Genomic DNA, 57,671 nt, shown 5'->3' with positions numbered 1-57,671 from the left:
CGCCGGCGCCGCCGGAGCACGGGACACTCCTCACCAGGCCGGTTCCCCCTCCGGGCAGGCGCCCGCCTCTCGGCGCGAGGCCGGGCCCCGCCCCACGGGCGCTTCCAGCGCCGGGGCCTCGTCCCAGACCACGCCAGCCCCTGCGCCCGACGACGACTCCGCCCCGGTCGACTCCTGGACCGTTGCAGCGATCCCCTCGGGGGAGGCCGCCGGGACAGATGCTGTCCCGGGCGCCCCGGCCCAGGACGGCGGCGAGCCGGCACCCCCGCCCAGGGCCGGTGCTTCCCCTGAGCGCCAGGAGGCACCCCGCGGACGCGACGGGTCCGCCGGCTCCCAGCGATCGAACGATCGGACCGACGACTCCGCCGGGCCCGCGAACGATGCCCCTCAGGACGACAGCGACCGTCCCGGCCAGGAGAACCGCAAGCCCGCCGGGGCTGGGCAGACCCGGGATGCGCAGTCCAGGGAAGGGCAAGTCAGGGAAGGACAGCCCGGCGCAGGGCGATCCGGGACAGCACCCGCCAGAACAGGGCGGGCCGGGGCAGCGCGAACCGGCGCGGCACGGACCGGGAGGGTGCGAACCGCCGACACGGACGCCGTCGACGTCCCCGAGCCACCGGCGAGTCCGTACGACGACATTCCCTGGTCCGATGAACCTCCGCCGGAGGACGAACCGCCGGTGGAGGACTTCTACGGCCAGGGCCGCCCACGGCGCGGGGCCACCATGCCCCAGGCGCCCGCCTCGCAAGCCGGTCCCGCCTCGCGCGCTCCGGCTCCGAACCCGCCGTCGGCGGGTCACCAAGGGCCCGCCGGGGCGGCGACGGAGGCCACGCCTGAGGCCGCCGATGACGGCTTGCCTCCCGAGCAGTGGCGGCCCTCGCGGAAGGCGCAGACCGCGGACGGGGCGACTGAGCGGCCGCGGGCAGACACCCCGACGGCAGCACCCGAGCCCTCCGGGGCGACTCCCGCCGACCCGGGCGCCGACGCCGGAGCCCCCGCGCAACGGACGGGACGCAGACCGAGCTTCCGGGAACGCCACGCCGCGCGGATCGCCGCCGCCCAGTCGGACTCGGTCCCGGCGACCACTGCGACACCGCCGGAGGCGGGCACGGACGAGGACTTCGTGCCCAGCGACGACGATGTCGCCGTCGAGAACTCAGGGCTCCACGGACGGGCGATGATCGAGAAGGTCCTCGGCGGGCGCCTGCTGGAGGAGCACCCCTTCGAGCCCCGCCTCTGAAGGCCCGCCCGGACCATCGAGATGGCAGGCCCCCCCGTGACCCCGCCATCTCCTCAGACCTTCTCCGACCCTTGCCATCGCAGGCATCCATCGAGCTAAGTGAGTGATCCGTGTACGAAGGTGCCGTCCAGGACCTGATCGACGAGCTGGGCCGTCTGCCCGGCGTCGGCCCCAAGTCCGCCCAGCGCATCGCGTTCTTCCTGCTGGACGCCGACAAGGAGGACGTCCAGCGCCTCTCCGATGCCATGACCGCCGTCAAGGAACGGGTCAAGCACTGCCGGATCTGCGGCAACGTGGCCGAGCAGGAGGAATGCGCCATCTGCCGGGACTCCCGGCGGGACCAGACCGTGATCTGCGTGGTCGAGGAGTCCAAGGACGTGATGGCCATCGAGCGCACCAAGTCCTACCGCGGCCTGTACCACGTGCTCGGCGGGTCCATCAATCCGATCGCGGGCATCGGGCCGGATCAGCTGCGTGTCCGCGAGCTCATGACCCGGCTGTCCGACGAATCGGTCGAGGAGATCGTGCTGGCCACGGATCCCAACCTCGAGGGAGAGGCCACCGCGACGTATCTGGCCCGCATGCTCTCCACCCTGGGCATCAAGGTCACCCGCCTGGCGTCCGGGCTGCCCGTGGGCGGCGACCTGGAATACGCCGACGAGGTGACTCTCGGCCGCGCTTTCGAGGGCCGCACGATCGTGAGCTGAAGCGCCGTCGTCGTCGAGGGGTCACGGTGCCGCTCACGACCAGCGAGTGGCCGCTGAACCGCCCGGTACCGGATGAGCGGTCGATCCGATGCCCGATCAAGGCCGATGGGCGATGATCTTGACCGTTGGCCGGGAGCGGACTGGACGGCGGTGCCGGTTCGCGCCGCTACGATAGATCGAGCGTTGAAAGCGCCGGCATGCGATACGCGTGCCGACATCAGGTACCAGAGAACAGCGCAAGACCTGGGGAGCCAGAGCACATGAGCTTGATCGTGCAGAAGTTCGGCGGATCATCGGTCGCGGATGCGGCCAGCGTCCGCCGCGTCGCACGCCGGATCGTCGAGACCAAGAACGCCGGACACGACGTCGTCGTGGTGGTCTCGGCCATGGGCGACACCACAGATGAACTGATCGACCTGGCCAACGAGGTCTCGTCTCATCCTCCGGCCCGCGAGATGGACATGCTCCTCACCTCCGGGGAGCGGATCTCCATGTCGCTGCTGGCCATCGCCATCAACGATCTCGGCGCGCCCGCGCAGTCCTTCACCGGCTCACAGGCGGGCATGATCACCGACGGCGACCACGGCATGGCTTCCCTGGTCGAGGTGACGCCGTTCCGCATCCAGGAGTCGATCGACGCCGGCAATATCGCGATCATCGCGGGCTTCCAAGGCGTCAACCGCCAGACCAAGGACATCACCACGCTCGGCCGCGGCGGGTCCGACACGACCGCCGTCGCCCTGGCCGCCGCGCTGAACGCAGACGTGTGCGAGATCTACTCGGACGTCGACGGGGTGTTCACCGCCGATCCCCGCATCGCCCCGAAGGCCCACAAGCTCGATCAGATCTCCAGCGAGGAGATGCTCGAGATGGCCGCCAACGGCGCCAAGATCCTGCACCTGCGCTGCGTCGAGTACGCGCGCCGCTTCGGCGTGAAACTGCACGTTCGCTCGTCCTTCACCCGGGCCGAAGGCACCTGGGTGATCCCCAGCCCCGATGACACCACCGTCTCCATGTCCACGAAGGAGATCCCCTTGGAACAGCCTCTGATCGCAGGCATCGCCCACGACCGCAACCAGGTCAAGATCACCGTGGTGGGGGTCCCCGACCGCCCGGGCATCGCCTCCCGCATCTTCCGGCTCCTGGCCGACGCCAAGGTCAACGTGGACATGATCGTGCAGAACGTCTCCGTGGCCGACGAGCCCACCACCGACCTCTCCGTGACCCTGCCCGAGACCCAGGGCGAGCTGGCCGTGAACCTGCTGCGCGCCGCCGAGGAGAAGATCGGCTACGCCGGCCTGGAGTACGACGACAAGGTCGGCAAGCTCTCCCTCGTGGGCGCGGGCATGAAGTCCAACCCGGGCGTCTCCTTCACCTTCTTCGACGCCCTGGCCGCCAACGACATCAACATCGACATGATCTCCACCTCGGAGGTCCGCATCTCCGTGATCACCTCGGCCGATCGCCTCGACGACGCCGTCCGCGCCGTGCACACCGCCTTCAACCTGGACTCCAACCAGGACGCCACGGTCTACGCGGGCACCGGGCGCTGACCGCCCGTAGTGTCCTCTGCGCTCCGGCTCGACGCCACTGCCCCGGTCCTCCGCCCGGAGCAGTGGCGTCAAGCCCAGAGCGCCCATCTGCAGCGGGTCCAGGACTGGACGGAACCGTTCCGTGAGCGCCGCAACCGGGGGCTGAAGCACCCGGTCGACGACTTCCTGTTCACCTATTACTCCTTCTCCCCGGGCAAGCTCGAGCGCTGGACCCCGGGGGCCGGCGTGGTCCTGCTCGACGGCGCCGCGGAGTTCTCCGGCCGGAAGTTCTGGCGCACCCTGGAGGGTGACGAGGCCGCTGCGCTGGGCATCGCGGACGACGAGGGCGCGGTCACCCTGGACCTCCGGGCCTTCCTCTCCGCCAGAGGATCCGCCGTGCAGTTCGTGGACATGCTCGTCCGGCGGACCGCCGGGCGTCCCGGCGTCTTCGGCTGCTTCGGCCTGCACGAATGGGCCATGGCCTACCGGGCCGCCGTGCACGGGGTACGTCACGAGCAGCTGCCCTTGAGGCTCGGGTCCGAGGGCACGGACGCCGTCGTCGAATCCCACAAGCTCAAGTGCACCCACATCGACGCGTTCCGGTTCTTCGCACCGGAGGCGGCCCCCAGGAACGAGCTTCAGCCCACGCGCGAGACGCAGCGGGAGCTGGAGCAGCCCGGCTGCCTGCACGCGACCATGGACCTCTACAAGTGGGCCTACAAGCTCTACCCGGCGGTCCCCTCCCAGCTCATCGCCGACGCCTTCGCGCTGGCGGTGGAGGTGCGGGCCACGGACATGGAGGCATCGCCCTACGACCTCAGCGACTGGGGATACGGGGTGGTGGCCGTGGAGACGCCGCAGGGCAAAGCCGAGTACGTGCGCCGGCAGAAATCCTTCGCGGAGCGGGCCCGGCCGATCCGCGAACGGCTGCTGGAATGCACCACCGCCCTGCTCTCCTCTGGACCCCAGTAGAGTATTTCACTTTTCGAAACAGTTAGCTTACGATCGAGGGGACTTCTCCGCCCGACCGCGCACCGCGGCCAGGGCCTGATGACCTCCCAGGCGGCACATGATGGCATCCGCGCCTCGCCCGATCGCAGCTCTGCACGACGTTCCCGCTGACCCGCGCGGGTCAGCGATCCCCGGCTCGCGCCCCGGGCTGCATTCCCCGCTGCAGACAGCGGTGTGGAAGAAGGTCAGCCGTCTCCGGGGGAAACCGGCTTTCACCGGGCAGGGCCCGGGGTGGCACGCACTGGCGATTCTGGAGCAGCGCGCCGTGGGCAGTTACCTCTACGTTCCCTACGGGCCGGTCGCCCGCACGGAGCACGGTTTCCTCGACGGCCTGGAGTGGGCCCGCACGGTCGCCAGCGAGTCCGGCGCCCTGTTCCTGCGGGTGGAGCCCCAGGTCCTGCGCTCCTGGTCCGCTCCCACCCCGCAGGCGGAGGTGTCCCGGCAACGCGCCATGCTCTCCCGGGCGGGCTTCCGGCCGGCCCTGGCCGACCTCCAGCCCCGCCGGACGCGCTGCATCGACCTGGCCCGGCCCGCGGAGGAGGTCCTGGGCGATATGACCGGGACCAACCGCACCGTCTACCGCAGCACCGCCCAGCGGGGCATCTCCGTCGGGATCAGCCGCGATCCGGCCGATATCGGGTACCTCGCGGAACTCATGTCCACGACCGCCGCCCGCAGCGGCTTCACCGCGCAAGAGCCCGGCCAGCTCACGGCGCTGGCCGAGGCCGTCCTGCCGGAGGGCCACGGCGCCCTGTTCCTGGCCAGGCACGACGGGCGGGTGATCAGCGCGATCCTGACCCTCGACGGCGGCGGCATCCGCGTCTTCGCCCACGGCGCGACGGACCGGCGCTTCAGCAGGCTCCGCGCGCACCAGTCGGCGGTCATCACCGCGATCCTGGACGCCAGGCGGTACGGCGTGCAGGTGGCGGATCTCTACGGCATCGCGCCCACCGACGATCCGCAGCACCCGTGGGCCGGCTTCAGCCGCTTCAAGGCCTCCTTCGGCGGCTACGTCGTGGAGCACGCCGGGGCCTGGGACCTCCCCGTCTCACCAGCCGCCTACAAGCTGGTCCGCTCGATCAGCGCCCTCCGGCGAGGCGTGCGGACCGTGCGTCGCAGCGGCCTGCGCGTCGCCACCCCGATCACCGCACGGTCAGAACCGGGCAGTCGGCCTCGAGCAGGATCCGCTGCGCGCTGGAGCCCAGGAACAGCTTCATGACGGGGGACCGGCGCCGGGCGGCCAGGACGATCAGCTCGGCGCCATGATCCCTGGCCAGCTCCAGGACCTGGTCGGCCACCGCGTCGGAGGCCCGCTGGATCTCGAACTCTAGGCCCTCGGCCATGATGCTCCGAGACAGGGCCTTGATCTCCTCGATCGCCTCTTCGCCCATGGAGGGCCCGGCCGTCATGTCGCGGGCGAAGTGGACCACCCGCAGTGCGGCGCGCTCGCGCCGCGCGGCTTTGATCGCCTCGCCCAGCACCCTGGGCCCCGCCTCCGACCGGTGGGCCAGGACGACGGTGCGCTCGGCGCTGTCGATCCCCTCGGATGCGGACACCCGCAGGGAGGGCTGCTGCCGGTCCCGGGCCGGCCGTGAGTACAGATTCGTCATGACTGCTCCTTATCCGAAGGCGATGACGCCGACCAGGACGCCCACCACGAGCATCACCAGCGACACGGCGAGGGCTCGCCAGAGGACCTTCCTGTGGTGATCGCCCAGCTCCACCCCGGCCAGGGAGACCAGCAGCAGGATCGCCGGCACCAGCGGCGACTGCAGGTGGACGGGCTGACCGGTGATCGAGGCACGCGCCATGTCCACGGCGGGCACTCCGTAGTGGGCCGCCGTCTCCGTCAGGACCGGCAGAATGCCGTAGTAGAAGGCGTCGTTGCTCATGAAGAAGGTCATCGGGATCGACAGCACACCCGTGATCACGGCCATGTACGGACCCCAGGAGGCGGGGATGACATCCACGAGCCACTGGGCCATCCCGTCCACCATCCCGGTTCCGCTCATCACGCCGGTCAGCACCCCCGCAGCCATGACCATGGCGACCACGGTGATCACCGACGACGCATGCGCCGCCAGTTCCTCGTGCTGTTCACGGATGGACCGGAAGTTCACCATCAGCGCGAGCACCGTGCCGATCATGAACAGGTACGGCAGGGGCAGGATGTCGATGATCAACAGCACCATGATCGCGGCGGTCAGTGCCAGGTTGAACCAGAACAGATGCGGGCGCAGCGTGGGACGGTCGGGGTCCAGGGCAGTGTCCGTCAGGGAGTGCCCGGTGGTCTCGTCCTCCTCCGCGGTCTGGGTGCCCGTCCTGTTGATGGTCAGCGCCTGAGTGGCGGGTCCGCCCGCCGAGGGCCCGGCCGCGACTCCGGTGAGCGGCTGCCCGGAGTCCGGCCCGGGCTCCGCCGCCCGTGCCCCTTTGACCCACGCCACGCCCTTCCTGGCCAGTCGGCGCCGTTCGGAGAGCCCCATGAAGTAGCTGAACACCAGGCTCAGGGCCAGGCCCGCCGCCAGGGACGGGATCATGGGCGCGAAGATGGAGTTGGCATCCAGGTGCAGCGCCGATGCCGCCCGCGCCGTGGGGCCGCCCCAGGGGACGATATTGAGCGTTCCGTTGATCAGGCCCGCCACGCAGGTCAGCACCACCGGAGACATCTGCAGCCTCCGGTAGATGGGCAGCATGGCCGCCGTGACCACGATGAAGGTGGTGGAGCCGTCCCCGTCCAGAGAGACGGCTCCGGTCAGCAGGGCGGTGCCCAGTACCACCTTGAGCGGATCCTGACCGGCGATGCGCAGGATGAACTCGACCAGCTTGTCGAACAGGCCGACGTCGATCATGATCCCGAAGTAGATGATCGCGAACAGCAGCAGCGCCGCGGTCGAGGACATCGACTCGATGGCCTCCATGACCATGTCGCCGATACCCAGGCCCGCCCCGGCGAACAGGCCGAAGATGGTGGGGATCAGGATCAGGGCCAGGATGGGTGAGAGCTTCTTGGTCATGATCAGCGTCATGAAGACGATGATCATGGCGAAGCCGAGAACGACGGTCACGACGTCTCTCCTTCTGGTTGCGGGCTGGCGCTCCGGGTGGCCTCACGGGCCGGCGCTCCGGGGATTCGATGTGATTCGCGCTACACCCTAGGGAGCACCGGCACCGGTCCGCGCGCTTGTGCGCACAGTCCGCGTTCTGCTTGATCTGCCCTTTTTGCGCATTGTGCTCAAGATTGTGGTGCGCACTACGCTGTGCCCATGTTCTCCAAGCCGCGATCCTTCAGCCGCCAGGTGCTGCTGAGCCAGCTGGCGGTGATCGTGCTGGTGCTCGCGCTGGCCGGGGGGACGTTCGCCTGGCTGGGCGCGCGGGCGGTCACCGCGGCCAACGAGTCGCGGGCTCTGGCCACGGCCCGGACGCTCGCCGAGGATCCGCAGGTACGGCAGGAGGTCACGGCGGCGTCGGACACCGGGGACCCCGATCCCTCCGAGTATCGCGACGGCCCGATCCAGGACCAGGCGATGCACATCCGCGACCGTGCGGGCGTGCAGTTCGTGGTCGTCACCGACGACCACGGCATCCGCCTGGCCCACCCGGACGCCGCGCTCATCGGAGGACATGTCTCCACCTCGCCGGACCGCGCGCTGGCCGGCCACGAGGAGGTCACCCAGGAGGCCGGAACCCCGGGGGTACACCGTGCGGGCCAAGGTCCCCGTCTACTCCAGCGACGACGACGGTCGCGTGGTCGGGCTGGTCTCGGTCGGCATCCAGGCCTCCGTCCTGGGCCAGGACATCCGCCACGAGATCCTCGCGGTCGCCGCCGTGGCCGTGGCGGCCCTGGCCGTCGGCGCCCTCGTCTCCCTGGCGCTGGTACGCAGGCTCGACCGCGCCACCTTGCAGGTCGGGCCGGAGGAGCTCGCGAACATGGTCAGGCATCAGGAAGCGGTGCTCTACGGACTCGACGACGGCGTCCTGGGGTTCGCCCAGGACGCCCGGGTCACCCTCAGCAATCAGCGGGCCCGGGAGCTGCTCGGCTGGTCCGGGGACGACGATGCCGGCCCGGTCCCCGCGGAGATCCGCGCCATGGTCGACCGGGTCCTGCCGCGCTCACCGCTCGGCGATTCCTCCAGCGCTCCGGAGCGCCGCCGCGTAGCTCTGGGAGATCGGATCCTGCTGGTGACCGCCGTCGCGGTGCGACGCGGGGACGTCTCCGTGGGCGCCGTCGTCACCGTCCAGGACGAGACGCAAGTCCTGACCATGGCGGAGCAGCTCGAATCCGTGACCGCCATGGCCCAGGCTCTGCGAGCCCAGCGCCATGAGTTCGCCAACCGCCTGCACACCGTGATGGGGCTGGTGACCACGGGGGCCACCGACGAGGCCGTCAGCTATATGGGCGCCATCCTGCGCCGGGGGCCCGTCGCGGCGCCGGTCGAAGGCCTCGAGCTGATCACCGACGCCTACCTCCGGGCGCTGCTGGAGGCCAAGGGGACCGTGAGCGCGGAAGCCGGAATCACCCTGCGCGTGGCGCCGGACTCCCTGGTGCTCAACCGGATCTCCGAGCCGGAGGACGTGACCCTGATCCTCGGCAACCTCATCGACAACGCGATCCGCGCCGCGCTCCAGAACCGTTCCGAGGATACGGCCGCCGGAGCCGGGCAGCTCCCGCTGGAGCCGTCCGGCGGCCTCGTCGAACTCCATCTGCTCAGCGAGGGGGAGGATCTGCATGGCGTGGTCACGGACACGGGCCCGGGAATCGACGAGGACATGAACACCTCCGAGATCTTCACCGAAGGCGTGACCGGCAGGGGGGAGACGCCATCGCCCGGGCAACGGCCGCCATGGGGCGAACGGCACCAGCAGGAGCACGGGCACGGCATCGGACTGGCCCTTTGCCGCCGAGTCGCGCAGCGCCGCGGCGGCCGGGTGTGGGTGATCGCCGCCCACGACGAGCGCCTCGGAGGCGCGAGTTTCGGCATCCACCTGCGCGACGTCCTGGAACATGACACCCCGGTCCCCGAGGAGCAACCGTGATCAAGGTCCTGATCCTGGACGACGACGTCTACGTCGGCCGGCTGCATCGCGAATACGTCAACAACGTCCCCGGGTTCGAGGCCCTGGAACCGGTTCGCGACCTGCGATCCGCGCGAGCCGTGCTGGCGGGCGAGGGTGCGGACCTCCTGCTGGCGGACCAGGTGCTGCCCGACGGTTCCGGGATCGAGCTCGTCGGGGAGTTCCCCGTGGACGCCGTCGTGCTCTCGGCCGTCACGGAGGCTGCGGCCGTGAGGCAGGCACTGGCCGCGGGGGCGCTGACGTATATCTTCAAGCCCTTCGAGCCGGAGTACCTGGCCGCATTCCTGCGCCGCTATGCCCGGCTGCGCCGGATCTGGGACAGGGCCAAGCTGTCCCAGGGAGATCTGGATCGCTCGCTGCGCAGCTTTTACGACACGTCGGGGACCGTCGCCGACGGCGAGAGCGCCGTGAACACCACCACGGCACGCGTCCTCGAGACCCTGCACTCCTCCGGACGGTCGCTGACCGCAGCGGAGGTGGGAGAGTCAGCGGGGGTCTCCAGGGCCACCGCCCAGCGCCACCTGGCACGGCTGGCCGAGCAGCGGGCCGTCGTCGTGACCCTGCGCTACGGCAGCACCGGCCGGCCCGAGCATCTCTACCGCGCCCAGTCATGAGCCCCGGTCATCGGGGGTAGCCGGGGTGCTGCCCCCGATGCGCCTTTTAACGGTGCCATCATCCTCCGGGATAGACTCTGGCTGTTCGTCCGTCGCCCGGTCAGAGGGCATGCACAGTGCTCACTGGGCCGCGCCACGGACCCATCCGCACTATCCTCCCCAGGAGCGCTCGTGGCCCGCATCGTTGTAGACGTCATGCCCAAACCGGAAATTCTCGACCCGCAGGGAAAGGCCATCGTGCGGGCCCTCCCCCACCAGGGGGTCACGGTGTTCTCAGGAGTCCGGCAGGGCAAGCGCTTCGAGCTCGAGGTGGACGGCGAGGTCACGGACGAGATCCTGGCCACCGCCCGGGAGGCCGCGGAGACGATGCTCTCCAACCCGGTCATCGAGGACGTGGTGAACGTCAGCGTGATCGACGACGTCGAGGCCTGATCCCTTGAGCGCCAACACCTTCGAGACCCCCCTGGTCGCCGACCTCTCCGCCCCCGGCGCCGATCCGGCGTTGAAGGACGTGCGGGTCGGCATCGTGACCTTCCCCGGCACCCTCGACGACCGTGACGCCGCCCGCGCCATCGAGCTCGCCGGTGGCACCGCGGTACGCCTGTGGCACGCCGACGACGACCTCCAGCGAGTCGACGCCGTGGTCCTGCCCGGCGGTTTCTCCTACGGCGACTACCTGCGCGCCGGCGCCATCTCGCGGTTCGCGCCCCTCATGGCACGGATCGTCGACGCCGCCGGCGACGACGGCGGCCTGCCGGTGCTCGGGATCTGCAACGGCTTCCAGATCCTCACGGAGGCCCACCTCCTGCCCGGCTCGATGATCCGCAACGACCACCTGAAGTTCGTGTGCCGCGACCAGCGGCTGCGAGTCGAGAACGCCTCCACCGCCTGGACCGGCGACTTCACCGCGGGCCAGGAGATCGTGGTGCCGCTGAAGAACAACGACGGCCAGTACGTGTGCGACCAGGTGACGCTGGAGCGGCTCGAAGCGGAGGGTCGGGTGGTGTTCCGGTATCTGGGGCGCAACCCCAACGGCTCCCTGAACGACATCGCGGGCGTGACGAACGCCCGCGGCAACGTCGTGGGCCTGATGCCGCACCCCGAGCACGCGGTCGAGCCCGGCTTCGGCCCCGACTCCACCGGCTCCGGCCCCGTGGCCAAGGGGGACGGCACCGATGGGCTCGGACTGTTCACCTCGGCCCTGAACGCACTGGTCAACGGATCGTCAGCCGGTTCGGCAACAACAGACGGAGGCACCCGCGCATGAGCGAGCAGCAGTTCCACCTGGACACGGTCGAGCATGCCGCGCAGACCCCGGACACGGAGCTCCCCTGGGCCGAGCTCGGCCTGAAGAAGGAGGAGTTCGAGCGGGTCGTGGAGATCCTGGGACGGCGTCCCACCGCGGCCGAGCTGGCCATGTACTCGGTCATGTGGTCCGAGCACTGCTCCTACAAGTCCTCCAAGACCCATCTGCGCCAGTTCGGCGAGAAGGTCTCCGAGGAGATGACCAAGGACCTGATGGTCGGCATGGGCGAGAACGCCGGCGTGACCGACATCGGCGACGGCTGGGCCGTGACCTTCAAGATCGAGTCGCACAACCACCCCTCGTACGTGGAGCCCTACCAGGGCGCCGCCACGGGCGTGGGCGGCATCGTGCGCGACATCATCTCCATGGGCGCCCGCCCGGTGGCCGTGATGGACCCGCTGCGTTTCGGGGCGATCGAGCACCCGGACACCCAGCGGGTGGTGCACGGGATCGTCGCCGGGGTCGGCGGCTACGGCAACTGCCTCGGGCTGCCGAACATCGGCGGCGAGGTCGAGTTCGATCCCTGCTACCAGGCCAACCCCCTGGTCAACGCGCTGGCCGTCGGGGTCCTGCGGCACGAGGACCTGCGCCTGGCCAACGCCTCGGGCACGGGCAACAAGGTGGTGCTCTTCGGCGCCCGCACCGGCGGGGACGGCATCGGCGGCGCCTCGGTGCTGGCCTCCGAGTCCTTCGACGACTCCAAGCCCTCCAAGCGCCCGGCCGTGCAGGTCGGCGACCCGTTCGCGGAGAAGGTGCTCATCGAGTGCTGCCTCGAGCTCTTCCATGCGAGCCTGGTCGAGGGCATCCAGGACCTGGGGGCGGCGGGCATCTCCTGCGCGACCTCCGAGCTGGCCTCCAACGGCGACGGCGGCATGCACGTGGACCTGTCCTCCGTGCTCCTGCGCGACCCCTCCCTGACCCCCGGGGAGATCCTGATGTCGGAGTCCCAGGAGCGGATGATGGCCGTCGTGGATCCCGCCAAGACCGAGGATTTCGAGGCCGTCCTGGAGAAGTGGGAGGTCGAGTACTCCTGGATCGGCGAGGTCACCGACACGGGGCGCCTGATCATCGACTGGCAGGGCGAGGTCATCGTCGACGTCGATCCCCGCACGGTCGCCCACGACGGTCCCGTCTACGAGCGCCCGTACCACCGCCCGGAACGGCAGGACGAGATCCAGGCCGACCACTTCACCGGCTCCGCCGCGGATACCGGCCGGCCCGCGGGCGAACGGCTCAAGGAGGCCGTCCTCGAGCTCATGGCCTCCCCCAACCTGTGCTCCAGGGACTGGGTGACCGATCAGTACGACCGCTACGTCCAGGGCAACACCGCCATGGCCATGCCCGATGACGCCGGCGTGATCCGCGTGGACGAGCAGACCGGGCTGGGGGTCGCGCTGTCCACCGACTGCAACGGCCGCTACGCCTACCTGGACCCGTACGCAGGCGCCCAGCTGGCCCTGGCCGAGGCCTACCGCAACGTGGCCACCTCCGGCGCGCGCCCTGTCGCGGTCTCGGACTGCCTGAACTTCGGCTCCCCGGAGGACCCCGAGGTGATGTGGCAGTTCGCCGAGGCGGTCCGCGGGCTGGCCGACGGGTGCCTGGAGATCGGCGTGCCCGTGACCGGCGGCAACGTCTCCCTGTACAACCAGACCGGCGAGGAGGCGATTCACCCCACGCCCGTGGTGGCGCTGATGGGCGTGCTCGACGACGTCCGCCGTCGTACCCCCTCGGGCTGGGACGCGAGCGCCGACGGGCAGGCGATCTACCTGCTGGGCAGCACCGCGGCCGAGCTGGACGGCTCCGAGTGGGCGCGCCTGCGCGGCCATCTGGGCGGGCAGCCCCCCGCAGTGGATCTGGCCCGGGAGAAGCTGCTGGGCGAGCTGCTGATCAACATGTCACGCGACGGCATGATCGACTCCGCCCACGACGTCTCCGAGGGCGGCCTGGCCGCGACCCTGTCCGAGATGTGCCTGCGCTTCGGCATCGGCGCCCGGATCGGCCTGGGCGAGGTGGCCGACCGCGACGGCGTGGACGAGTTCACCATGCTGTTCTCCGAGTCTCAGGGACGGGCCGTGGTCTCCGTCCCGCGTTCGGAGGAGGTCCGCTTCAAGGACATGTGCACCATGCGCGACTATCCGTACGCGCGCATCGGCGTCGTCGACGTGGTCAGCGACGCCCTCGACCTCATGGGCGCGGCGAGGATTCCCCTGCCGGAACTCCGTGAGGCCCATGAGTCCACCCTCCCCAGGTTCTTCGGCTGACCCGCCGGTCAGCCGCGCAAGAAGGTCGAGATAACCGTGAACGAAAACCTCCAAGAATATCCGGAGGCCCGCGAGGTGCGGACCGACCGGCTCCTGATGCGTCCCTTCACGACCGCCGAGATCGAGGCGGTGGTCGACGGCGTGAGCCTGGAGCATTTCGCGAACGGGTTTCCCATTCCGGAATCGGTCGACCAGCTCAAGGACATCGCGCGTTCCGGCGGTTTCTTCTTCATGGAGACGATGTACTCCCCGCTGGCCTGCGTGGAGATCGACACCGGCCTGGTCATCGGCTCCACGGGGTTCGCCGCCGCGCCGATCGACGGCGCCCTGGAGATCGTGGGGTTCCTCGCGCCCAGCCGGCGGCGGCGCGGCTACGCCTCGGAGGGCCTGCAGCCGCTGGTCGACCTGGCCTTCGAGAATCCGGAGGTCACGGTCGTTCGCGCCTCCGTACCCCAGGACAACGCGCATATCGAGGCCCTCCTCGGGGACGCGGGTTTCGAACGCACGGACACCGTGGGGCCGGAGAGCGAATACCGTCGCTTCCGCTCCTGAACGGGTGGTCACCCGGTGAGCCCGCCCCGCGGCTGGCAACCGTGCAACTGGTTTCGTGCTGCGAGAGCCCTTTCCTAGGCTGAATACGGTCGCCGGGATTCCCCGACCGCCCCGGATCGAGCCGGCGCCCGCATCTCATGCCAGGAGCCGCCATGTCCACGCCCGTCCAGTCCCGGTCGTCCAAGGCCTCCGGGCCGCCGAAGGCCGGGCACGGCGGCCTTCCTTCCGTGTACGCCAAGCTGATCATGGCCGTGACCGGCGCCGTCTTCGCGATCTTCGTCCTGGTCCACATGATCGGCAACCTGAAGATCTACCAGGGCGAGGAGGCCTTCAACTCCTACGCCCACTGGCTGCGGGTGGCCTTCTACCCCGTCCTGCCCTACGAGGGCCTGCTCTGGATCATGCGCGTGGTCCTGCTCGCCTGCCTGGTGGCCCACGTCTACTGCGCGGTGCTCCTGCGCCGGCGCGGTGCCGTGGCACGCGGACGCTGGAGGCGGCGCGGCCTCGGCCTGGACGTCTTCGCCGCTCGCACCATGATGGTCACCGGCGTCGTGCTGCTGCTCTTCATCGTCTTCCACATCCTGGACCTCACGCTGGGCGCGGCCCCCGCCGGACCCGATGAGTTCCAGGCCGCGACCCACGAGGTCTCCCACGCCTACGCCAACCTGGTCGCGTCCTTCGGCCGGTGGCCGGTGGCCCTGTTCTACATCGTGGCCATGGCATGCCTGGCGCTCCACCTGGCCCACGGGGTGGTCAGCGCCGTGGTCGACCTCGGGGTGGGCGTGCGGCCCCGGGTGTTCTCCGCGCTTGCCGCCGGCGGGCTCCTGTTCGGGCTGATCGTCGCCCTGGGCAATATCACCATCCCCGTGGCCGTCCTGACAGGAGTGCTCCAGTGAACACGTTCCGCAGAATCGGCGACCGGATCCGTTCCACCTTCGGGCCCGACTCCGAGGCCGTGTCCAAGCCCCAGACCGACACCCCCGACCCCGCCGCGGCACAAGGGGATCCCGCTGGGACGCCGGACCCCCCGGCACGCGGCCACGACGCCTCGCGCGACCGCACGGAGCCGCCCGCGAACCACGGGACCCGTGGCGCGGAGGGTTTCGTCGGTTACGCCGGAGAGCCCCTGGACGGCAACATCCCCGACGGGGACCCCCTCACCGCCTGGGCACGGCGCAAGCTCGAGTACAAGCTCATCAGCCCGCTGAACCGCCGCAAGTTCAAGGTGATCGTGGTCGGAACCGGGCTCGCGGGAGCCGGCTGCGCCGCCGCCCTCGGCGAGCTCGGCTACAACGTGGTCTCCTACACCTTCCACGACGCCGCGCGCCGGGCGCACTCCGTGGCCGCGCAGGGCGGGATCAACTCGGCCCGGGCCAGGAAGGTGGACAACGACTCCCTCGAGCGCTTCGTCAAGGACACCGTCAAGGGCGGTGACTTCCGCGCCCGGGAGGCCGACTGCTTCCGCCTGGGCGAGGAGTCCGTGCGGGTGATCGACCACATGGACGCGATCGGGGCGCCCTTCGCACGCGAGTACGGGGGTGAGCTGCGCACCCGCTCCTTCGGCGGCGTGCAGGTCTCCCGGACCTATTACACCCGCGGCCAGACCGGCCAGCAGCTGCAGGTCGCCGCCTCCCGGTCGCTCCAGCGCCAGGTGGGCCTGGGCACCGTGGACCTGCGCACGCACCGCGAGGTGCTGGACCTGATCGTCGACGACGGACGGGCCAGGGGCGTCGTCGTCCGCGACCTGTACTCCGGTGAGATCGAGGCCGAGACGGCCCACGCGGTCGTGCTGTGCACCGGCGGCTACGGCAATGTGTACTTCCGCTCCACGCTGGCGCACAACTCGAACGTGACCGCGGCCTGGCGGGCCCATCGGCGCGGCGCGTACTTCGCCTCGCCGTCGTACATCCAGTTCCATCCCACCGCCTTGCCGGTGAGCTCCCACTGGCAGTCCAAGACCACGCTCATGAGCGAGTCCCTGCGCAACGACGGCCGCATCTGGGTGCCGAAGAAGTCCGGTGACGAGCGGCCCGCGAACCAGATCCCCGAGGACGAGCGGGACTACTACCTCGAGCGGAAGTACCCCTCCTACGGCAATCTCTCCCCGCGCGACATCTCCTCCCGGGCCGCTCGCGAGGAGATCGAAGCCGGCCGTGGTGTGGGACCACTGCGCAACAGCGTGTACCTGGACTTCCGCGACGCCATCGGACGCCTGGGCAGGAAGACCATCGAAGAGCGCTACGGCAACCTGTTCGAGATGTACTTCGACGCGACCGGCGAGGACCCCTACACCGAGCCCATGCGCATCGCCCCCGGCGCCCACTTCGCCATGGGCGGGCTGTGGAGCGACTACGACATGATGACCTCGATCGATGGGCTGTTCGTGGGCGGGGAAGCCGGATGGGGATACCACGGCGCGAACCGGCTGGGGGCCAATTCCCTGCTGTCGGCCTGCGTGGACGGCTGGTTCACGCTGCCGTACTCGATACCGGACTTCCTGGCCGGTCACCTGGGCGAGGCCCCCTTGAGCCTGGACCACCCCGCCGTGCAGGAGACCATGGCAGAGGTCCGCGAGCGCACGGAGAGGCTGCTGTCCATCGGCGGCACGCGTGGCGCCGATCATTTCCATCGGGAGCTCGGCGAGATCCTCTACTCCGGCTGCGGGGTGGCCCGCACCGAGGCCGGCCTGAAGGACGCGCTCGAGAGGATCCGGGAGCTCCGCGGCCAGTTCTGGTCGGATCTGCGGGTTCCCGGAACGGGCCGGCAGCTCAACCAGGAGCTCGAGCGGGCGGGGCGGATCGCGGACTACCTGGAGATGGCCGAGCTGATGTGCCTGGACGCCCTGGACCGCCAGGAGTCCTGCGGCGCGCATTTCCGGGAGGAGTCCCAGACCGCCGACGGCGAGGCACTGCGCGATGACGACGGCTGGTGCTTCGTCTCGGCCTGGGAGCACACCCCGGGCCGGGACGTCCACCCCGGCAAGCCGGTCCGCCACGTCGAGCCGCTGGACTTCCGGGCCGTGCCGCTTCAGACCAGGAACTACGCCTGAGGCCCCGCGGGCCGGGGCGTGACGAGGAGAGAAGATGAAACTGACCATCGAGGTCTGGCGTCAGGAGAACGCGGAAGCCGAAGGGCGGTTCGTCACCTACCGGGTGGACGACGCCGCCCCTGAGATGTCGCTGCCCGAGCTGCTGGACCGGCTCAACGACCAGCTGGTATCCGCCGGCGAGGAGCCCATCGCCTTCGACACCGACTGCCGCGAGGGCATCTGCGGGACCTGCGGCATCACCGTCGACGACGTCCCCCACGGCAAGGTGCCCAACACGCCCACGTGCCGGCAGCACCTGCGCAGCTACGACGACGGCGACCACCTGAAGCTCGAACCGTTCCGTTCGGCGTCGTTCCCCGTGATCCGCGACCTGATGGTGGACCGGTCCGCGCTGGACCGGGTCATCGCCTCGGGCGGATACGTCTCGGTGGACGCCGGGACGGCGCCGGATGCAGACACCCGGCAGATCCCGTTCCAGGTGGCGGAGGCCGGGCTGGACTTCTCCGCGTGCATCGGCTGCGGGGCATGCGTGGCGGCCTGCCCCAACGGGGCGTCCCACCTGTTCTCCGGGGCCCTCCTGTCGCACCTGACCGCCTTGCCGCAGGGCAGGCCCGAGCGGGCCAGGCGGGCCCGCGGGGTGGTCTCGACCACGGAGGAGGAGTTCGGTCCGTGCTCCGTGTACGGCGAGTGCGTGGAGGTCTGCCCCGCGGGCATCCCGATCTCCGCGATCAGCGCGGTCAACCGCGAGGCGGCGCGGGCCGCCGTCCGGCGCCGCCGCGACGACTGAGCGCGGCGCCGGACGGGGCGCCGGTCACGTCATCCCGAGAAGACCCATCCAGGCCATGCCGACAGCGCCCCAGATCACGATGGAGACCAGGGACATGATGAATCCCACCCGGAACCATTCGGGGGTCTTGACGTAACCGGACCCGAAGATCACCCCGCAGGGTCCCGACGAGTAGTGCGTCAGGCCGCCGAAGAGGTTGCCGATGAACCCGAGCAGCAGGGCGGCGAGCATCGGCGGGGCGCCCACGCCGATGGCCGCGGCCAGGAACACCGCGTACATGGCCACGATCTGCGCGGTGTTGGAGGCGAAGAAGTAGTGCACGTAGAAGTAGACGAGCGCCAGGACCGCGAAGGCCAGGGCCCAGGGCAGGTGGCCGACCGAGCGGGAGACCGTCTCCCCGATCCAGTCGATCACGCCGAGGTCGTTGAGGTGCCCGGCCATCCCCACCAGGACGCCGAAGAAGATCAGGGTGGACCACGCACCGCTGTTGGCCGCCATGGTCTTCCAGCTCAGCACCCCGGTGCACAGCAGGATCGCGATGCCCACGAACGCCGTGGCGGTGGCGTTGACGCCCAGGGAGCCGCCCACCGACCACATGACCAGCAGCAGGATGAACGTCCCGGTCATGATGGCCTCGTGGCGGGTCAGCCGGCCCAGATTCCGCAATTCCTCACGGGCCTGATCAGGAGCCTGCGGCGTCTTCTTCAGGGTGGGCGCGTACACCTTGGACAGCACCCAGGGAACGACGACCAGGGAGACCAGGCCGGGCACGATCGCCGCGAGCGCCCAGTTCCCCCACGTGATCTCCACGCCCTGTTCTCCGGCGAACTGCTGGACCAGCGGGTTGCCTGCCATGGCGGTGAGGAACATCGCGGAGGTGATGGTGTTGACCTGCACGGTGGACATCGACAGGAACGCACCCAGGCGTCGCCGGGACTCGTCGTTCTCCGGGGTGGAGCCCTGGACCTCGGCCAGGGACCTCACGATGGGGAAGACCACGCCTCCGGCGCGTGCGGTGTTCGACGGTGTCGCGGGGGCTATCAGCAGGTCCGTTGCGGCCATGCCGTAGGCCAGTCCCAGGGACGATCGGCCCAGCTTGGACACGAACCACAGGGCGATGCGCCGCCCGAGGCCGGTCAGCAGGAAACCGTCGGCGATGAAGAAGGCGGCGACGATCAGCCAGACGGCGCTCGATGCGAAGCCCGTCAGGGCCTCGTCCTCGCCGACGTTCATGGTGCCCGTGATCATGGCCGCGGACAGCCCGATCAGGGAGACCGCGGCGGTCGGGAGGGGCTGGAGCACCAGACCCAGGATGGTGCCGACGAAGATCGCCGCCATGTGCATGCCGCGGGGGTCCACTCCCTCCGGGGGCGGGATGAACCAGATGACCAGGACGGCCGCCAGGATGATGGCCACCTTGACCACCAGCCCTCGGTCCAGTGGATTTCGGGGTGCTTTCGCGGCAGCCGCGGGACCGGATCTCTGGGACGGGGAACTCATGGCGTGAGGCTCTGTTCTCTCGGATGGGGGCGTCGCCGCAGTCCTCTTGTGGTCTGACCACGGAGCTGATTCCACGGTACTCCGCTCCGGTTCGGCCAGCACCCTGTTGCCAGGAATACCGGCGAAACAGCATGTCCGGACCGAGCCGTCAGATGTCCATCACGAAACATTCTTCAGACAGGTGTCTCGCCGTGTGGCGAAGAAGTGCACCTGCGGTCCATGATGAGACCTATGACACCACTGTCGCGGGACCTGCATCCGTCGAACGGCCGTCGCCGGTCGTTGGATGCCGACGATGTCCTGGCGCCGACCTCCCTCGTCGCGCGGCGCGCGGCGCAGCTGCAGCGCGCCGGGCAGGACCCCCAGGATGCCCTCGCGGAGCCCACCGACGACGACGCCACCGGCCCCGTCGCGACCGTCGACCCCGGCGCCGACGACGCGGATGCTCCCGAGGACACCGACTTCCCCGGTCAGCTGCATCACCAGATCCTCGAGATGATGGCCTCCGGGTGCGACGACGAGATCATCGCCCGCCATCTGCACCTGGATGTGGCGGCGCTGCGCGGTGCGATCCTCGAGCTGTCCGCCGCCGCGGGGTCCTGCAACCGTTTCCAGCTGGCGCTGAGAGCTCGCGACCTGGGCTGGATCTGAAGACACGCGATCGCCCCGCGTCGCCTCACGGCACGGAGCTTTCGCGCATACTAGCTGGTGCCCGTTTCCGCCCGAGGAGTTCCATGAGCACCAGTTCCACCGCAGCCGCCGCATCCCGAGAGAGTTCCGGTAACGGAACCGATCGCGAAGTACCCGAGACGCGCATTCCGTGGTGGCCGTCGCTGGTGGCTGCGGCGCTGGCGGGGATCGTCGCCTTCTGGGGGATGACGGTCCCCCAGTTCTGGTTCGACGAGACGGCCACCATCTCCGCCGTCGAGAGGCCGCTGAACTCGCTGGGCCGCATGCTCACGGACGTCGACGCCGTGCACGGGCTCTACTACTTCGTCATGTATCCCTGGGCGGGGGTCTTCGGGACCTCGGAGCTGGCCATGCGGGCGCCGTCGGCGATCGCCCTGATGATCACTGCGCTGGCGCTGAGCCGCATCGGGATGTCCTACGCGAGCCGGTACCTGCCCGGCCGCACGGTCTTCGTCGGACTGCTGATCGCGGTCCTGGGCGCCGTGCTCCCGGGGCTGACCTGGGCCGGCCAGGAGGCCCGCGGCTACGCCATGGCCGCCATGAGCGTCACCGTGGCCTGGCTGTGCTTCGAACGCTACGCGCGCACCCGCAACGGGCTGCTGCTCGTCGCGTTCGGGCTGAGCATGGCGGCTGCCACCGGCTTCTCCCTCTACTGCATCTTCATGCTGCCCGTTTTCTTCATCCGCACCTTCCGGTGGGGGTGGACGGCGATCACCCACGTCCTGGTCACGTGCGCGCTGGTGTGCATGTCCTGCCTGCCCCTGGCCTACATCGGCATGACGCAGAGCGACCAGGTCTCGTGGATCGACCTCTCCGTAGGCGACGTCGTGCGCAGCATGGCCGAGACCGTCTTCTTCATCAGCCCCCGGAACCTGAACGGCGACTACGCCGGCCTGGTGATGTCCCTCGCACCCTGGCTCGCGGCCCTGACCGCCGTGATCCTCGTGGCGGGATTCGTCCTGAGCCGTGCTCGCGGCATCATGGCGTGGACCTTCTGCCTGGTCTACTTCCCCTTCGCTGTGGTCCTGGCGGCGCAGGTGATGGGACGCCAGTTCTTCCAGGAGCGGTACCTGACCTTCACCGCGCCCGCGCTGATCCTGCTCATCGCCCTCGCCGTGGCCTCCATTCCATGGCGGATCGTGGGCATCGTGGTGACCGCCGTCTTCGCGGCGCTGTCCTTCCCGTCCCTGCTGGCGCAGAACGGCGAGTATGCCAAGGACGACCGGTACGGCACCGCCTCCGAGGAGGCGCAGCAGGCCGACACGGTGATCTTCCTCAACCCGCAGCACCGCGGGATCTTCATCGCCTACCCGCCCGATCGTGAGATCGCCGACCCCATGCTGGAGATGGACGCCGCCGGCTCCGCGACCCTGTGGGGCAACAACATCCCGCTCGAGATGGCCGGCGAGCTGCGGGAGACCGGATCGGTGGCCGTGGTCTCCTATCACGGGGACCTCGCGTTCCCCATGGTCGAGGAGAACCTGCTGGACAACCAGTGCACGCTGACCGACGACAACTCCGACTCCCGGTTCCGCGTGACCAACTTCGAATGCCCCGACACCCTGCCGGATCCGGCGGAGACGCCCGAGGCCCCCGTCGAGGAAGAGCCCGTTACGCCCGGTGTCTGATCCGGTCCCTCCAGCCCTTAGGCTCGACACATGACCATTTCGGATTCGCCGGGCGCCCCCGCACGCCCGGATTCCTCGACGACCTCCCGCGGAACCGTTCCCGCGACCCTGGATTCAGCGCTGCGGGCCGCGGACCGGCTGCGGGCGCGCGCTTGGGAGACCGTGGCGAGCACTTCGGTGGACGCCATGGTGAAGGCCACGGAGAAGATGCCGCCCACGCCGCAGCTCAAGCTGGCCATGGCCGCCAGCGGCACGCTCTTCTCCGGCTTCACCGTGGTGCACATGCTGGGCAACCTGCAGGTCTACCAGGGACGTGAGGCCTTCGACGGCTACGCCCGTTTCCTGCGCACCGTGGGCTCTCCCGTGCTGCCGGAGAAGACCCTGCTCTGGGCCTTCCGCGTGACCATGCTGGCGGCCACGGCCACCCACGTCACCTGCGCTGCCGCCCTGACGGTCCGGGCCCAGCAGGCCGCTTCGCGCCCCCGGGGGCAGAAGCGCCTGCGACCGCGCGGTCGCAGGCGCCGGCCCTGGGACGTGGCCAAGCGCTCCATGCGCTCCACGGGCGTGGTCCTCGGGCTCTTCACCGCCCACCACATCGCTGACCTGACGGTGGGCGCCCGGCCCGCGGCGGCGGAGCACGTCCAGGGGGCGGCTTACGACAACCTGGTGCGCTCGCTGCGGCGGCCGGCCGTCGCCGCGCTGTACCTGGCCGCGATGACGGCCCTCGCGGCGCATACCGCCCAGGGACTGACCCAGGTGGGCAACGACACGGGCCTGTCGACCGACCGCGCGGTCCGCGAGAAGCTCGAGCTGGCAGGACGCCTCGCTGGCACGGGCGTGGCCCTGGCCAACGCGAGCATCCCGCTGGCCGTTCAGCTTCGTATCGTGCGCTGAGCACGCCTTTCATCGCGTCATCGCGCGCAGTTTGGAGACACGCATGCACAACACCCGCACGCTGACCGTCGAGGTCTGGCGGCAGTCCTCGGCCGAGGACGACGGCCGGTTCGTGGCCTACGACGTCACGGGGGTCACTCCTGCCACCACCGTCCTGGAACTGCTGGACCTGCTCAACGAGCAGCTCCCCGACGGCGAGCAGCCGGTGAAGTTCGACGACGGCTGCCGTGAGGGCAGCTGCGGCAAATGCGGCGTCATGGTCGACGGTGTGGCCCACGGCCCGGAGTTCAACACGACCACGTGCCAGCAGCATGTACGCGCCTTCCGCAACGGCCAGCGGGTCCGCTTGGAACCGCTGCGGGCCGAGGCCTTCCCCGTGCTGCAGGACCTGGCGGTGGACAAGAAGAAGTCTCTGCGCACCGTGGTCAAGGCCGCCCGCGGCCCCGCCGGCATGAAGGCCCTGACCAACGCCGGCTGCATCAGCTGCGGGGCGTGCGTGGCGGTCTGCCCCAACGGCTCGGGCCAGCTGTTCGTCGGCTCGCTGCTGACCGAGCTGCCGCCGCTCATGAAGGACGACGACGAGCGGCGCGAACGCACCGAGAAGGTCATCGAGACGGCCGGGGAGACCTTCGGGCCGTGCTCGACCCTGGGCGACTGCACCGAGGTGTGCCCAGCCGGCCTTCCCCTGGAAAACCTGTCCGCGGTGGCCCGCGAGTACCTGCGCAATCAGAACAAGACCCGCCACCAGCACTGAGCGGTCGCTCGACGCACCCATCCCCGCCGACCGGTCACTTCACTCGCTCATTCCGGCCGACCGGTCGATCCGATCGCCCATCCCGGCTGATGAGCGAGTAGATCGACCGGTCGTCGTTCACAGGCTGCCGGTAGGGTTCATGAATGACCTCCCTGGCCGTGATCGGCTCGAACCTCCGCCTGGATGACAACCCCGCGCTCCTGCACGCGGCACAGGACGGACCCGCCGTCGTCCTGTACTGCGAGGACACGAACGTCAGGGTTCCCGGGGCCGCCTACACGTGGTGGACGAACAAGTCGCTGGAGCTGCTGCGCGCCGACCTCGAAGACCACGGCCTGCCCCTGGTGGCCGTGCGCGGGCCGCTGCCCGAGGTCATCCGGGAGATCGTCGGAGCCTTGGGCATCACGCACGTCCACGCCAACCGCCGCTGGGGCGAGAACGCGCTGGAGGTGGATCGCCAGTGGGCCGGCGCGCTGCGCGAGACCGGGGTGGAGATCGACGGGTACACCGCCCACGTCCTGCACGATCCCTGGAGCCTGACCACAGGGCAGGGCGGGCCGTACCGGGTCTACACACCGTTCTCCAGGAGATTCGACGGGTGGGACTGCGAGCCGTTCGACCTCCCGGAGCGCCGCGAGCGGGACGAGGAGCTCTTCGGCAGGGTCGCCGAGCTGGAACTGGGCGCGCGGGTGAGCCACCTGGGCGGAACCGACGAACCCCGATGGGCACGGAAGTTCAGCTGGGAGGTCGGTGAGAAGGCCGCCGCGGAGCGCCTGGAGGACTTCCTGGACGGCGCCATCGAGGACTACGCCGGGGACAGGGACCTCCCCGGCACGGCGGGGACCTCGGTCCTCTCCCCGCACCTGGCGCACGGCGAGATCGGGCCGCGACGCGTGTTCCAGCTGGTGGACCGCCATCTGAGGGCACAGCCCTCGGAATCGGCGAAGGCCTTCCGGCAGGAACTGCTCTGGCGGGAGTTCAACCACCACCTGCTCTACCACTATCCCGACATGCCGAGCACCAACTTGAACCCGCGCTTCGACTCGTTCCCCTGGAAGGAGACGGACTCGGCGGAGCCGCTGATCGAGGCCTGGAGGAGCGGGCACACCGGGCTGCCGATGATCGACGCCGGAATGCGGCAGCTGTGGCAGACCGGCTGGATGCACAACCGGGTCAGGATGGCCGTGGCATCCATCCTGACCAAGAACGTCGGGGTGCACTGGACCGTGGGCGAGCAGTGGTTCTGGGACACGCTCGTGGACGCCGATCCGGCCAGCAATCCCGGCAACTGGCAGTGGGCCTCCGGAACCGGTGCGGATGCCGCACCGTATTTCCGGATCTTCAATCCCCGGCGGCAGGCCGAGCGGTTCGATCCGGAGGCCCACTACATCCACGAGTGGGTGCCCGAGCTGGCCGGCACCCCGGCCAAGGAGGTGCTGGCAGCCCATAATCGGGAGGCGTCGGCACCCGCCGGGCGGGCCGGGCGCCGGGCAGAGACGCTCGAGCACTACCCGCCGCCCATGGTTGACCTGAAGGCGTCCAGGGCCGCAGCCCTGGACGCCTACCAGGAAACGGCCTAGCCAGCCCACTGCATACCCCCACCCCCAATTTTGGGGGTTTGACGGTCCCTGAGGAGTTCCGCATATATTGCATCGGTTAGGTTTGCCTAACCGAAATTTCGACGATCTCCGGGGGTGGGGCAGCAGATGGTGGCGACGCTCATGATCGGGCTCCGCGAAGGCCTCGAGGCGGCGCTGATCATCGGGATCCTGATGGCCTACGTCAAGCGCCTGGGCAGGCCGGACGCCGCCCGCAAGATCTGGCTGGGCGTCGCGATCGCGATCGTGTTCTCCCTCGTCTGCGGTGCGGTGCTGACCTATGGCGCGTACGGCCTGTCGTTCACCGCGCAGGAGGCCATCGGCGGCTCGCTCTCGATCCTCGCGGTCGGCATGGTGACCTGGATGGTGTTCTGGATGCTCGGAGCCTCGAAGGGCATGAGCGCCGATCTGCGGGGGAAGGTCGACGCCGCGCTCGTCGGCAACGGCCTCGGGCTCGCCGTCATCGGCTGCGTATCGGTAGGCAGGGAGGGCCTGGAGACGGCACTGTTCATCTGGGCCACCACCCGCGCCAGCGACGTCTCTCCCCTGGTCGGCTTCCTCTCCGCCGTGTCCGGGATCATCATCGCCGCCATCCTCGCCTGGGCGCTCTATCACGGCATGCTGCGCATCAACCTGACCCGTTTCTTCCGCTGGACCGGGGTGCTGCTCATCGTCTTCGCCGCGGGCGTGCTCGCTTACGGCATCCACGACCTCCAGGAGGCGGGATTCCTGCCCGGTCCTTTCATGGCCGCCCCTGCCGGCGCCGGATGGCTTGCGGGCTGGTTCGGGGAAGCCGCCTGGGCGTTCCAGATCCCCCACATCATCGCCCCCGATGGCTTCCTGGGAGCCCTGCTCAAGGGAACCATCGGTTTCGCGCCCGAGATGACCAAGCTCGAGCTGGTCGTCTGGGCCCTCTACGTCGTGATCGTCCTGCCCCTGTTCCTCCGCCGCTCGTACGCCATGGAGCGCAGGAACCGGCCCGGAGCGGTCAAGAACCATCCGGAGAAGCCCGCGCTCAACCCCGGAAAACCCTCCTAGCGTTCAACCACCTGAGGCCCGGGCACCGAAGCCGATGCCAGGGCCACCACGAGCCGACGGACCATCCGGACGAGCTCGTCACCACCGAGAAAGGATCCCCCGTGGAGATCAGAACCCAGGTGCAGCGCGGCTGCCTCGCCGCCGGAGCACTGTCGGTCGCCATGTTCGCCCTTGCCGGCTGCGTTCCCAATGCGGACCCCGAGGCCGAGGCGATCGCCGTGACCGCGAGCGACGACGACTGCTCCGTCAGCACCGAGGAGGCCGCCAGCGGAACCGTCACGTTCTCCGTCACCAACGAGGGCAGCAAGGTCAACGAGTTCTACCTGCTGGGCGAGAACAAGCTCACCATCGTCGGCGAGGTCGAGAACATCGCCCCGGGCGCGACCCGCGATCTCACCGTGCAGGCCGGCCCCGGCGACTACTACACGAACTGCAAGCCGGGCATGATCGGCACCGGCGTCGGCCAGGCCCCGTTCACCGTGACGGGCGACGCCCTGGAGGTCTCGCCCGAGGACGACGCCGTCATCGCCCAGTACGTGGGCTACGTGAAGACGCAGACCGAGGAGCTCGTGCCGAACGTCGAGGAGTTCGTCGACGCCTACGAGTCGGGCGACGACGAGGAGGCCAAACGGCTGTTCCCGATCGTGCGCATCAACTACGAGCGGATCGAACCCGTGGCGGAGCAGTTCGGGGACCTCGACCCCAAGATCGACTACCGCAAGCCGGGCGCGGACGAGGAGGGCCTCGAGTTCACGGGCTTCCACCGCATCGAGATGGACCTGTGGAACGACGAGGCCGTCGCGAACGGGGACTACGAGGGCGACCCCGACCTGACGCCGCTGACCCCCGAGCAGCGCGCGGAGCTGGGCGGCAAGCTCATCGACGACGTCACCGAGCTCAAGGACAAGGTCGCCGAGCCGGACTTCACGCTGACCCTCGCCGACATCACGGAGGGGGCGAAGGGCCTGCTCGATGAGGTGGCCGCCCCCGACGGGAAGCTCCCGGGTGAGGAGAACGAGTTCGCCCACACCGACCTGTGGGACTTCTACGCCAACGTGGAGGGCTCGGAAGTGGCCTTCGACACCGTGCGCGAGCTCGCGATCTCCAACGGTGAGCAGGAGCTGGTGGACGAGCTCGACGACCGGTTCGCCGACATGTTCGCCCTGCTCGACACCTATGGCTCCTACGACGACGGCTTCGTCTCCTATGACACCGTCGGCGACGACGAACGGGCGGAGCTGGCCGCGAAGCTCAATGCCCTGAGCGAGCCGATGTCCCGGCTGACCGCGGCCGTGGTCAAGAACTAGATCCTTGGCACAGGACCCGGCAGCGGATCGCCCTCAGCCCGGCGAGGGCCATGAGACGACTGAAGCCCCCGAGGCACCTGCCTCGGGGCGCTTCAGCCCGTCCCGGCGAGGGCTGCTCGGAATCGCCGGTGCCGCGGGACTCGCCCTGGGAGGGGCCGGCGGTGCCGCTGTGGCCACCGGCCTCGCCCGTCGCGGCGGGACGGCCGGCCAGGGATCGAGCGTCGTGCCGTTCCACGGCGACCACCAGGCCGGCATCGTCACCCCCGCGCAGGACCGCCTCCACTTCGCCTCCTTCAAGATGGTGGACGGCAGCGGCCGCGACGACCTGATCGAGCTGCTGAAGGACTGGACCACCGCCGCGCGGGCGCTGACCCAGGGCAAGGCGCTGGGCTCCGGCGTCGAACCCGACAACGCCCTGCTCCCCCCTGAGGACACCGGCGAGGCCGAGGGGCTGCAGGCAGGTCATCTGACCCTGACCTTCGGCCTCGGCCGGGATCTCTTCACGGGCACGGATGACGACGGCGATCCCTACGGCCTGCGCGCCCGGCTGCCGGAGCAGTTCCAGCCCCTCCCCTCCTTCGCCTTCGACCTGCTGGAGGAGGCGCGCAGCGGCGGGGATCTGTGCATCCAGGCGTGCGCCGACGATCCCCAGATCGCGGTGCACGCGATCCGCAATCTGGCCCGTATCGCCGTCGGCCGTGCGCACCTGTTCTGGAGCCAGCTCGGCTTCGGGCGCACCTCCTCGACATCACCGGAACAGGCCACCCCCGGCAACCTCTTCGGCTTCAAGGACGGCACCGCGAACGTGATGTCCGACGAGACCGAGGCGCTCGATCAGCACATCTGGGTGGGAGAGGAGGGCCCGGAGTGGCTGCGCGGCGGAAGCTACCTGGTGGCCCGCCGGATCATGATGACCATCGAGACCTGGGACCGCGCCTCGCTGGACGAGCAGGAGCGGATCGTCGGGCGCAGCAAGCTCGAAGGCGCCCCGCTCTCCGGTGCCCGGGAGTTCGACGAACCCGACTTCCAGGCCGAGTCCGACGGCGAACCCGTCATCGATCTCGCGTCGCACGTGCGCCTGGCCCACCCCGAGAACAACGACGGCGCGCGGATCCTGCGCCGCGGGTACAACTACGTCGATGGCTCCAACACCCTGGGCCAGATGGGTGCCGGCCTCTTCTTCATCTCGTTCCAGAAGGACCCCGGGATCTTCTCGCGCGTGCAGCGCTCCCTCAAGCCGGACCTGATGAACGAGTACATCCGGCACATCGGATCCGGCTTGTGGGCGGTGCCGCCAGGGGTCCGCAGCGGTGAGTTCCTGGCCCAGGCGCTCTTCGAGTGAGGGGCTGCACCACCGGCTCCCGGCCTGCCGCACCCGGCCCCGGGCCCTTCACCGGCCCACCCGCACGAGCCCCTCGACGGCGGCCCGCGCGACGGCTTCGAGCTGCGAGTGCGCGCCCATCTTCTTGAGCACGGACTTCACGTAGTCGCGCGTCGTGTTCACGCTCAGTCCCAGCCCGGCGGCGATCTGGTTCACGTGCCTCCCCTCGGCCAGCAGGGCCAGCACCTCGCGCTCCCGTGGCGAGAGGCTGCGCCGGAAGAACGGCGGACCCGGCTGCGACGGCGCCGGCTCGTACGGCAGGTTCGACGGCGCCGGCTGGCCCACCGGAGCATGCCGGATGGCGGCGAGGACCTCGGCCAGGCTCGCGGTCCTGCCCAGGTAGCCCGCCGCACCCGCGGCGAAGGCCGACCGCTCCCCGTCCGCCCGTGGCCGGCCCGTCAGGACGATCACCCGGGCCGCCGCGCAGATCCTCTTCAAGGGTGCGATGAGCTCGATGCCGTCACCGCACGGGAGGACCGCATCCAGGAGCACCGCGTCCGGATGCACGCGCTTGGCCAGCGTCAGGGCCGCCGGCCGGTCGCCGGCCACCCCGGCGCAGACGAGACCTTCCTCTCCGGCGATCGCCGCGGCGAGCAGATCTGCCAGGACGGCGTGATCGGCGACGACCATGACCCGGTGCCGCATATCCTCCACCGCCGCCTCCCCTCGGGCCGGTCCGAGCGGTCGTTCCCGCCGTTTTACTCAGGGTAGCCTTACCGCAGAGATCTCCGGAGGGCAGTGCTCAGAGCACCCGGCGGATCTGGGTCTCGAACTCCTGGACGTGAGCGGACATCGTGGCGCTGGCGCCGTCGGCGTCCCCCTCCAGCACGGTGCGCAGGAGGGAGCTGTGAACGTCGATGTGCTCCTGCAGCTGGGGAATGCGGTCCGCCACGACGCACCAGATGCGCGTCGCCAGGTGGCTGTAGCGCTCGAGCGTGGACTGAAGGTGCGAGTTGCCCGCCGCGGCGTAGATCTCCCGGTGGACCCGGACGTCCCAGCGCAGCACGTCGCCCCTGTCGGGCGAGCCGGCGTCGAGGGCCGCGAGCTCCTCTCCGAGCTCCTGCAGCTGGAGGCGGTGCCGCCCGCCCCGCTGCTCGGCGGCCAGGCGCGCCGCCAGGGGCTCGAGCACCTGACGCACCTGGGAGATCTCGGAGAGCGCGGTGATGTCCACCGGGGTGGCGAAAGTCCCCCGGCGCGGATAGGTCACCACGAGGTGATCGGACTCGAGCCGCTTGAGGGCCTCCCGGAGCGGCGTCCGCCCCACATGCAGCTCCTGTGAGAGGCGGGCCTCGTTGAGCGGAGCCCCCGGGGCGATGTCCAGGAAGATCAGGCGGTCCTGGAGCTGGAGGAAGGCCTGCTCCGCCAGGGACAGCGGCTCGCCCCGGGACTCGGCGAGTGCGGAGGACGCTATGGAAGACACCGCGTGGTACCTCGCTTTCCGGCTGCTCTGGGGACGTGGCGTGAGCCGGGGCAGGCCGCGCCCGGATCACCTTCAATGTACTGGCCCGCCGGTGCTGGATCCGAGCGCCGGGAGCCGTCGGCAGGGGTCATTGACAGCTGCCCGCAGCCTAACGTACCTTCGGTCCACATCTGATATATCAATTTGGGATCAACGATATACCCGGTACTCCGAGAGGTAGAGATGCCCGATCTGAACACCCGCCTGGCGGCCGCCGACCCGGAGGTCGCAGCAGCGATCGACGCCGAGCTGACCCGCCAGCGATCCACTCTGGAGATGATCGCTTCGGAGAACTTCGCGCCCGCCGCCGTGATGGAAGCCCAGGGCTCGGTGCTCACCAACAAGTACGCGGAGGGCTACCCGGGGCGGCGCTACTACGGCGGGTGCGAGCACATCGACGTGATCGAGCAGCTGGCCATCGATCGCCTCAAGGCGCTGTTCGACGCCGAGCACGTCAACGTGCAACCCCACTCCGGTGCCCAGGCCAACGCCGCGGCCATGTCCGCACTCCTCGACCCGGGGGACACGATCCTGGGTCTCGACCTCGCCCACGGCGGGCACCTCACCCATGGGATGAAGCTGAACTTCTCCGGGAAGCTCTACAAGGTCGCCGCCTACGGTGTCTCGGAGACGGAGCACCTCATCGACATGGACGAGGTGGAACGGCTGGCCCGCGAGCACCGGCCCAGGCTCATCGTGGCCGGGTGGTCGGCGTATCCACGGCAGCTGGACTTCGCGCAGTTCCGCCGGATCGCCGATGCGGTCGGCGCCTACCTCATGGTGGACATGGCCCATTTCGCCGGGCTGGTCGCCGCCGGGCTGCACCCCAACCCCGTCCCCCACGCGGACGTGGTGACCACCACCACCCACAAGACCCTCGGCGGGCCCCGGGGCGGGGCGATCCTGTGCCGGCAGGAGCTGGCGAAGAAGATCAACTCGGCGGTCTTCCCCGGCCAGCAGGGAGGTCCGCTCGAGCACGTGATCGCCGCCAAGGCCGTGGCCTTCAAGTACGCCGCGGACGAGGAGTTCCGCGACCGTCAGGAGCGCACCCTGGAGGGGGCGCAGATCCTCGCCCGGCGCCTGCTGTCCTCGGACGTGGCGAAGCACGGGATCTCGCTGGTGAGCGGCGGTACCGACGTCCACCTCGTGCTGGTGGACCTGCGGGACTCCGCGCTGGACGGTCAGCAGGGCGAGGACCGGCTGCACGGCATCGGCATCACGGTCAACCGCAACGCCGTGCCGTTCGACCCCCGCCCGCCGATGGTCTCCTCGGGGCTGCGGATCGGCACACCCGCCCTGGCCGCGCGCGGCTTCGGCCCCGCCGAGTTCTCGGAGGTCGCCGACGTCATCGCCGAGGCGCTCGTCGCCGCCCCCGAGGCAGACCTGAGCGCGCTGCGGGATCGCGTCACCGCCCTGGCCGAGGCCTTCCCGCTCTATCCCGACGTCGCCCCGTGCGCATCCCCCGAGGCCGAGTCGGCCGCGACCACGCAGTCCCCGAACCGGAACGGAGCCTCCTGATGGCCGACCTGCTGCCCGAGCACCCGGACTTCCTGTGGCGCAACCCCGACCCCAAGCCCTCCTACGACGCCGTCATCATCGGAGGCGGCGGTCACGGCCTGGCGACCGCCTACTTCCTGGCGTCCCGGCACGGGATGACCAACATCGCCGTACTCGAACGCGGGTGGCTCGCGGGCGGCAACATGGCGCGCAACACGGCCATCATCCGCTCCAACTACCTCTGGGACGAGTCGGCGGCGATCTACGAGCACTCGCTGAAGCTCTGGGAGCAGCTGCCCGAGGAGCTCGAGTACGACTTCCTCTTCTCCCAGCGCGGCGTGCTGAACCTCGCCCACACCTTGGGCGACGTCCGCGAGTCCGTGCGGCGGGTGAACGCCAACGTGCTCAACGGCGTCGACGCCGAATGGGTCACCCCTGAGCAGGTCAAGGAACTGTGCCCGATCATCAATATCGGCGATGACATCCGCTACCCGGTGATGGGCGCGACCTACCAGGCCCGCGCGGGCATCGCCAAGCACGACCACGTGGCATGGGCGTTCGCCCGCAAATGCGACGAACTGGGCGTGGACATCATCCAGAACTGCGAGGTCACCGGCTTCCTCAAGGACGGCAACCGGGTGACCGGCGTCGAGACCTCCCGCGGGACGATCCACGCCGGCAAGGTGGGGCTCTGCGGTGCCGGCCACTCGTCGGTGCTGGCGGAGCTCGCCGGCTTCCGGCTGCCGATCCAGTCGCACCCGCTGCAGGCCCTGGTCTCCGAGCTCCACGAGCCGGTGCACCCGACCGTGGTGATGTCCAACCACGTGCACGTCTACGTGTCCCAGGCCCACAAGGGCGAGCTGGTCATGGGGGCGGGCGTGGACGCCTACAACGGCTACGGTCAGCGCGGCGCCTTCCATGTCATCGAGGAGCAGATGGCCGCCGCCGTGGAGCTGTTCCCGATCTTCACCCGTGCGCACGTCCTGCGCACCTGGGGAGGCATCGTCGACGTCACCCTGGACGCGTCTCCCGTCGTCTCGAAGTCCCCGGTGGACCAGCTCTACGTCAACTGCGGCTGGGGGACCGGCGGCTTCAAGGGAACGCCCTCGGCCGGCTACACCTTCGCCCACACCATCGCCAACGACGAGGCCCACCCGCTCAACGAGCCGTTCTCCCTCGAACGGTTCGAGACCGGCGTGCTCATCGACGAGCACGGTGCCGCCGCAGTGGCCCACTGACGGGCCGGGAATCCTCACCGCCGAGCAGGCACCACGTAGCCCAGCGAGAAAGAAGTCCGAGATGTTGCTGATCGAGTGCCCCAACTGCGGGCCACGGGACGAGACCGAATACCACTACGGCGGTGAGGCGCACGTGCCCTACCCGGAGGACCCCTCCCAGCTCTCCGACAAGGAGTGGGCGGAGTACCTCTTCTACCGCAGCAACCCCAAGGGACTGCTGGCCGAACGGTGGGCGCACACCACCGGCTGCCGCCGCTGGTTCAACGTCCTGCGCGACACCGTGACCTACGAGATCAAAGCCGTCTACGCCATCGGGGAGCCCCGGCCCGCTCTCCAGGCCGACCCGCCCCAGCACCCTCGCGGAGGTACCCGATGAACGCCCAGTCCCGCCGGCTCAGCCCCGAGCGGGTCGACGCCCCCGGCATCGACCGCAGCACCCCGGTGTCCTTCAGCCTCGACGGGCGGGAGCTCACCGGATATGCGGGGGACACCATCGCCTCGGCGCTGCTGGCCAACGACGTCCTGACCTGCGGCGCATCGATGTACCTGAACCGGCCCCGCGGGATCATGGCGGCAGGCGTCGAGGAGCCCAACGCCCTGGTGAAGGTCATGGCGCGCTCGGCCGCCGACGTCGACGAGTCCATGCTCCCCGCCACCACCGTGGAACTCACGGAGGGCCTCGGCGCCACATACCTCAGCGGGCTCGGTCAGCTGGACCCCGCCGAGGACGGGGCGTACTACGACCACAAGCACGTGCACACCGATGTCCTGGTGGTCGGCGCGGGCCCCGCCGGGCTGGCGGCGGCCCGGCAGGCGGCGTCCTCCGGGGCCAGGGTGATCCTGATGGACGAGCAGCCGCAGGCCGGCGGCTCGCTGCTGTCGGGCCGCGACGAGACGATCTCGGGCTCGCCCGCCCTCGACTGGGTGGCCGAGACCTTGGCCGCGCTGGCGGAGGAGCCGGAGGTGACGGTCCTGCACCGCACCACGGCCTTCGGCAGCTACGACAGCAACTACGTGGTCGCAGCCCAGCGGCGCACCGACCATCTGGACCCGGAGCAGCGGGCCACGCTCGGGGCCGGTGTCTCCCGCGAGCGCATCTGGCACGTCCGCGCCCGACAGGTCGTCCTGGCCACGGGGGCGCATGAGCGTCCCCTCGTGTTCGCCGACAACGACCGCCCCGGCATCATGCTCGCCTCGGCCGTGCGCACCTACCTCAATCGCTGGGCGGTGGCCGCCGGGACCCGCATCGTGGTGGCCACCACCAATGATTCGGCCTACGCGCTGGTGGCCGACCTGGCGGCCGCGGGCATCGAGGTGGCGGCCGTGGCCGACTCCCGCGCCGAACTCGGCGAGTACGCCGCGCGGATCGTCTCCCGCACCGGGGTGGATGTGCATCTGGGCAGCGCCGTGGTCGGCACCGCCGGCGCGCAGGACGGCGGGCGGCTCACCGCGGTGACGGTGAGCGCCCTGGACGAGGACGGGCAGCCCGCCGGGCGCCCCGTGGACATCGATGCCGATCTGCTCGCCGTATCCGGCGGCTGGAGTCCCGTGGTGCACCTGCACAGCCAGCGACTGGGCCGTCTGCGCTGGTCGGCGGAGCTGGCCGGGTTCGTCCCCGCGCTGCCGGTGCGCGATCAGCAGACCGCCGGGGCGCTCAACGGCGTGCTGGATCTCGCGGGCTGTCTCGGCCAGGGGTCGAGGGCCGGCGTGGAAGCGGCCGCCCGGGCCGGCTTCCACGCCTCCGTCGGGGAGCCGTCCGCGGCCCCGGAGTCCTATGCCCCCACCAGGCCGCTGTGGGTGGTCCCGGCCCTCGGCAAAGACACCGGTTGGACACGGCACTTCGTGGACTTCCAGCGCGATCAGACCGTCGCCGACGTGCTGCGCTCGACGGGCGCCGGGATGCGCAGCGTCGAGCACATCAAGCGCTACACCTCCATCTCCACCGCCAACGACCAGGGCAAGACCTCCGGGGTCAACGCCATCGGGGTCATCGCCACGGCACTGCAGGACCCGGACGTCGGCGGGATCGGCACCACCACATACCGCGCCCCCTACACGCCGGTGGCCTTCGCCGCCCTGGCCGGGCGACGGCGCGGGGAGCTGTTCGACCCTGCACGGCTGACCTCGATCCACCCGTGGCACGTGGCGCACGGCGCGCTGTTCGAGGACGTGGGGCAGTGGAAGCGCCCCTGGTACTACCCGCAGCCCGGAGAGGACATGGACGCCGCGGTGCTGCGCGAATGCGCCGCCGTGCGGGAGGGCGTCGGTTTCATGGATGCGACCACCCTGGGCAAGATCGAGATCCGGGGCCGCGACGCCGGGGAGTTCCTCAACCGGATCTATACCAACGCATTCAAGAAGCTCAAGCCCGGCATGGGCCGCTACGGCGTGATGTGCACGGCCGACGGGATGGTCTTCGACGACGGCGTGACGCTGCGCCTGGACGAAGGCCGGTACTTCATGACCACCACCACCGGCGGAGCCGCCAAGGTGCTGGAATGGCTCGAAGAGTGGTCCCAGACGGAGTGGCCGGAGCTGGACGTGGTCTTCACCTCGGTCACGGAGCAGTTCACCACCGTGGCCATCGCCGGACCGGACTCCCGTGCGGTCGTGGAGAAGCTCGCCCCGGATCTCGACGTCTCCAACGAGGCGTTCCCGTTCATGGCGTTCCGGGAGACCCTGCTGGCCTCCGGGATCCCGGCCCGGGTGTGCCGGATCTCGTTCTCCGGGGAGCTCGCGTTCGAGATCAACGTGGCCTCCTGGTACGGCCTGGCGGTCTGGGAGGCCGTGGCGGAGGCGGGCGCCGAGTTCGGCATCACCCCCTACGGCACCGAGACGATGCACGTCCTGCGTGCCGAGAAGGCCTTCCCGATCGTGGGCCAGGACACCGACGGCACGGTGACGCCGCAGGACCTGGGGATGACCTGGGTGGTCTCCAAGACGAAGGACTTCATCGGCAAACGCTCCTACGACCGCCCCGACGCGACCAGCCCCGAGCGCAAGCAGCTGGTCGCCGTGCTCCCGACGGACCCGGGTCTCCGCCTTCCGGAAGGCGCTCAGCTGATCGAGAACGGCACACCCGTGACCCCGGAACGGGGGCCGGTGCCCATGGTCGGCCACGTCACCTCGAGCTACCGCAGCGCCGCCCTGGAGCGGACCTTCGGCCTCGCTCTGGTCAAGAACGGCCGGAACCGGATCGGCGAGACCCTCCAGGCCCCGCTCGACGGCGGGCTGGTGGACGTCGTCGTCGCAGAACCCGTCCTCTACGACCCCGAAGGGAACCGCCGAGATGGCTGATCAGCTCCTGACCGACATCACCCGCTTCCGCCGCAGCCCGCTGGCTCGCCTTCACGACCGGATGACCGCGGCCTCGGTGACCGGAGCACGCGACGTGGCCCTGCGCGAGATCCCGTTCCTGAACATGGTCGGGATCCGGGTGCGGCCGGGCTCGGCGGCCGCGGAGGCACTGGCCGCCGTGGCCGAGGTGCCCCTGCCCGCCGCCCACGGGGCCGTCACCGGAGATCCCGACGGCGTCGCCGTCGTATGGCAGGGACCCGACGAGTTCCTGCTCGTCAGCCAGGACGAGACCGTCGTCCCCCTGGAGCTGACCGAGACGGCCGACCGGGAGCCCGGCGCCCTGATCAGCCTGTCCACCCATCCGCTGACCACCCAGCTGTGCCGCGCGCTGGCCGGTCACCAGGAATCGGGACAGGTGGTCGATCTCTCGGCCAACCGCACCACCCTGGAGCTGTCCGGGCACTGCGCGCGCGCCGTCCTCGAGAAGGGCTGCCACCTGGACCTGCATCCGCGCGTGTTCGAGGTCGGCACCGCCGTGTCCACCACCCTGGGCCCCGTCCAGGTGATCCTGTGGCGCACCGCGGAACGGACCTGGCGGATCATGCCCCGGGCCTCCTTCGCCGAATACGTCGCCCACTGGCTGATGGACGCGATGACCGAGTTCGCCTCCTCCGAGGTGCCGTAATGGCGCTGTCCGTCCTCGACCTGTTCTGCGTCGGCATCGGGCCCTCCTCCTCCCATACGGTCGGGCCCATGCGCGCTGCCCGGCTCTTCGTCGACGGACTGCGCAAGGACGGGCTGCTGGACTCCCTCACGCGGGTCCGCACCGAGCTCTACGGCTCGCTGGGAGCCACGGGGCACGGGCACGGCTCGGACAAGGCCGTGATCCTGGGGCTGCAGGGCGAGGACCCGGAGACGGTGGACACCGAAACGGCCGACGCCCAGGTGGAGGCCGTCTCGGAGAACCGCCGGCTCATGCTGGACGGAACCCACCCGATCCCCTTCGACCGCCCCGACGACGTCATCATGCACCGTCGCAAGTCCCTTCCCGCCCACCCCAACGGGATGACGTTCTTCGCCTACGGGGAGGACCACCAGCTCGTCAGGGAACGGACCTACTACTCGGTGGGCGGCGGGTTCGTCGTCGACGGCGATGCCAAGGGCTCGGACCGGATCGTCTCCGACACCACCGCGGTGGCCTACCCGTTCACCACGGCCGCCCAGCTGCTCGAGCACTGCCGGCGCGAGGGCAGGTCGATCGCCGAGATCATGCTCGCCAACGAGCTGTCCTGGCGGACCGAGGAACAGCTCCGGTCGCGTCTCCTGCACATCTGGTCCGTCATGCAGGACTGCGTGGAGAACGGCTGCAGCCGCACCGAGGCGACTCTGCCGGGCGGGCTGAAGGTCCGCCGCCGGGCCCCGGCCCTGCGGCTGCGCCTCCGGGAGGCGGAGTCGGCGGCAGCCGCTACGGGGCAGCCGGCACCGGACGCCCTTCAGGCCATGGAGTGGACCAACCTCTACGCCCTGGCCGTCAACGAGGAGAACGCCTCCGGGGGCCGCATCGTCACCGCCCCCACCAACGGGGCCGCCGGCATCATCCCCGCCGTCCTGCATTACTACGCGCGCTTCGTGGCGGGCGCCGGCGACGACGGGGTGGTCGAGTTCCTGCTCACGGCCGCCGCCGTGGGGATCCTCATCAAGGAGAACGCCTCGATCTCCGGCGCGGAGATGGGCTGCCAGGGCGAGGTCGGCTCGGCCTGCTCCATGGCCGCCGCGGGGCTGTGCGCCGTGCTGGGAGGAACACCCGACCAGGTCGAGAACGCCGCCGAGATCGGGATCGAGCACAACCTCGGCCTCACGTGCGATCCCGTGGGCGGGCTCGTGCAGATCCCGTGCATCGAACGCAACGCCATCGCCTCCACCAAGGCCATCAACGCCGCCCGCCTGGCCATGCACGGGGACGGCCGGCACACCGTCTCCCTGGACCAGGTCATCAAGACCATGCGTGAGACCGGCAACGACATGAAGATCAAGTACAAGGAGACCTCTCGTGGTGGATTGGCCGTCAACGTCATCGAATGCTGAACAGCACCGCCCGCAGCCCCAGCAGGCGCCCCCGTCGGCCGAGCTGGTGCTGACCCTCGACTGCCCCGAGAAACCCGGAATCGTCCACGCCGTGAGCAAGGTGCTCCTGGACCACGGGTGCAACATCGTGGAGCTGACCCAGTTCGACGACCGCAGGATCGGCCACTTCTTCATGCGCGTCCGCGTGGCCGCCACCACGGGAGAGGGCCTGGACGAGCAGGCGCTGCGCGCGGATCTCACCCCCGTGGCCGACCAGTTCGGCATGCGGTGGGAGCTGAACCGGCACGGGGCCAGGCGCCGCGTGCTGGTCATGGTCTCCAAGTTCGGCCACTGCCTCAACGACCTGCTCTTCCGCTCCCGCACCGGCGAGCTGCCCGTGGAGATCGTGGCCGTGGTCTCGAACCACCTGGACCATCAGCGGCTCGTGGAGTGGCACGGGATCCCGTTCTTCCATCTGCCCGTCACCCCGGAGACCAAACCCGAGGCCGAAGCCCGGCTCCTGGAGCTCGTGGAGCGCTTCGAGATCGACCTCGTCGTGCTGGCCCGATACATGCAGGTGCTCAGCGACTCCCTGGCCACCAGGATGGCTGGGCGGGTGATCAACATCCATCACTCGTTCCTGCCCAGTTTCAAGGGGGCCAAGCCCTACCACCAGGCCTACGAGCGAGGGGTGAAGACGGTGGGGGCCACCGCCCACTACGTCAACGCCGAGCTGGACGAGGGCCCGATCATCGCCCAGCAGGTGGTGGCGGTCGATCACACCTACGGGCCCGAGGAGCTGGTGGCCGCCGGGCGCGACACGGAGTGCAAGGCGCTCTCCGACGCCGTCAAATGGCACTGCGAGGGCAGGGTCATCCTCCACGGCCATCGGACGGTCGTCCTGCGCTGACGCCGTGCGGGCCCCACGGCTCTGCGTATAGTTATCGGCATGACCTTGCCGAAGCTGGAGACCGCAGCGCGCGTTGGAGATCAGGCATTCGACGCGCTCCACGCGGCGATCAGCAACGGCGACTACCCCGCCGGCCGGCGGCTCCAGATCCGCAATGTGGCCCACGAGCTGGGTATCAGCGTCATGCCCGTGCGGGAGGCGATCAAGCGCCTCGAGGAGATGGGTCTGGTCGAGACCCAGCCCTACCGAGGAGCCGTGGTCAAGGACTTCACCCCCACCGAGCTGCTGCACATCTATGCCGTGCGGCGGGTCCTCGAGGTGGAGGCCGCCGCACAGGGGACGAAGAACCTGACCCGTGAGGACTTCCAGCACCTGGACGATCTGTACGCCGGGCTCAGGAGAGCCGTGGAGGACAACCAGGTCATCGACTATCTGGACCAGGACGAGATGGTCCTGACCACCGTCTATTCCGCGGCGGGCAACCCGGTGCTGATCGAGATGATCCGCACCCTGTGGGGGCGCTGCCGCCACTACAAGATCGTCGGCGCCCGCGACGAGCTGGACCTGGGCAACGCCGTCCACCTCCTGGAGCATCAGGAGCGCCTGATCCAGGCGGTGAAACTCGGGGACTCCGCCGCGGCCGCGCGGATCACCGCCGAGTCCATAGACGCCGCCAGCGCCAGGATCAGGCAGGCCCTCCCCCGCAACCGCTGAGCGGCACCGGCAGGGTCTCCCACCCACCAGCATCATCTCTTGTGTGATCTGTGATCACATCCTAGGGTGTGTTTCACACGACAGGTGCAGTAGCGGCACTGACCACACCGACCCTTCGTGCGGCCGTCCGAAGAACCGGGTCCCCTCCGGGCTCTTCGCCGGCACAACCATCCATCGCCCTGCGGTCGCGAACAGCACGCCCTACCAGGCCGCAGTGGACTCCAAGAGGAGATGCACTCATGAAGGATGTCGTCATCATCGGTGGTGGACTGGCGGGCCTGGCAGCCGCGTGGCGGCTGAGGTACTGGGACACCGTCGTCCTGGAGGCCGGAGGCCGGGTCGGCGGGCGGGTCCGCTCCGAGAAACGCGGCCAGTACTTCCTCAACTGGGGCGGCCACGTCTTCGGGGGCCCCAACACCTCGACCCACGAGCTCCTGAGCGAGACCGGCACCCGTGCCATCAACGTCCCCGGCTCCCTGGCGGGGCTCTCGATGAACGACAAGCTCCTGATCAAAGGACCGCTCCAGACCTACCCCTTCCGGATCCCGCTCGGCATGGGGGACCGGGCCGCCATGGTCAGAGCGGGGATGAAAGTCAGCGCCGACGTCTTCCGGTACGCCCGTGCCACCCGGCGGCGCCCCGGTGAGAGCGGTGAGCAGCGGCAGCAGCGGATCTACGACTTCGAGAACACCCGGTCGTTCCAGGAGTACCTCGGGAACATCTCCCCCGAGGCGGAAGCCTTGTTCCGTCCCACCGTCACCCGGTCGGCGGGCGACCCCGAGCAGATCTCGGCCGGTGCGGGAATCGGCTACTTCAGCCTGGTCTGGAACATCGGGCAAGGCCTGAGCAGGAGCATCCTCGGCGGACCCTCCACCCTCACGGAGACCATCGCCGCCTCGCAGCGCGAACGCATCCATCTCAACGCGGAAGTGGACGAGCTGGTGCAGTACAAGGACCACGTGGTGGTCCGCTACCGGCAGGAGGGCGCCGAGCACGAGGTCCGGGCGCGCACCGCCGTCCTCGCCACTCCCGCCATGGTCAGCCGGAAGATCGGCGTGAACCTGCCCGCCGCCCAGCGCGAGGCCCTGGGCCGGGTCAAGTACGGCTCCTACGTCAGCGCGGCGTTCCTGACCAACGAGGACGGGCCCCGGCCCTGGGACAGGGCTTACGGGATCGCCACGCCCAAACGCTCCATGAACGTCGTCCTGAACATGGGCAACGTGGTGCGCGGCACCGAGAGCTTCCGCCAGCCCGGGGGCAGCATCATGGCCTTCTCCCCCGCGAGCCTGGCCGAGAAGCTGCTGCCGTTGTCGGACGAGCGCATCATCGACACCTACGTCGCCGACCTCGACCAGGTCCTCAAGGGCTTCGGCAGCATCATCGAGGAGGCTCACGTGCAGCGGTGGCACACCGGCGCCCCGTTCTGCTTCCCCGGCCGCGCCAAGATCCAGGACGCGCTGATGCGCCCCGCCGACCGGGTGTTCCTGGCCGGTGACTACCTGGGCAGCCTCTACACCGAGACCGCCATCACCTCGGCCTTCACCGCCGCGCAGAACGCGGCGAGCCTGCTGGCCACCGAGCGCCAGACGAACCTGGCCCGGTGATCTCCGGCGGAGGTCACCGAACACCCATCCGTCCGCCCCAGAACCGACCCTGAACCGAGCCCGAAGGGAACCACCGATCATGGCCCCAGAAATCCACGGCGTGCTCACCGCGCTGTCCACACCGTTCGACGCCGACGAGGCGATCGACCTGCCTCTCCTGCGGACCGTGGTCGACCGCTCGGTCGACCACGGCGTCAACGGTGTCGTGGCGGGCGGCTCCACGGGAGAGTTCGCCTCCCTCGACAACGACGAACGCCGCCGCCTCGTGGACGCCGTCGCCGAGCACGCGGCAGGGCGGGTCCCCGTCATCGCGCAGACGGGCGCGACGACGACGCGCGAGGCCATCCGGCATTCCCGGGCCGCCCAGGAATCCGGCGCCGACGTGCTGATGGTGGTCACGCCGTTCTACGAGCCCCTCACGCTCACGGAGACCGTCGCCTACATCAAGGAAGTGGCCTCCGCGGTGGAGCTGCCCGTGATGCTGTACAACATCCCCGGCGCCACGGGCGTGAACCTGGACCCGGCCACCGTCAGGTCCGTGGCCGAGGAATTCGAGAACATCCGCTACATCAAGGACTCCAGCGCCGACTGGGAGCAGGGTCTGCAGCTGATCCACCACAACAGCGACGTCATCGGCACCTTCATCGGGTGGGACAGCTACATCTACAGCGCGCTGGCCGAAGGTGCGGCCGGGGTGATGGCCGGCGCCGCGAACGTGGTGCCCGCGGAGATCGTCTCCGTGTATCAGGCCATCTCCGAGAACCGCCTCCAGGACGCCCTGGAGGACTGGAAGCGCCTCTACCCGGTCATCGACGCGATGATCTCCGAGCCGTTCATCGCGGCCGTCAAGGCGGGGCTGCGCCTGCAGGGCGTCCCTGCGGGCGTGCCGCGGCAGCCGATGAGCGACGTCTCCCCAGAAGCCGAAGCACGTATCGAACGGGCCCTGAAGGCCCTCAAGGAAGGTGAGCAGGCATGAGCAAGGAAACCACGGACTTCGAGATCCGGCGAGCCTCCGGGGAAGGACTGCTGAAGGACGGCGATCTGCCGCCCGCGCAGCACTTCATCAACGGGTCCTTCCAGGCGGGGGAACCGGGCGAGCACACCACGCTGGTCAACCCGGCCACGGGTGAGAGCATCGCGCAGATCCCCATGGGGACGGCCGCCGACGTCGATGTGGCCGTCGAGGCCGCGGCGGAGGCCGCGGAGGCCTGGCGCGAGCTGACCCCCAAGGAACGCGCCGACCTCCTGTTCGAGGTCGCCGCCCGGGTCGAGCAGCACGCCGACGTCCTGGCCCGGCTGGAGGCGGCCAACGCCGGGAAGCCGCGCGAGGTGGCCGACGACGACGTCGCCGGCACCGTCGACATCTTCCGGTTCTCGGCCGGGGCCTGCCGGGCCTTCACCGAGATGGGCTCCGCGGAGTACGTGAGGGAGCACACCTCCATCATCCTGCGCGAGCCCGTCGGGGTGGTCGGGGCGATCGTGCCCTGGAACTACCCGCTGCTGATGGGCGCCTGGAAGCTGGCCCCGATCCTGGCGGCCGGCAACACCGTGGTCCTCAAGCCGTCGGAGCAGACCCCGCTCACCATGCTGAAGCTCGCGGAGATCGTCGCCGACGTGCTGCCGCCCGGTGTCTTCAACGTGGTCACGGGCCTGGGCCGTGAAGTGGGCGCCCGCCTCGCGGAGCACCCCGGCATCGCCCTGGTGGCGCTCACGGGCAGTGTCGGCAGCGGTCAGAAGGTGGCCACCAGCGCCGGTGAGAGCCTCAAGCGGGTCCACCTGGAGCTGGGCGGCAAGGCCCCGGTGGTGATCTTCGACGACGCCGACCTCGGGAAGGCCGCCGAGGCTCTCCGCGCCGCCGGGTACTGGAACTCGGGCCAGGAATGCGGCGCCGGCACCCGCGTGCTGGTCCACGAGTCCGTCGCCGACGAGTTCGCGCGCCTGCTGGTCGAGCAGGTGTCCACCCTGACCGTGGGCGACCCGGCTGCCGGAGACGACATCGAGATCGGGCCGCTGGTCTCCGAGGCCCATTTCGACCGCGTCACCGGATTCCTGGACCGCGCCCTCGAGGACGGGGCGACGGCGGCGATCGGCGGCGGGCGCCTGCCGGGCCCCGGTTTCTACGTGGCGCCGACGGTGCTGACCGACGTCGCCCCGGGCTCGGAGGCCTCGCAGGAGGAGATCTTCGGCCCGGTGGTGACGGTGGAGACGTTCTCCACCGAGGAGGAGGCCGTCAGGCGCGCCAACGAGGTGCCGTACGGCCTGTCCGCCTCCGTGTGGACCCGGGACGCCGCGCGGTCGCTGGACCTGCCCCGGAAGATCGACGCCGGCACCGTCTGGGTGAACTGCCACCTCGTGCTGGCCAACGAGGTCCCCTGGGGCGGGTTCAAGGGTTCCGGCTACGGCCGCGACCTGTCCGTCTACGCCCTGAACGACTTCTCCCGTACGAAGCACGTGCAGATCAACCACTCGCGCTGAACGGCTCAGCTCCCGAACGGACGACGGCGGTCCGGGCCTCCGAGAGGCCCGGACCGCCGTCGTTGCAGATGCGGTTACCAGATCAGCGCTTGACCTTCTTGAGCTGCTGGGTCCAGAACATGCTGGTGGTCACCAGGTCGGTGCCGTCCCAGGCGTCGAGACCCGTGATCTCGGGGAGGTCCGAGCCCCGGAAGACGGGTTCCTCGCCACGCCGGCGCTGGGCCTCGTAGTTCTTGAGCACCTTGATCGCGACCGGGGCGAGCAGGACGATGGCGATCAGGTTGATCGTCACCATGAAGGCCATGGACACGTTGGCCATCGCCCAGACGAGCTCCAGGGCTGCCACGGCGCCCAGCATCACGAAGGCCAGGACGAGCACGCGGAAGACGATCATGGCCTTCCGGGAGCCGGTGAGGAACATGATGTTGGCCTCGCCGTAGAAGTAGTTGCCGAGCACCGAGGAGAACGCGAAGAGGAAGATCGCCACCGTCAGGAAGTGAATCGCCCAATCGCCCAGCTGAGCCGCCAGCGCCGACTGGGTCAGCCCCGCGCCCTGGGCGCTGTCGCCGAACTCCGGATTGGAGAGCAGGACGATGAACGCCGTCATGGAGCAGATCAGCCAGGTGTCGAAGTAGACGCCCAGGGACTGCACGTACCCCTGCTTGGCGGGGTGGGAGATGGAGGCGGTGGCGCCGGCGTTGGGGGCCGAGCCCATGCCCGCCTCGTTGGAGAACAGGCCGCGCTGCATGCCGAGCATGAATACGCCGAACAAGCCGCCCACCGCGAACTCGCGGATGCCGAAGGCTCCCAGGACGATGTCCGCGACCATGTTCGGGACCTCGGTGATGTTCAGGACCACCACGAGCAGCCCCAGCACCACGTAGGCGATGGCCATGATCGGGACGACGGCCTGGGTGATCGCGGAGATGCGGCGGACGCCCCCGAAGATGATCAGAGCCGTGAGGACCACGATCAGGAGGCCCACGATCACGCGGAACATCATGCTGTCGGAGGAGGTCAGGTCGATGCTGAACGAGCCCGCGAGGGAATCGACGATCGCGTTGGACTGCACGGAGTTGAATACGAACGCGTAGGTCACGGTGATGATGACGGCGAAGAGCGCGCCCATCCACTTGGCGTTCAGGCCGTGGGTCATGTAATAGGCGGGACCGCCGTAGTAGCCATGGCGCCCGGTCCGCTTGTAGAGCTGGCCCAGCAGGGATTCGGTGAAGGCGCTGGCGCCGCCGACCGCGGCGATCGCCCACATCCAGAACACCGCCCCGGGTCCGCCCAGGCTGATCGCCAGCGCTACGCCCGCGATATTGCCCGTTCCCACGCGAGCCGCGGCCGAGACGGTGAAGGCCCGGAAGGACGAGATGCCCTTCTTGCCGTCCTTGTCCTCTCCCGGAGGGTCGCCCAGCACCCGGATCATCTCCGGGATGGACCGCCATTGCACAGCGCGGGTCCGGACGGTGAGGTAGACCCCCGCACCGATCAGGATCACGAAGACGACGTACCAGACCCAGGTGTCCACGGTGCCGACAAGTTCTATGAGCTGTTCCACGGTTCCTCCGATGGTGAGAGGGAGACAGACTGCCGAGACCATACCGCCATACGGCGCTGAGATGCTGGCGCTCGACCCGGGGAACTGTACAGCAGCGGCGTTTCGGGCCTGTGTTACATGGTGCGGCCCCATTTCCTGCCGAGTAGTGAGTTGAGCCGCCCGTCGGAGGCGACGGGCGGCTCAACTCACTACTCGGCAGGGGGAGTCGTCGGACTCACTCGGGGACGACGCGCACCGCTCCCTTGTCGGCGGAGGTCACCATGGAGGCGTAGGCCTTCAGCGCCTGCGAGACCTTGCGCTCGCGGGGCTTGGCGGGCTTCCACGGGAGCGGCCCCATGGCCTCGCGGCGACGGGCGAGCTCGGCATCGTCGACGTCGACGCGCAGCACGCGGTTCTCGACGTCGATCACGATCGGGTCGCCGGTCTCGATCAGGGCGATGGCGCCGCCGCCGGCGGCCTCCGGGGACATGTGGCCGATGGACAGCCCCGAGGTGCCGCCCGAGAAACGGCCGTCCGTGATCAGCGCGCACTTCTTCCCGAGCCCCAGGCCCTTGAGGTAGGAGGTCGGGTAGAGCATCTCCTGCATCCCCGGCCCGCCCTTGGGCCCTTCGTAGCGGATGACGACGATGTCGCCCTCCTGCACGTTCTTGGACAGGATCTCGAACACCGCCTCGTCCTGGGACTCGACCACGAACGCCTTGCCCTCGAAGTGGAAGAGCTCCGGGTCGATGCCGGCGGTCTTGATGATCGCGCCGTCCTCGGCGATATTGCCGAACAGCACGCAGAGGCCCCCCTCGACGGTGTAGGCGTGCTCGAGGTCGCGGATGCACCCCTCGGCGGCGTCGAGGTCGTGGGACTCGTACATGTTGGCCTGGGAGAAGGCCTGCGTGGTGCGCACGCCTCCCGGGGCGGCCAGGAAGTGGGCCTTAGCGTCGTCGGTGGCCGTGCCGGAACGGATGTCCCAGGTGTCCAGCCACTCGCCGATGGTCTCGGAGTGCACGGTGTGCACCGTCTCGTCCAGCAGCCCGCCGCGGCGCAGCTCTCCCAGGATGGCGGGGATGCCGCCGGCGCGGTGCACGTGCTCGATGTGGTACTTCGTCGAGTTCGGCGCCACCTTGGCCAGACAGGGGACCTTGCGGGACAGGGCATCGATGTCGGACATGGTGAAGTCCACGCCGGCCTCCTGGGCGGCGGCGAGGATGTGCAGCACGGTGTTGGTGGAGCCGCCCATCGCGACGTCCAGGGCCATGGCGTTGCTGAACGCGCTCTTGGTGGCGATCGAGCGGGGCAGCACCGAGTCGTCGTCGTCCTCGTAGTACCGCTTCGCCGACTGCACGATCCGCCGTCCGGCCTCCTCGAACAGGCGCTTGCGGTTGAGGTGCGTGGCGAGGGTGGTGCCGTTGCCCGGCAGGGAGAGCCCGAGCGCCTCGGTCAGGCAGTTCATCGAGTTGGCGGTGAACATCCCGGAGCAGGATCCGCAGGTGGGGCAGGCGCTCTCCTCGATCAGGGCCAGCTGCGCGTCCGAGACGGACTCGTCCACCGCCATGACCATGGCGTCGACCAGATCGACGCGGTGCTCCACCACGCCCTCGATGCCCTCGCCGGACTCCATGGGGCCGCCGGAGACGAAGATCGTGGGGATGTTCAGGCGCATCGCGGCCATGAGCATGCCCGGGGTGATCTTGTCGCAGTTGGAGATGCAGACCAGGGCGTCGGCGCAGTGCGCGTTGACCATGTACTCGACGGAATCGGCGATGATGTCGCGGCTGGGCAGCGAGTAGAGCATGCCGTCATGGCCCATGGCGATGCCGTCGTCGACGGCGATGGTATTGAACTCCTTGGCCACGCCGCCGGCCTCCTTGACCGCCGAGGCCACCAGCTGGCCCATGTCCTTGAGGTGGACGTGGCCGGGGACGAACTGGGTGAAGGAGTTGGCGATCGCGATGATCGGCTTGCCGAAATCCTCGCTACCCATACCGGTGGCCCGCCACAGGGCGCGGGCGCCGGCCATGTTGCGGCCGGTGGTGGATGTGGCAGAACGAAGCTGCGGCACGATGACTCCTCAAACAGATCTCACTGGCATTCGGCGTCGGGCCGCGCGGTTCCGGGCGGACCTGAAGCCCGCCCATCCGGGACGCGGTTCCCGCGCCAGGGTCGTCGACTCATCTCGACGACCCGCACAACGACGGCGACGGCCGCGTTGTTCCGTCATGTTCACGCTTCTAGGCCCGAACGCCTACCGCAAGATTGGCACGAACGTCGGCTTCGGGCTAATCTTGCGGTAGATATTTGCTAATGGGAACTTCCCTCCGAAAGGCTTCACCGTGACCAACCAGCACTCTCGGGACCAAGGGCCGTCGTACACGGGCGCCCCGAAGTACGAGCGGCCGGTGTACCAACCACCGCAATATCAGGGGGCCCCGCCCTACCAGGCCGGGCCCAACGGCTCCGCGCACTATCCCGCACACGGCTCCGGACAGTACAACCAGCCCTACCAGGACCCCTACTCGCCGCCCCCGGCCCGCGCCAAGGGATCCCCGCCGCTATGGGTCGGCATCCTGGTCACCTGCCTGGGACCGGTACTGGGCGTCATCGGGATCGTGCTGTCCTTCGTCTTCGGAGTCCAGCAACTGGACCGCGAGATGAGGGAGGCCCAGCCGGGCAGCGTGCACGAGCTCTCGGCCGATGTCACCCACACCCTCTACGCCCCGAGCGGCGACGCGATCTCGGCGGCCGGGTGCAGCATCTACGGCCCCGACTTCGAGGCGATCACGCTGACGGGAACGTCCAGCCCCACCGAACTGAGCCGCGACGGCGAGTCCTACGTGGAGGTCGGCGAGTTCACCACCACGAGCAGCGGCACGTATCGCACCACCTGCCCGGGCTCCTCCGATCTCGTGGCCATCGAGGGCAACGGCTACCTCACCCTCGGCCTCGGGGTCATCGGGTCCCTGCTCATCGGCGGCATCACTTGCGTCATCGGCATCGTGCTGATCATCGTCAACCGCGTCACCGCCTCCAGACGACGGCAGTCGTACTGGCCCCAGCGCTAGCCCCCCGCCCGCATACTCGACGACCCCACCGATCAACCCCCACCGAAAGGCCCGTCATGAGCACCTCCGACAACGAGCAGCCGGACCCGCAGAACCCTGGCGAGGGGCAGCACTCCGCGCCTCAGTTCGGAGGCGCGGCCTCCGATGCACCGCAGTACGGCCAGCAGCCGGCGGCGGGACAGTACCCGCCCGCCGGACAGCAGTCCTACTCCAGCACCCCGCAGTACCAGCCAGCCGCAGGCCAGGGCGGCTACCCGCAGCAGAACCCCGGGCAGAGCGGGCAGAAGGTCAAGGGCACCCCGCCTTTGTGGCTGGGCATCGTCGTCACCATCGCCGGTCCCGTGATCGGCATCCTCGCGCTGATCATCTCCCTGGTCTCCCTCGGGGGCACGGTCTCCGAGTACGCCGAGGCGCAGCCGGGCAGCACCCACACCCTGGAAGCGGATCAGGACTACTGGATCGTCTCCGGGGACGGTTCGACCACCGTCAGCTCGTGCACCGTCTCCGGACCGGACGCCGGCACGGTGGACGTCAACGTGAACCCGAGCACCTCGGCCTCGGCGCAGACGGGCGACACGGACATGAACCTGGTGGCCACCTTCACCTCCGGGGAGGCGGGCGACTACAACGTCTACTGCTCGGGTCTGATGAGCACCGACACCTACGTGATCGAGGCCAACCTCGGCGGCATCATGGCCGGGGCCATGGGGATCGTCGGAGGTCTCCTGGTCGGCGGGCTGATCTTCGTGGTCGGCATCGTGCTGATCATCATCAATCGCGTGACCGCCTCCCGCCGTCGCCGTGCCGCAGGTATAGGCTGACCGGGACGAGGACCCACGCCCCCTCGGCGGCCACGCGCAGGACGCGAGTCGCCGAACCCGAGGGATAGCATGGATCCCACGATCGGGGGCCGGGCCGACCACTCGCGTCGGCCCGGCCCTTCATCGCCGCCCTTGATCGCCGACGCTTAAGGACCGATTCAGTGGCCAAGTCCGCTCACCACCTGCCGAAGGCCGACGACACCAACGAATTCTCGGTATCGCTGGCCAAAGCCGTCGACCCGCTGATCCTGGCCCTGGACGTCGGCTCCACCGCCAGCAGGGGAAGCCTGCACGACGCGCAGGGCGTTCCCATCCGGGGCTACCGGCACAAGGTGCCGCACAGCTTCACCTCCGCCGGGGACGGCACCAGCATCATCGATGCCGATCAGGTGGTCGAGGAACTGGCCTCGATCATCGACGCCGTGATCGGCACGCGCAAAGAGCTCGTCGGCAGGGTCAAGGGCGTGGCCATCGACACCTTCGCCTCCTCGCTGGTCGGCGTGGACGCCAACCACCGGGCCACCAGCCCCTGCTACACCTACGCGGACTCCCGCTCCACCCCCCAGCTGGCCCAGCTGCGCGAAGAGGTGGACGAGCGAGAGCTCCAGCAGCTGACGGGCGCTCGCCTGCACACCTCCTATCTCGCCCCGCGTTTCCGGTGGCTGCGGGAGAACGAGCCCGAGCAGATGGCCGCTACCAAGCGGTGGCTCTCCCTGGGCGAATACTTCCACTTCCGCCTGCTCGGCAAGGCACGAGCCGGCACGGCCGTCGCCGCCTGGACCGGGCTGCTGGACCGGCGTACGGGCGACTGGTCGGACCGGATGCTGGAGCTCGCCCGGATCGACCGCTCCCAGCTCTCGCTGATCGCCCGCCCGACGCAGCCGATCCTCGAGGTCCCTTCCGGGGTCCTCCAGCGCTGGCCGGCGCTGCGTGACGCTCACTGGTTCGCGCCCATCGCCGACGGTCTGGCCCAGAACGTGGGAGCGGGGGGCCGTGACGAATCCACGATCGTCACGTCCATGTCCACCTCGGGGGCCATGCGCGTCCTCGTCCACCGGACCCCGGAGGAGATCCCCTACGGCCTGTGGTGCTACCGCATCGACGACAAGCGCAGTCTGCTGGGCGGGGCGATCAACGACGTCGGACGCGCCGTGGACTGGGCGGCCAGGACCTTCGCCCTGCCCGAGGGCGTGGACTCCACCGATATCGCCGACCGGCCCTACCGGAAGGACCTCCCCGTCTTCCTCCCGTACCTGACCGGGGAGCGTTCGACCGGCTGGGTGGGCGGCGCCAAGGCCATGGCCCTGGGGATCACGGAGTCCACCGGCCCGGAGGACCTGGCCCGGGCCGTCATGGAGGGCATCGTGCTGTCCCTGGGACGCGTGGCCGAGCAGCTCAAGGAGGCCGCGGGGGACGTGGACCGCCTGGTGGCGACCGGCGGCGTGTCGCAGAACGTACCGGGCGTCCAGCAGCTCCTGGCCGACCATCTGGGCCGGGAGACCATCCAGGCCACCTTCAAGCGCTCCACGTTGCGCGGTACCGCCGTCATGGCCGCCGAGGTGCTGGCCCCGGAGATCTCTGCGGCGGAGGCACCCCGCGACCACACCTTCAAGCCGCGGGAGAAGCATCGCGAGCACTGGGACCGGCTCTCCGAGCGCTTCGAGGACGGCTACTCGAAGCTCATCGGGTCCTGACCGGGAACGCAGGCCCATGCCGCTGACCCGAGACCAGGTGGTCGAAGCCGCCCTGACCGTGGCCGGCGACTACGGCCTGGGCGACCTGTCGATGCGGCGCGTCGCCACCGAGCTGGGCGTGCAGGCCGGTGCGCTGTACTGGCACGTGGGCAGCAAGCAGGAGCTCCTGATCGCCGTGGCACGGCGGGTCCTGGATCCCGCGGAAGGTGCCGCGCCGTGGCCGGGCTCCCCGCAGGCCGTCCTGGCAGAGTTCCGGAGGCGGCTACTGGCGATCCGCGACGGGGCGGAGATCGTGGCGGTGGCGCACGCCGACCAGCCGAGCCGCCTCTCGCCCGTACCCGAGCTCCGGGACCAGCTGGAGTCCCTGGGCCGGGGGGATGCCGGCGCTACGGCCGAGAACCTGGTCCGCTGGACGCTGGGATCCGTGCTGACCCAGCAGACCGCCCGCTCCCTGGCAGAGGCCGCCGACCCCGGTCAGCCGGGGTCGGACCGCTCGGACGCGCGCTTCGACCGGGATTTCCAGGACGGCCTGCGGACGCTGCTCGCCGCGGCGGTTCCCGAGGGGCACGCCGCCGGCCCGGCGGCCTGACTCGCATCCGGCGTCCTCCGGCCGGCCACGGCGGGGCACAGACCTCGTCTCGCGCGGAGAGGGCCGCGCGTGCCAGGATGAGGAGCGCAACCATCCAGAGCGACCGAGAGATCTGGCTCGTCGACGTCGCAGCAACCCCGGACGGCCGCTGAACAGCCGCGCCCGCCCCATGGTGCTCCCGCCAGGACCGATGGAAAGGACGTACAGCCCCATGCTGAATTCCGACCGTATCCGCACCACCCACGTGGGCTCGCTGCCCCGCACCCCCGAGCTGCTGGCCGCCAACGAGGCCTACCAGGAGGGGCGGATCACCTGGGACGATCTGACGGCGACCATGCGCAGCGGCGTGACGGATATCGTCGCCACCCAGCGGGAGATCGGCATCGACGTCGTCAACGACGGCGAATACGGGCACACCATGTCCTCGGCGGTCGACTACGGCGCCTGGTGGAACTATTCGTTCTCGCGCCTGGGCGGCCTGACCCCCTCGGACGAGGACCGCTGGGCCACCACGGAGAAGCACCGGTCCTCGCCGGGCAACATCGTGCTGACCACGTTCACGGACCGCCGGGACCGGGAGCGCTTCCGGGAGGCCTATGAGGACCCGTCGTCGGGGATCCTGACCGCGCGCAAGGCCGTCAAGCAGCCGAAGATCACCGGGCCGCTGACCTACACGGGACAGGATGCCGTGGCCGCCGACATCACGAACCTCAAGGCCGCCATGGAACGGACCGGCGCCACGGAGGGATTCCTGGCGGCGCTCTCCCCCGGATCCTGCGCCCGGGTGAGCAACGAGTACTACGCGACCGACGAGGAGCTGGTCTACGCCTGCGCCGACGCCATGCGCGAGGAGTACAAGGCCATCGTCGACGCGGGGCTGATCGTGCAGATCGACGACCCCTCGATCGCCGAGTCCTGGGACCAGATCAACCCCGAGCCCGCGGTCGAGGACTACCTGGGCTTCATCCAGCTGCGGATCGAGGCCCTGAACCACGCCCTGCGTGGCCTTCCGCAGGATCAAGTGCGGTTCCATCTGTGCTGGGGGTCCTGGCACGGCCCGCACACCACGGACCTGGAGCTCAAGCACCTGATCAGGCCCTTGCTGTCGATCGACGCCGGGGGCTACTCCTTCGAGGCCGCCAACGTGCGCCACGCCCACGAATGGAGGCTCTGGGCGGACGCCGGCCTGCCCGAGGACAAGGTGATCGTCCCCGGCGTGGTCTCGCATTCGACCAACGTGGTCGAGCATCCCGAGCTGGTGGCCGACCGGATCGGAAACTTCGCCTCCGCCGTGGGCCGCGAGCGCGTCATCGCCTCGACCGACTGCGGGCTCGGCGGGCGCCTGCATCCGCAGATCGCCCGGGCCAAGCTCGGCTCCCTGGTCGCCGGCGCCCGGATGGCCAGCGATCGCCTGTTCTGATCATGCGGCCGAGGCGCCCCGGCGGCGTCCCGGCCTCCGCCGCTCATTCCCCGACCCGCACCTGAGGAGACCTCCGTGCAGCGTTCCGAGAACCACATCCTGACCACCCATGCGGGTTCCCTGCCCCGCACCCGCGACCTGATCGACGCCGCCAGGGCCCGGGTCGCCGGAGAGGACTACGACCGTCTGCTCTCCGACGCCGTCGACGGCGTGGTCGCCCGCCAGCACGGCACCGGCATCGACGTCGTCAACGACGGCGAATACGGGCACGCCATGGCCGAGGACGTCGACTACGGCGCCTGGTGGCACTACATCTTCGCCCGCCTGGACGGGCTGGCCCCCGGCACCAGGACCCTGGCCGAGCAGCCGGTGCGCCGCTCCGGGCCTGGCAAGGTGGAGCTCACCAGCTTCGGCGACCGCCGCGACTGGACCAGGTTCTCCGAGGCCTACCAGGATCCGTCGTCGGGAATCTTCACGGGCAAGCCGGCCCCGTTCCCGGTGTTCGACGGGCCCATCAGGTACATCGGCCAGGAGGCCGTGGCGCGCGACATCGCCAACCTGAAGGCGGCGATGGCGAAGGCCGGAGCCACCGAGGGGTACCTCGCCGCGCTCTCCCCGGGCTCCTGCGCCCGTCTCGAGGACAACCACTACGGCAACGAGGACGATGTCCTGGCCGCCTGCACCGAGGCCATGCGCGAGGAGTACAAGGCCATCACGGACGCGGGGCTGATCGTGCAGATCGACGACCCCTCGATCGCGGAGAACTGGGACCAGATCAACCCCGAGCCCACAGTCGAGGACTATGTGGCCTTCACCCGCAAGCGCGTGGAGGCCATCAACGAGGCGCTGCGCGGGATCCCTCCCGAGCAGGTCCGCTTCCACCTGTGCTGGGGCTCCTGGCACGGACCGCACACCACAGACATCGAGTTCCGCCACATCGCCGGGCTCATGCTCGAGATCAACGCCGGGGCCTACTCCTTCGAGGCGGCCAACGTGCGTCACGAGCACGAGTGGAAGGTCTGGGAGGACCTCGCCCTGCCCGAGGACAAGGTGATCATCCCGGGGATCGTGTCGCATGCGACCAACGTGGTGGAGCACCCGGAGCTGGTGGCCGAGCGGATCGAGAGGTTCGCCTCCATCGTCGGACGCGAACGCGTCATCGCCTCGACCGACTGCGGGCTCGGCGGGCGGGTCCATCCGCAGATCGCCCAGGCCAAGCTCGAGACGCTGGTGGCCGGCGCGAGGATCGCCTCCGACCGCCTTTTCTAGTCTCGCTCCCCCGCTGATCCCGGGCTCGTCCCGCCTGCGCATCGCGCACGGCGGGACGAGCCCGATTTCCATGCGGAGGCGGGGAACGTCGTCGTGCCCCAGGGAATCCTTGCGAAAAAATCGTATCTGATATGTCCTGCGGTAGTGACAGGGCTCACAGGGACGCCTAGGATTCCAGTAATTGCCGACCAATCGGTAAGTAAATCAGGGCGACACCGTCCCCGACCTCACGGGAGACTTCCATGAGCACTACGGCGACCTCGGGCTCCAAACGGGGCCATGAGATGACGCGCGAGGAGAAGAAGGTCCTCGCAGGCACGCTCGTCGGCACCACGATCGAGTGGTACGACTTCTTCATCTACGCCCAGGCCGCGGGCTTCATCCTTGCCACCCACTTCTTCAACCCGCTGGGCGAGGAGAATGCAGCCATGGCCCAGGTGGTCTCCTGGGCTTCGCTGGGCATCAGCTTCCTATTCAGGCCCCTCGGCGCGATCGTGGCCGGGCACATCGGGGACAAGTTCGGCCGCAAGGTCGTCCTGGTCCTCACCCTGGTGGGCATGGGCGGTGCCACCACCCTGATCGGCCTGCTGCCCACCTACGCGGCCATCGGCATCTGGGCCCCGATCATCCTGGTCCTGCTGCGCATCCTTCAGGGCTTCTCCGCCGGCGGCGAATGGGGCGGTGCCGCCCTGATGGCCGTCGAGCACGCGCCGCGGCACAAGCGCGGCCTGTTCGGTGCCTATCCGCAGGTCGGCGTACCCCTGGGCATGCTGCTGGCCACCGGTTTCATGTTCCTGATGACCTCGACGCTGACGCCCGAGCAGTTCGAGTCCTGGGGCTGGCGGGTTCCGTTCCTGTCCTCCGTGGTGCTGATCGTCGTCGGTTACCTGATCCGCGTGACCGTCGACGAGTCGCCGGTGTTCAAGGAGATGCAGCTGCGCAAGGCGGAGTCCTCCGCACCGCTGAGCCAGCTCATGAAGAAGAACAAGCGGGAGGTCAGCCTGGCCGCCTTCATCTTCGCCGGGAACAACGCCGTGGGCTACATGGTGATCGCCTTCTTCTCCGCCTACGGCGTCAGGGCACTGGGCATGGAACGCTCCGAGACCCTGGTGGCCTCCCTGGTCGGCGGCCTGGGCTGGCTGATCTTCACCATGTTCGGCGGCTACATCTCGGACCGCATCGGACGCCGCCTGACCTTCCAGATCGGCTACGGCGTCCTGATCGTCTGGTCGATCCCCATGTGGCTGTTGCTCGACACGGCATCCCTGCCCCTGTTCGCGGCCGCGATCTTCCTGCTGACCATCGGGCTCGGCCCCTCCTACGGCCCGCAGTCCGCGATGTACGCGGAGATGTTCCCGGCCCGCGTCCGCTACTCCGGCGTCTCGATCGGCTACGCCTTCGGCTCGATCATCGGCGGCGCCTTCGCCCCCATGATCGCCGAGCTGATCCTCAGCCAGACCGGTCAGGGGTGGATGGTCGGGGTCTACATGGTGGCCATCTGCCTGATCTCCTTCATCGCCGTGAGCTTCGTCCGCCGCTCCGATCAGGAACGCGACCTGCACGTGGAGGAGGCCCACCAGGAGTACCTGTCCGGGCACCCCGAGTTCATCGAGGAGAATCCGACCGCGGCCCAGATGATCCTGGACGAGGGCTCGGCCCGCGGACCGTCCTCGTGACAGCAGAACTGATCCGCTCCCCGGCCGGTCCGTCCGGCCCACGGGCCGGAACCTGCGGCAGCCCCCTCACGGTGCCCGCCGGTTCCGGCCCGCGCCATACCCATTGACCCGTCCCGGCTGCCGTGGCATGTTTATGTGAACGATCGGTCGGTAATTACCGAGGACCCGCGCGAGCTGAGGAGAACAGTGACCCAGATGCCCCAAGCATTCCTGGTGGGAGGCGCCCGGACACCCGTGGGCCGGTACGGAGGAGCGCTCTCCGGCGTGCGCCCGGACGATCTCGCCGCCCTGTGCATCCGCCGGACGGTGGAGGACACGGGACTCGACCCCGCCGTCGTGGACGAGGTGATCCTGGGCAACGCCAACGGGGCGGGCGAGGAGAACCGCAACGTGGCCCGCATGGCCTGGCTGCTCAACGGATACCCGCAGACCGTCCCCGGCATCACGGTCAACCGCCTGTGCGCCTCCGGCATGTCCGCGATCACCATGGCCCAGCAGATGATCGCCTCCGGCGCAGCGGAGGTGGTCGTGGCAGGCGGAGTGGAATCGATGTCCCGGGCGCCGTGGGTCCAGGCCAAGCCGACCACCGCGTTCGCCAAGCCGGGAGAGTCCTTCGACACCTCGATCGGCTGGCGCTTCGTCAACCCCGCCTTCGTCTCCGGTGAGCTCAGCCGCGACGGCAAGACGACATACTCGATGCCGGAGACGGCCGAGGAGGTCGCCCGGATCGACGGCGTGAGCCGCGAGGACTGCGACGCCTTCGCCGCGCAGTCCCATGAACGCGCCCTGGCTGCGATAGGGCAGGGCAAATTCGCGGGCGAGATCGTTCCCGTCACCGTGCACGACCGGAAGGGCAGGCCGTCCGTCGTCGACACGGACGAGGGACCGCGCGAAGGCTCCACCTCCGGGGTGCTGGCCAGGCTGCGCCCGGTGGTCTCCGGCGGGTCGGTGGTCACGGCGGGCAACTCGTCATCGCTGAACGACGGCGCCTCGGCGGTCGTCGTGGCCTCGGAGGCGGCCGTCAGGAAGTACGGCCTGCAGCCCCGCGCCCGGGTGGTGCTGGGCGCCTCCGCCGGACTGGAGCCGGAGATCATGGGCCTCGGTCCCGTCCCGGCTTCCCGGAAGGCGCTGTCCCGGGCGGGGTGGACGGTCGGGGACCTGGGCGCGGTGGAGATCAACGAGGCCTTCGCCTCCCAGTCCCTGGCCTCCATCCGGCGGCTGGACCTGGATCCGGAGATCGTCAACCGCTGGGGCGGGGCGATCGCCCTGGGCCACCCCCTCGGATCCTCCGGCTCCAGGATCGCCATCACCCTGCTCAACCGCATGGAGGACGAGGGCGCCACACGGGGCCTGGCCACCATGTGCATCGGCGTGGGCCAGGGCGCCGCCCTCCTGCTGGAAAGGG

General features: G+C 69.6%; 48 protein-coding genes and 1 pseudogene (2 of these 49 only partly in view). 42 read left to right on the top strand and 7 right to left on the bottom strand.

From position 1 onward, the window contains the following. The 5 genes from FCK90_RS07875 to FCK90_RS07855 form a co-directional block, all read left to right on the top strand. Positions 1 to 1,240: the 3' end of a DNA polymerase III subunit gamma and tau gene (locus tag FCK90_RS07875; protein ID WP_158033746.1), read on the top strand. The gene continues 2,024 nt to the left of window position 1, outside the view; only the last 1,240 of its 3,264 coding nucleotides appear in the window; the start codon falls outside the window, past its left edge; it ends in the stop codon at positions 1,238 to 1,240. 110 nt (positions 1,241 to 1,350) lie between these two features. Next, positions 1,351 to 1,947, top strand: coding sequence for a recombination mediator RecR (gene recR, locus FCK90_RS07870; RefSeq protein ID WP_158033745.1), 597 nt, complete (start codon positions 1,351 to 1,353; stop codon positions 1,945 to 1,947). Between the two features lie 260 nt (positions 1,948 to 2,207). Beyond that, entirely contained in the window at positions 2,208 to 3,500 is a 1,293-nt protein-coding gene (locus FCK90_RS07865) for an aspartate kinase (protein WP_158033744.1), read from the top strand. A gap of 9 nt (positions 3,501 to 3,509) precedes the next feature. Then, positions 3,510 to 4,451: a 3-methyladenine DNA glycosylase gene (locus tag FCK90_RS07860; protein ID WP_158033743.1), complete on the top strand. Its 942-nt coding sequence runs from the start codon at positions 3,510 to 3,512 to the stop codon at positions 4,449 to 4,451. A 100-nt stretch (positions 4,452 to 4,551) separates the two neighbouring features. Continuing rightward, the gene (locus FCK90_RS07855; protein ID WP_181954239.1) at positions 4,552 to 5,709 is read left to right on the top strand and encodes a lipid II:glycine glycyltransferase FemX; all 1,158 of its coding nucleotides are present in this window, start codon (positions 4,552 to 4,554) and stop codon (positions 5,707 to 5,709) included. Here the strand turns inward: FCK90_RS07855 and FCK90_RS07850 are convergent. Beyond that, positions 5,633 to 6,100 (bottom strand): universal stress protein, encoded by a 468-nt coding sequence (locus FCK90_RS07850; protein ID WP_158033741.1) that lies wholly within the window; start codon positions 6,098 to 6,100, stop codon positions 5,633 to 5,635. The genes FCK90_RS07855 and FCK90_RS07850 overlap by 77 nt on opposite strands. 9 nt (positions 6,101 to 6,109) lie before the next feature. Beyond that, on the bottom strand, positions 6,110 to 7,555 hold the full coding sequence (locus tag FCK90_RS07845) for a CitMHS family transporter (protein WP_158033740.1): 1,446 nt from the start codon (positions 7,553 to 7,555) through the stop codon (positions 6,110 to 6,112). 198 nt (positions 7,556 to 7,753) lie between these two features. Here FCK90_RS07845 and FCK90_RS15725 point away from each other — a divergent pair. The 10 genes and pseudogenes from FCK90_RS15725 to FCK90_RS07800 all read left to right on the top strand — a co-directional run. After that, a pseudogene (locus tag FCK90_RS15725) lies at positions 7,754 to 8,110 on the top strand (sensor histidine kinase); the annotation flags it as partial. 79 nt (positions 8,111 to 8,189) lie between these two features. Further along, on the top strand, positions 8,190 to 9,524 hold the full coding sequence (locus FCK90_RS07840; protein WP_246180082.1) for a sensor histidine kinase: 1,335 nt from the start codon (positions 8,190 to 8,192) through the stop codon (positions 9,522 to 9,524). Then, on the top strand, positions 9,521 to 10,177 hold the full coding sequence (locus tag FCK90_RS07835; RefSeq protein ID WP_158033739.1) for a response regulator: 657 nt from the start codon (positions 9,521 to 9,523) through the stop codon (positions 10,175 to 10,177). The genes FCK90_RS07840 and FCK90_RS07835 overlap by 4 nt, the downstream gene beginning before the upstream one ends. Before the next feature lie 171 nt (positions 10,178 to 10,348). Next, positions 10,349 to 10,609: a phosphoribosylformylglycinamidine synthase subunit PurS gene (gene purS / locus FCK90_RS07830; protein WP_158033738.1), complete on the top strand. Its 261-nt coding sequence runs from the start codon at positions 10,349 to 10,351 to the stop codon at positions 10,607 to 10,609. Between the two features lie 4 nt (positions 10,610 to 10,613). Further along, positions 10,614 to 11,444: a phosphoribosylformylglycinamidine synthase subunit PurQ gene (purQ, locus tag FCK90_RS07825; protein ID WP_158033737.1), complete on the top strand. Its 831-nt coding sequence runs from the start codon at positions 10,614 to 10,616 to the stop codon at positions 11,442 to 11,444. Then, positions 11,441 to 13,744 (top strand): phosphoribosylformylglycinamidine synthase subunit PurL, encoded by a 2,304-nt coding sequence (gene purL, locus FCK90_RS07820; protein ID WP_158033736.1) that lies wholly within the window; start codon positions 11,441 to 11,443, stop codon positions 13,742 to 13,744. The genes purQ and purL overlap by 4 nt, the downstream gene beginning before the upstream one ends. 36 nt (positions 13,745 to 13,780) lie before the next feature. After that, positions 13,781 to 14,296 carry a GNAT family N-acetyltransferase gene (locus FCK90_RS07815; protein WP_158033735.1) on the top strand — a complete coding sequence of 172 codons (516 nt, stop codon included), beginning with the start codon at positions 13,781 to 13,783 and terminating at the stop codon, positions 14,294 to 14,296. Positions 14,297 to 14,448: 152 nt separating this feature from the next. Further along, a complete protein-coding gene (locus FCK90_RS07810; protein ID WP_158033734.1) occupies positions 14,449 to 15,192 on the top strand; it encodes a succinate dehydrogenase cytochrome b subunit in 744 nt (247 codons plus the stop codon). Continuing rightward, positions 15,189 to 17,345 (top strand): fumarate reductase/succinate dehydrogenase flavoprotein subunit, encoded by a 2,157-nt coding sequence (locus FCK90_RS07805; RefSeq protein ID WP_246180081.1) that lies wholly within the window; start codon positions 15,189 to 15,191, stop codon positions 17,343 to 17,345. Before FCK90_RS07810 ends, FCK90_RS07805 begins: the two co-directional genes overlap by 4 nt. A gap of 34 nt (positions 17,346 to 17,379) precedes the next feature. Further along, positions 17,380 to 18,132 (top strand): succinate dehydrogenase/fumarate reductase iron-sulfur subunit, encoded by a 753-nt coding sequence (locus FCK90_RS07800; protein ID WP_158033733.1) that lies wholly within the window; start codon positions 17,380 to 17,382, stop codon positions 18,130 to 18,132. Positions 18,133 to 18,156: 24 nt separating this feature from the next. Here FCK90_RS07800 and FCK90_RS07795 read toward each other — a convergent pair whose 3' ends face one another. Continuing rightward, positions 18,157 to 19,632, bottom strand: a complete 1,476-nt coding sequence (locus FCK90_RS07795) for an anion permease (protein WP_158033732.1) — start codon at positions 19,630 to 19,632, stop codon at positions 18,157 to 18,159. A gap of 231 nt (positions 19,633 to 19,863) precedes the next feature. Between FCK90_RS07795 and FCK90_RS07790 the strand changes: the two genes are divergently transcribed. The 8 genes from FCK90_RS07790 (at position 19,864) to efeB (ending at position 28,883) form a co-directional block, all read left to right on the top strand. Further along, complete coding sequence (locus tag FCK90_RS07790) at positions 19,864 to 20,283, top strand: hypothetical protein (protein WP_158033731.1); 420 nt, start codon at positions 19,864 to 19,866, stop codon at positions 20,281 to 20,283. A gap of 83 nt (positions 20,284 to 20,366) precedes the next feature. Beyond that, the gene (locus FCK90_RS07785; RefSeq protein WP_158033730.1) at positions 20,367 to 21,950 is read left to right on the top strand and encodes a glycosyltransferase family 39 protein; all 1,584 of its coding nucleotides are present in this window, start codon (positions 20,367 to 20,369) and stop codon (positions 21,948 to 21,950) included. 30 nt (positions 21,951 to 21,980) lie between these two features. Beyond that, on the top strand, positions 21,981 to 22,844 hold the full coding sequence (locus FCK90_RS07780; RefSeq protein WP_246180080.1) for a succinate dehydrogenase cytochrome b subunit: 864 nt from the start codon (positions 21,981 to 21,983) through the stop codon (positions 22,842 to 22,844). A 43-nt stretch (positions 22,845 to 22,887) separates the two neighbouring features. Continuing rightward, on the top strand, positions 22,888 to 23,598 hold the full coding sequence (locus FCK90_RS07775; protein ID WP_158033729.1) for a succinate dehydrogenase/fumarate reductase iron-sulfur subunit: 711 nt from the start codon (positions 22,888 to 22,890) through the stop codon (positions 23,596 to 23,598). Between the two features lie 143 nt (positions 23,599 to 23,741). Next, the gene (locus FCK90_RS07770; protein WP_158033728.1) at positions 23,742 to 25,178 is read left to right on the top strand and encodes a cryptochrome/photolyase family protein; all 1,437 of its coding nucleotides are present in this window, start codon (positions 23,742 to 23,744) and stop codon (positions 25,176 to 25,178) included. Between the two features lie 114 nt (positions 25,179 to 25,292). Beyond that, positions 25,293 to 26,234, top strand: coding sequence for an iron uptake transporter permease EfeU (gene efeU, locus FCK90_RS07765; RefSeq protein WP_246180079.1), 942 nt, complete (start codon positions 25,293 to 25,295; stop codon positions 26,232 to 26,234). 101 nt (positions 26,235 to 26,335) lie between these two features. Next, a complete protein-coding gene (gene efeO / locus FCK90_RS07760; RefSeq protein ID WP_246180078.1) occupies positions 26,336 to 27,541 on the top strand; it encodes an iron uptake system protein EfeO in 1,206 nt (401 codons plus the stop codon). Positions 27,542 to 27,545: 4 nt separating this feature from the next. Beyond that, entirely contained in the window at positions 27,546 to 28,883 is a 1,338-nt protein-coding gene (gene efeB, locus FCK90_RS07755) for an iron uptake transporter deferrochelatase/peroxidase subunit (RefSeq protein WP_158033727.1), read from the top strand. A 48-nt stretch (positions 28,884 to 28,931) separates the two neighbouring features. Here the strand turns inward: efeB and FCK90_RS07750 are convergent, their stop codons facing one another. Then, a complete protein-coding gene (locus FCK90_RS07750; protein WP_246180084.1) occupies positions 28,932 to 29,567 on the bottom strand; it encodes a LuxR C-terminal-related transcriptional regulator in 636 nt (211 codons plus the stop codon). A gap of 97 nt (positions 29,568 to 29,664) precedes the next feature. Beyond that, complete coding sequence (locus FCK90_RS07745) at positions 29,665 to 30,342, bottom strand: GntR family transcriptional regulator (RefSeq protein ID WP_158033725.1); 678 nt, start codon at positions 30,340 to 30,342, stop codon at positions 29,665 to 29,667. 222 nt (positions 30,343 to 30,564) lie between these two features. Between FCK90_RS07745 and FCK90_RS07740 the strand changes: the two genes are divergently transcribed. The 11 genes from FCK90_RS07740 (at position 30,565) to FCK90_RS07690 (ending at position 44,180) form a co-directional block, all read left to right on the top strand. Beyond that, the gene (locus FCK90_RS07740) at positions 30,565 to 31,899 is read left to right on the top strand and encodes a serine hydroxymethyltransferase (RefSeq protein ID WP_158033724.1); all 1,335 of its coding nucleotides are present in this window, start codon (positions 30,565 to 30,567) and stop codon (positions 31,897 to 31,899) included. Next, positions 31,899 to 33,116, top strand: a complete 1,218-nt coding sequence (locus FCK90_RS07735) for a sarcosine oxidase subunit beta family protein (protein ID WP_158033723.1) — start codon at positions 31,899 to 31,901, stop codon at positions 33,114 to 33,116. Before FCK90_RS07740 ends, FCK90_RS07735 begins: the two co-directional genes overlap by 1 nt. A gap of 61 nt (positions 33,117 to 33,177) precedes the next feature. Then, a complete protein-coding gene (locus FCK90_RS07730) occupies positions 33,178 to 33,492 on the top strand; it encodes a sarcosine oxidase subunit delta (RefSeq protein ID WP_158033722.1) in 315 nt (104 codons plus the stop codon). Further along, positions 33,489 to 36,413 (top strand): sarcosine oxidase subunit alpha family protein, encoded by a 2,925-nt coding sequence (locus FCK90_RS07725; protein WP_158033721.1) that lies wholly within the window; start codon positions 33,489 to 33,491, stop codon positions 36,411 to 36,413. The genes FCK90_RS07730 and FCK90_RS07725 overlap by 4 nt, the downstream gene beginning before the upstream one ends. Further along, the gene (locus tag FCK90_RS07720; RefSeq protein ID WP_158033720.1) at positions 36,406 to 37,098 is read left to right on the top strand and encodes a sarcosine oxidase subunit gamma; all 693 of its coding nucleotides are present in this window, start codon (positions 36,406 to 36,408) and stop codon (positions 37,096 to 37,098) included. The genes FCK90_RS07725 and FCK90_RS07720 overlap by 8 nt, the downstream gene beginning before the upstream one ends. Continuing rightward, positions 37,098 to 38,498 (top strand): L-serine ammonia-lyase, encoded by a 1,401-nt coding sequence (locus FCK90_RS07715; RefSeq protein ID WP_158033719.1) that lies wholly within the window; start codon positions 37,098 to 37,100, stop codon positions 38,496 to 38,498. Before FCK90_RS07720 ends, FCK90_RS07715 begins: the two co-directional genes overlap by 1 nt. A gap of 46 nt (positions 38,499 to 38,544) precedes the next feature. Further along, positions 38,545 to 39,387 (top strand): formyltetrahydrofolate deformylase, encoded by an 843-nt coding sequence (purU, locus tag FCK90_RS07710; protein ID WP_158033775.1) that lies wholly within the window; start codon positions 38,545 to 38,547, stop codon positions 39,385 to 39,387. A gap of 39 nt (positions 39,388 to 39,426) precedes the next feature. Continuing rightward, entirely contained in the window at positions 39,427 to 40,101 is a 675-nt protein-coding gene (locus tag FCK90_RS07705; protein WP_158033718.1) for a GntR family transcriptional regulator, read from the top strand. Positions 40,102 to 40,340: 239 nt separating this feature from the next. Then, positions 40,341 to 41,705 (top strand): flavin monoamine oxidase family protein, encoded by a 1,365-nt coding sequence (locus tag FCK90_RS07700; protein ID WP_158033717.1) that lies wholly within the window; start codon positions 40,341 to 40,343, stop codon positions 41,703 to 41,705. 79 nt (positions 41,706 to 41,784) lie between these two features. Continuing rightward, positions 41,785 to 42,681, top strand: a complete 897-nt coding sequence (dapA, locus tag FCK90_RS07695; RefSeq protein ID WP_158033716.1) for a 4-hydroxy-tetrahydrodipicolinate synthase — start codon at positions 41,785 to 41,787, stop codon at positions 42,679 to 42,681. After that, positions 42,678 to 44,180, top strand: a complete 1,503-nt coding sequence (locus FCK90_RS07690) for an aminobutyraldehyde dehydrogenase (RefSeq protein WP_158033715.1) — start codon at positions 42,678 to 42,680, stop codon at positions 44,178 to 44,180. The genes dapA and FCK90_RS07690 overlap by 4 nt, the downstream gene beginning before the upstream one ends. Positions 44,181 to 44,262: 82 nt before the next feature. On the opposite strand, the gene FCK90_RS07685 is transcribed toward FCK90_RS07690, so the two are convergent. Together FCK90_RS07685 and ilvD are read right to left on the bottom strand one after the other, a co-directional pair. After that, positions 44,263 to 45,744 carry an alanine/glycine:cation symporter family protein gene (locus tag FCK90_RS07685; protein ID WP_246180077.1) on the bottom strand — a complete coding sequence of 494 codons (1,482 nt, stop codon included), beginning with the start codon at positions 45,742 to 45,744 and terminating at the stop codon, positions 44,263 to 44,265. A gap of 214 nt (positions 45,745 to 45,958) precedes the next feature. Then, a complete protein-coding gene (ilvD, locus tag FCK90_RS07680; RefSeq protein ID WP_158033713.1) occupies positions 45,959 to 47,797 on the bottom strand; it encodes a dihydroxy-acid dehydratase in 1,839 nt (612 codons plus the stop codon). A 271-nt stretch (positions 47,798 to 48,068) separates the two neighbouring features. On the opposite strand from ilvD, the gene FCK90_RS07675 reads away from it, so the two are divergent. The 8 genes from FCK90_RS07675 to FCK90_RS07640 form a co-directional block, all read left to right on the top strand. After that, on the top strand, positions 48,069 to 48,797 hold the full coding sequence (locus FCK90_RS07675) for a hypothetical protein (protein ID WP_158033712.1): 729 nt from the start codon (positions 48,069 to 48,071) through the stop codon (positions 48,795 to 48,797). A 56-nt stretch (positions 48,798 to 48,853) separates the two neighbouring features. After that, positions 48,854 to 49,618 carry a hypothetical protein gene (locus FCK90_RS07670; RefSeq protein WP_158033711.1) on the top strand — a complete coding sequence of 255 codons (765 nt, stop codon included), beginning with the start codon at positions 48,854 to 48,856 and terminating at the stop codon, positions 49,616 to 49,618. A gap of 161 nt (positions 49,619 to 49,779) precedes the next feature. Then, positions 49,780 to 51,312: a gluconokinase gene (locus FCK90_RS07665; RefSeq protein WP_181954238.1), complete on the top strand. Its 1,533-nt coding sequence runs from the start codon at positions 49,780 to 49,782 to the stop codon at positions 51,310 to 51,312. Positions 51,313 to 51,328: 16 nt separating this feature from the next. After that, positions 51,329 to 51,901, top strand: a complete 573-nt coding sequence (locus FCK90_RS07660) for a TetR family transcriptional regulator (protein WP_158033709.1) — start codon at positions 51,329 to 51,331, stop codon at positions 51,899 to 51,901. Between the two features lie 211 nt (positions 51,902 to 52,112). Continuing rightward, positions 52,113 to 53,321 (top strand): cobalamin-independent methionine synthase II family protein, encoded by a 1,209-nt coding sequence (locus FCK90_RS07655; protein ID WP_158033708.1) that lies wholly within the window; start codon positions 52,113 to 52,115, stop codon positions 53,319 to 53,321. A gap of 75 nt (positions 53,322 to 53,396) precedes the next feature. Beyond that, the gene (locus FCK90_RS07650) at positions 53,397 to 54,590 is read left to right on the top strand and encodes a cobalamin-independent methionine synthase II family protein (protein WP_158033707.1); all 1,194 of its coding nucleotides are present in this window, start codon (positions 53,397 to 53,399) and stop codon (positions 54,588 to 54,590) included. 242 nt (positions 54,591 to 54,832) lie between these two features. Continuing rightward, complete coding sequence (locus FCK90_RS07645; protein WP_158033706.1) at positions 54,833 to 56,266, top strand: MFS transporter; 1,434 nt, start codon at positions 54,833 to 54,835, stop codon at positions 56,264 to 56,266. Between the two features lie 195 nt (positions 56,267 to 56,461). Continuing rightward, positions 56,462 to 57,671, top strand: partial view of a thiolase family protein gene (locus tag FCK90_RS07640; protein ID WP_158033705.1) — the 5' portion only. The gene runs 5 nt beyond the window's last position; only the first 1,210 of its 1,215 coding nucleotides appear in the window; the start codon lies at positions 56,462 to 56,464; its stop codon lies beyond the right edge, outside the window.

Source organism: Kocuria coralli, assembly GCF_008831305.1.
Classification (GTDB): domain Bacteria; phylum Actinomycetota; class Actinomycetes; order Actinomycetales; family Micrococcaceae; genus Kocuria; species Kocuria coralli.
Note: the sequence above shows the minus strand (reverse complement) of the source record. Positions and strands in the feature narration are given on the sequence as shown.

What these genes read in the sequence shown, in the direction of transcription:
- FCK90_RS07645 (WP_158033706.1), top strand. Translation starts at nt 54,833, where the DNA reads ATGAGCACTACGGCGACCTCGGGCTCCAAACGGGGCCATGAGATGACG.
- FCK90_RS07780 (WP_246180080.1), top strand. Translation starts at nt 21,981, where the DNA reads ATGACCATTTCGGATTCGCCGGGCGCCCCCGCACGCCCGGATTCCTCG.
- FCK90_RS07725 (WP_158033721.1), top strand. Translation starts at nt 33,489, where the DNA reads ATGAACGCCCAGTCCCGCCGGCTCAGCCCCGAGCGGGTCGACGCCCCC.
- FCK90_RS07790 (WP_158033731.1), top strand. Translation starts at nt 19,864, where the DNA reads ATGACACCACTGTCGCGGGACCTGCATCCGTCGAACGGCCGTCGCCGG.
- FCK90_RS07850 (WP_158033741.1), bottom strand. Translation starts at nt 6,100, where the DNA reads ATGACGAATCTGTACTCACGGCCGGCCCGGGACCGGCAGCAGCCCTCC.
- FCK90_RS07775 (WP_158033729.1), top strand. Translation starts at nt 22,888, where the DNA reads ATGCACAACACCCGCACGCTGACCGTCGAGGTCTGGCGGCAGTCCTCG.
- dapA (WP_158033716.1), top strand. Translation starts at nt 41,785, where the DNA reads ATGGCCCCAGAAATCCACGGCGTGCTCACCGCGCTGTCCACACCGTTC.
- FCK90_RS07690 (WP_158033715.1), top strand. Translation starts at nt 42,678, where the DNA reads ATGAGCAAGGAAACCACGGACTTCGAGATCCGGCGAGCCTCCGGGGAA.
- FCK90_RS07705 (WP_158033718.1), top strand. Translation starts at nt 39,427, where the DNA reads ATGACCTTGCCGAAGCTGGAGACCGCAGCGCGCGTTGGAGATCAGGCA.
- FCK90_RS07655 (WP_158033708.1), top strand. Translation starts at nt 52,113, where the DNA reads ATGCTGAATTCCGACCGTATCCGCACCACCCACGTGGGCTCGCTGCCC.
- FCK90_RS07670 (WP_158033711.1), top strand. Translation starts at nt 48,854, where the DNA reads ATGAGCACCTCCGACAACGAGCAGCCGGACCCGCAGAACCCTGGCGAG.
- FCK90_RS07770 (WP_158033728.1), top strand. Translation starts at nt 23,742, where the DNA reads ATGACCTCCCTGGCCGTGATCGGCTCGAACCTCCGCCTGGATGACAAC.
- FCK90_RS07795 (WP_158033732.1), bottom strand. Translation starts at nt 19,632, where the DNA reads ATGAGTTCCCCGTCCCAGAGATCCGGTCCCGCGGCTGCCGCGAAAGCA.
- FCK90_RS07730 (WP_158033722.1), top strand. Translation starts at nt 33,178, where the DNA reads ATGTTGCTGATCGAGTGCCCCAACTGCGGGCCACGGGACGAGACCGAA.
- FCK90_RS07700 (WP_158033717.1), top strand. Translation starts at nt 40,341, where the DNA reads ATGAAGGATGTCGTCATCATCGGTGGTGGACTGGCGGGCCTGGCAGCC.
- FCK90_RS07660 (WP_158033709.1), top strand. Translation starts at nt 51,329, where the DNA reads ATGCCGCTGACCCGAGACCAGGTGGTCGAAGCCGCCCTGACCGTGGCC.
- purL (WP_158033736.1), top strand. Translation starts at nt 11,441, where the DNA reads ATGAGCGAGCAGCAGTTCCACCTGGACACGGTCGAGCATGCCGCGCAG.
- FCK90_RS07785 (WP_158033730.1), top strand. Translation starts at nt 20,367, where the DNA reads ATGAGCACCAGTTCCACCGCAGCCGCCGCATCCCGAGAGAGTTCCGGT.
- FCK90_RS07715 (WP_158033719.1), top strand. Translation starts at nt 37,098, where the DNA reads ATGGCGCTGTCCGTCCTCGACCTGTTCTGCGTCGGCATCGGGCCCTCC.
- FCK90_RS07855 (WP_181954239.1), top strand. Translation starts at nt 4,552, where the DNA reads ATGGCATCCGCGCCTCGCCCGATCGCAGCTCTGCACGACGTTCCCGCT.
- FCK90_RS07800 (WP_158033733.1), top strand. Translation starts at nt 17,380, where the DNA reads ATGAAACTGACCATCGAGGTCTGGCGTCAGGAGAACGCGGAAGCCGAA.
- FCK90_RS07740 (WP_158033724.1), top strand. Translation starts at nt 30,565, where the DNA reads ATGCCCGATCTGAACACCCGCCTGGCGGCCGCCGACCCGGAGGTCGCA.
- FCK90_RS07735 (WP_158033723.1), top strand. Translation starts at nt 31,899, where the DNA reads ATGGCCGACCTGCTGCCCGAGCACCCGGACTTCCTGTGGCGCAACCCC.
- FCK90_RS07865 (WP_158033744.1), top strand. Translation starts at nt 2,208, where the DNA reads ATGAGCTTGATCGTGCAGAAGTTCGGCGGATCATCGGTCGCGGATGCG.
- FCK90_RS07810 (WP_158033734.1), top strand. Translation starts at nt 14,449, where the DNA reads ATGTCCACGCCCGTCCAGTCCCGGTCGTCCAAGGCCTCCGGGCCGCCG.
- FCK90_RS07720 (WP_158033720.1), top strand. Translation starts at nt 36,406, where the DNA reads ATGGCTGATCAGCTCCTGACCGACATCACCCGCTTCCGCCGCAGCCCG.
- FCK90_RS07750 (WP_246180084.1), bottom strand. Translation starts at nt 29,567, where the DNA reads ATGCGGCACCGGGTCATGGTCGTCGCCGATCACGCCGTCCTGGCAGAT.